This is a genomic window from Pseudomonas sp. GW823-FHT01D03 (assembly GCF_058798255.1).
The window spans coordinates 5,522,484-5,580,154 of the sequence record NZ_JBXAKK010000001.1; the positions used below are offsets into that span (position 1 = coordinate 5,522,484).

Genomic DNA, 57,671 nt, shown 5'->3' on the forward strand with positions numbered 1-57,671 from the left:
CACGAACTGCGCCGGGCCATCGAGCGCGAAGAGTTGTTCCTCTACTATCAACCGAAAATCAGCCTCGACGACCATCGCCTGGTCGGCGCCGAAGCACTGATTCGCTGGCGCCACCCGACCTTCGGCGAAGTGCCGCCGGAGCACTTCATCCCGCTGGCCGAAGAGAACGGCATGATCCTGCAGATCGGTGACTGGGTGCTCGAAACCGCCTGCCGGCAGATGTTCGAGTGGCACCAGATCTACGACAGCCTCGGCCCGCTGTCGGTCAACCTCGCCGGTGCGCAACTACGCCAGCCGAACCTGCTCGGGCGCATCGAACAACTGCTCAGGGACAACCGTTTGCAGCCTGATTTACTGCAACTGGAAATTACCGAAAACTTCATCATGAGCCAGGCCGAAGAGGCTTTGGCGGTGCTGCACCAGCTCAAACACTTGGGCGTACAACTGGCGATCGACGACTTCGGCACCGGTTATTCTTCGCTCAGTTACCTCAAACGCCTGCCGCTGGACATCCTCAAGATTGACCAGTCCTTTGTTCGCGGACTGCCCGATGACCCGCACGACGCGGCGATTGTCCGCGCGATCATCGCTCTGGGCCGGAGCATGCAATTCACCGTGATCGCCGAAGGCGTCGAGACCCAGGCCCAGCAGCAATTCCTCGCTGCCGAAGGTTGCGAACAGATCCAGGGCTACATCGTCAGCCTGCCGCTGCCCCCGGAAGAATTCGCCGCGACGTTTCTTCGTGTAACCGTATCGGATTATTCGGATAGCACAGCCGCCAAACCGTCGCTATAATCCGCGGCCTACTGAGGGCCTATAGCTCAGTTGGTTAGAGCAGAGGACTCATAATCCTTTGGTCCACGGTTCAAGTCCGTGTGGGCCCACCACATTTGAAAGCCGCGCTACATGCGCGGCTTTTTCTTGGGCGATCGGTTGAGGGGACAATCTTTGCGAGCGCAATGTTCGGAAGACCTCCCCGAAGGCTGTAGGAATGTTCCGAAGCTATGTTTTCTCCCCTCCCCATAAGTGAAGTGCTCAGTCATCGCCAGCAGCGTGTCGCTGATAGTGCCTGTAACATGCAAACTCATCCGCCCTCGACAGTCATGGAGCCGCCCCTTGCCCGACACCCGCCCCCCCGCCCTCGACGAAATCGACCGTCAGCTGATCGCCGCCCTGCAGATCAACGCCCGCGAAAGCGTGGCCATGCTTGCCCGGCAGTTGGGTATTGCGCGCACCACCGTCACATCGCGGCTGGCGCGGCTGGAGAAGGCCAAGGTAATCACCGGGTATGGCGTGCGTCTGGGGCAGCGCTTGGTCGATGGCGGGTTGCAGGCGTATGTCGGGATCAAGGTGCAGCCGCGTTCCGGCAAGGAAGTGCTGCGTCGGTTGAGCGCGATGGCGCAAGTGCAGCAGTTGTGTGCGGTGAGTGGCGAGTTTGATTATGTGGCGTGGTTGCGCACCGATTCGCCGGAGCAGCTCGATCAGTTGCTGGATCAGATTGGCAGTGTGGATGGGGTGGAGAAGACCACGACGTCGATCATTTTGAGTAGCAAGATTGATCGGGGGCAGCCGGTTTGAGTAATGGCAATAACCTTCCGGTTGGCAAATAGGGCCTCTTCTCGAGCAAGCACGCTCCCACGTTTGACCGGGTTGAGCGCAGAATCTGCGTCAGACACAAAACCCACTGTGGGAGCGGGCTTGCTCGCGAAAGCGGTCTGTAAGCCACCTTCCTCGGTGGCGGGAACATTGCCTTCGCGAGCAAGCCCACCCGCACAATGATCGAAGTGCAGTAAAAGATTGTCACTTTGATCAATAGAATGGCAAAACGACGACACTTTGCGTCTTATTAACGTGTTCTACGCTCCCTAGAATGGCTGGCATCTTTTCCTATACTCAGACGCGCATCCTGCGTCGGGTCGCCAGCAAGGTCAGCCATGAACAAGAACAATCGCCATCCTGCAGACGGTAAGAAACCCGTCACCATTTTCGGCCCTGACTTCCCGTTTGCCTTCGACGACTGGATCGAACACCCGGCCGGTCTCGGCAGCATTCCTGAACATAACCATGGCGCTGAGGTGGCGATTGTCGGCGCCGGTATCGCAGGTCTGGTGGCCGCCTACGAACTGATGAAGCTCGGCTTGAAACCAGTGGTGTACGAGGCCTCGAAACTGGGTGGCCGCCTGCGCTCGCAAGCGTTCAACGGCACCGATGGCATCGTCGCGGAACTGGGCGGCATGCGCTTCCCGGTGTCCTCCACCGCGTTCTATCACTACGTCGACAAGCTCGGTCTCGAGACCAAACCTTTCCCGAACCCGCTGACGCCGGCCTCCGGCAGCACCGTAATCGACCTCGAAGGCAAAACCCATTACGCACAAAGCCTGAAGGATCTTCCTGCACTGTTCCAGGAAGTGGCTGACGCCTGGGCGGATGCGCTGGAGGCTGGCTCGCAGTTCGCCGATATTCAGCAAGCGATCCGCGACCGCGATGTGCCACGCCTCAAAGAGCTGTGGAACAAACTCGTACCGCTGTGGGACGACCGCACGTTCTACGACTTCGTGGCCACTTCCAAAGCCTTCGCCAAACTCTCGTTCCATCACCGCGAAGTGTTCGGTCAGGTCGGTTTCGGTACCGGTGGCTGGGACTCGGACTTTCCCAACTCGATGCTGGAAATCTTCCGTGTAGTCATGACTAACTGCGACGATCACCAGCACCTGGTGGTTGGCGGTGTGGAGCAAGTGCCGCAAGGCATCTGGCGCCATGTGCCGGAGCGCTGCGTGCACTGGCCGCAAGGCACCAGCCTGAAATCCCTGCACCGTGGCGCGCCGCGTTCCGGTGTGAAGAAAATCGCTCACGCCCCGGATGGCCGCTTTGCCGTCACCGACAACAACGGCGACACCCGCGAGTACGCCGCCGTGCTGACCACCTGCCAGAGCTGGCTGCTGACCACCCAGATCGAATGCGACGAAACCCTGTTCTCGCAGAAGATGTGGATGGCGCTGGACCGCACGCGCTACATGCAATCGTCGAAGACCTTCGTGATGGTCGACCGGCCGTTCTGGAAGGACAAGGATCCGGAAACCGGCCGCGACCTGATGAGCATGACCCTCACCGACCGCCTGACTCGTGGCACCTATCTGTTCGACAACGGCGACGACAAGCCGGGCGTGATCTGCCTGTCGTACTCGTGGATGAGCGACGCGCTGAAGATGTTGCCGCACCCGGTGGAAAAACGCGTAGAGCTGGCGTTGAACGCGCTGAAGAAAATCTACCCGAAAGTCGACATCGCCGCGCGGATCATCGGTGATCCGATCACGGTTTCGTGGGAAGCCGACCCGTACTTCCTCGGTGCGTTCAAAGGCGCCCTGCCCGGCCACTATCGCTACAACCAGCGCATGTACGCGCACTTCATGCAGGACGACATGCCAGCCGAGCAGCGCGGGATTTTCATTGCCGGTGACGACGTATCGTGGACCCCGGCGTGGGTCGAAGGCGCGGTGCAGACTTCGCTCAACGCAGTGTGGGGCATCATGAAACACTTCGGCGGGTCGACACATAAAGAGAACCCGGGCCCGGGTGATGTGTTCAAAGACATCGGCCCTATCGCCCTGCCCGAGTAAGAGGAATCCCCGATGCGTGTAGCCCTTTACCAATGTCCACCGCTGCCCCTGGAACCCGCCGCCAACCTGCATCGCTTGCAGCAACTGGCGATGGAAGCCAAGGGTGCCGAGCTGCTGGTGCTGCCGGAAATGTTCCTGACCGGCTACAACATCGGCAAGGAAGCGGTCAGCACCTTGGCCGAGGTCTACAACGGTGAATGGGCGCAGCAGATCGGTCGAATCGCCAAAGCCGCCGGGCTGGCGATTGCTTATGGATACCCCGAGCGCACGGCCGACGGGCAGATCTACAACGCCGTGCAGTTGATCGACGCGCACGGCGAGCGCCGGTGCAACTACCGCAAGACCCATCTGTTCGGCGACCTGGATCGGTCAATGTTCAGCCCCGGCGAAGATGATTTTCCGGTTGTTGAACTCAACGGCTGGAAGCTCGGTTTCCTGATCTGCTACGACCTGGAGTTTCCCGAGAACGCGCGGCGTCTGGCGCTGGCCGGTGCCGAGCTGATTCTGGTGCCGACGGCAAACATGATTCCGTTCGATTTCGTCGCCGACGTCACCGTGCGTTCCCGCGCCTTCGAAAACCAGTGCTACGTGGCTTATGCCAACTATTGCGGGCATGAAGGCGAGATCCACTATTGCGGGCAAAGCAGCATCGCCGCACCGGACGGCAGCCGCATCGCCCAGGCTGGCCTTGATGAAGCATTGATCGTCGGGGAACTGGATCGCCAGTTGATGGACGACTCGCGCGCTGCCAATCGCTACCTCAACGACCGTCGCCCCGAGCTTTACCACGCGTTGAACAAGCGCTGACCCCACGCAATCCGCTAGCATTGGCACTTCACTGTTCTGGAAGTGCCCATGCCTGCGCCGACTCACCCCCGCCCCCACACTGAAACCCTGCCAAACGGCTTGCGCGTGACCCTGCGTCAGGCGCCCGGCCTGAAGCGCAGTGCCGCTGCGTTGCGGGTAGCTACCGGTAGCCATGACGTGCCACTGGAGTGGCCGGGGCTGGCGCATTTTCTTGAGCATCTGCTGTTTCTCGGCACTGAGCGTTTTCCTACCGATCAGGCGCTGATGGCCTACGTGCAAAGTCACGGTGGGCAAGTAAACGCCAGCACTCGTGAACGCACCACAGACTTCTTCTTCGAATTGCCAACCTCGGCCTTCAGCGCCGGGCTTGAGCGTCTGTCAGACATGCTCGCCCAGCCGCGTATGAATCCGGACGATCAGTTGCGCGAACGGGAAGTGCTGGACGCAGAATTTGTCGCGTGGTCGCAAGATCCTGCGGCTCAGCAGGAACGGGCATTGTACGAAGGGTTGCCCGCTACACATCCGTTGCGCGGGTTTCATGCGGGAAATCGCAACAGCCTGAAAGTTGAGTTGCCAGCATTTCAACAGGCGCTGAAGGATTTCCATCAGCAGTTTTATCGCACCGGGCAAATGACGCTGAGCCTGGTCGGGCCGCAGAGCATTGAGGAGCTGCGCGTACTGGCGCAGCGGTTTGCCGCCGCGCTGCCGGTTGGGGATAAGGTCGAACAGGCAGTCCCCCTGCCGTTGACGGTAAAAAGTTATCAACAGGTCGGCGAGCGAAGCAGCCATCTGCTGTTCGCTTTCGAAGCACTGCCCGACTCGTCCGCCGAAGCGCTGGCGTTTCTCTGCCATTGGCTGAACAGCGCCAAGCCCGGCAGTTTGCTCGCCCATCTGCAGCAACAACGCCTCGCGGACGGTTTGAAAGCCGTGCCGCTGTATCAGTTCGCCGGGCAAGCGCTGCTGCATCTGCAATTAACCGCCTCCGTCGAATCCCTCAGCGCCATTAGTGAGCAGCTGCTGGACTGGTTGAGCTTCTTTGCCGCGCAACAGGACTGGGCCGCGTTGCGCGGGGAATACACCAGGCTGCTTGAGCGTCAGCAGCAAATCAGCGGCGCCCTGCAACTGGCGCGGCTCGACAGTGAACAACGCGAAAACGGTCTGTCGGAAAACGGTGTCGTTGCGCTCAAACAGATCCTGCGCGACATCGGTGTCGTGGATAACTTCAGCGACCATTGGCACCTGCCTGCCGCCAACCCTTTCCTGCGCTCCAGCGAACCGCTGGCCAACGCCGGCCTGATTCGCGGCCAGACCAGCGCCCATCGTGGATTGCGGACTTTCGCTCAGGATCGCTCGCGCGGGCGGCGTGAGCGCTCTCCGATGCAATTCAGCCAGGCATTGCCCGATCATAGCGATCACGGCGCGATTTACCTGCGTTGGCAAACGGAGGCGGCCGCTGGCACCGATTTGCAAGGCAAACTGCAGCGCAGTCTGCGGGAAACGCAGGAAGATGCGCGGCAGGCCGGCGTCGAGTTGGCGTTCAGTGCCACCGGCACGCAGTGGCTGCTGAAACTGACGGGCCTGCAGGAGCCGATGCCCAGTGTCCTCGAACACGCGCTGAAATGTCTGACGCAAATTGACGCCGATTCAGCGAGCGCAGAGCCGGAAGCGCCGCTGATACCGATCCGCCAGTTGCTCAAGGCATTGCCTGAACATTGCCTGCCATCGACCGTCGAGTCGAACGACGCCAGACAGCTGTGGACAACTTCGCGCTGGGACGGACTGGCCCTTGGCCTTAACGCACAGACGCAATCGGCCATGGGCCTGGCCCTGAGCCGCATCCCCGGCACACCGGACAATCAATTGCCGGCAGCGTCGACGCTCAATACGCAACATCTGTGGTGCCACATCGATACCGCGTCCAGCGAACACGCTTTGCTGCTGTTCTGCCCGAGCGCCAGTCGCGAGATTGCCGACGAAGCCGCCTGGCGCTTGCTCGCGCAGCTGTGCCAGACACCTTTCTATCAGCGCCTGCGGGTCGAATTGCAATTGGGCTACGCGGTGTTCAGCGCCTTGCGGCAGGTGCACGGCCAGACCGGATTGCTGTTTGGCGTGCAATCGCCCAGCGCCACACCAGCGGTGCTGCTTGGGCATATTCAACAGTTTCTCGCCAGCATTCCCGGGCTGATCGAACGTCTGGATGACGACAGCTTCAACCAGTTGCGCCAGTCACTTTCGGAGCAATTCGACGAGAGCAATCTGTCCCCCAAGGACGCCGCCGAACTACTGTGGCATTCCAGGCTCGCCGGCCACTCGTCGGATTATCTGACGCAACTGATCACGGCCATCGCGCAACTGCAGCGTCCGGCGATGCTGGCGGCCGCGCAACGCTTGATCAGCGAAGCAGGCTGGCACTGTCTCGCGAGCAGCGTGGCACCCGGCGCCCCGTGGCAAGGGAAAAAATGATCATTACCAAGGCTGCAAGGAGCTTTCTCAAAGATTCACGGGCAATACCGTTGAAATTTTGAGTAACATAGCAGCCTAACTATTTGGAACATCCCTGCGCTGCCGTGGACTATAACTATGGACAGCGCTATCCCACCCACCCTGAAGGAGACACCCATGTCCTGGACAAAACCGGCTTACACCGACCTGCGTATCGGCTTCGAAGTCACCATGTACTTCGCCAGCCGCTGAGTTCTGCCTACGCAGACTTGCAGTGCAACGCCTCGGCTCGCCGGGGCGTTTTATTTTCAGCGTTGAAAGATGGGAGCGTTCATGTTCGTCCAGATTCTGGGTTCGGCCGCCGGTGGCGGATTTCCGCAGTGGAACTGCAACTGCGTCAATTGCGCAGGCTTTCGCGACGGCAGCCTGAATGCCAAGGCCCGCACCCAATCGTCCATCGCGATTTCCGATGACGGCGTGAACTGGGTGCTGTGCAACGCTTCGCCGGACATCCGCGCGCAACTGCAGAGCTTCGCCCCGATGCAACCGGGCCGCGCCCTGCGTGACACCGGCATCAGCGCGATCATCCTGATGGACAGCCAGATCGACCACACCACCGGCCTGCTCAGCCTGCGCGAAGGCTGCCCGCATCAGGTCTGGTGCACGGACATGGTTCACGAAGATCTGAGCACCGGTTTCCCGCTGTTCAAAATGCTGACCCACTGGAACGGCGGGCTGAACTGGAACCGCATCGAGCTCGACCAGAGCTTCACCGTTGCGGCCTGCCCGAACCTGCGCTTCACCCCGCTGCCGTTGCGCAGCGCGGCGCCGCCGTACTCGCCGCACCGTTTCGACCCGCACCCGGGCGACAACATCGGCCTGATCGTCGAAGACCTGAACACCGGGGGCAAACTGTTTTACGCCCCGGGGCTGGGCAAGGTTGATGCGCCATTGCTGGAGATCATGGCCGGCAGTGATTGCCTGCTGGTGGACGGCACGCTGTGGGATGACGACGAAATGCAGCGCCGTGGCGTCGGCACCCGCACCGGTCGCGAGATGGGCCACTTGGCACAGAACGGCCCCGGCGGCATGCTCGAAGTGCTGGAACAGCTTCCCGAGCAACGCAAGGTGCTTATCCACATCAACAACACCAACCCGATTCTCGATGAGGATTCGCCGGAGCGCGCGGAGCTGGCGCGGCGTGATGTTGAAGTGGCGTTTGATGGCATGAGTATTGTGCTGTAGCGGATGGCGTATTCGCGAGCAAGCCCGCTCCCACAGGGGTTTTGTATACACCACTGCTCCAATGTGGGAGCGGGCTTGCTCGCGAAGACGTCCGCACAGACACCCAGGATTTTAACGGTTGTTCCCCGGAGAACCGCAATGACCGACACCCCGCTGTCCCCCGCCGAATTCGAAGCGGCCCTGCGCGCCAAAGGCGCCTATTACCACATCTACCATCCGTATCACGTGGCGATGTATGAAGGCCGTGCCACCCGCGAGCAGATTCAGGGCTGGGTCGCCAACCGCTTCTACTATCAGGTGAACATCCCCCTGAAAGACGCAGCGATCCTCGCCAATTGCCCGGATCGCGAGATCCGTCGCGAGTGGATTCAACGCCTGCTCGACCACGACGGCGCCCCCGGTGAAGACGGCGGGATCGAAGCCTGGCTGCGCCTCGGGCAAGCGGTCGGCCTCGACCCGGATCAATTGCGCTCTCAGGAACTGGTGCTGCCCGGCGTGCGTTTCGCCGTCGATGCCTACGTCAACTTCGCCCGCCGCGCCAGTTGGCAGGAAGCCGCCAGCAGCTCGCTGACCGAACTGTTCGCGCCGCAGATCCACCAATCGCGTCTCGACAGCTGGCCGCAGCATTACCCGTGGATCGACCCGGCCGGTTACGAATATTTCCGCACTCGCCTGGGTCAAGCGCGGCGCGATGTCGAGCACGGTCTGGCGATCACGCTTGAGCACTACAAGACCCGCGAAGGCCAGGAGCGCATGCTGGAAATTCTCCAGTTCAAACTGGACATTCTTTGGAGCATGCTCGATGCCATGAGCATGGCTTACGAACTGAACCGCCCGCCGTATCACAGCGTCACCGAGCAGCGGGTCTGGCACAAAGGAATCACCTTATGAGTTTTGATCGCAGCAAGATCCCGACCTGGCGTCCCGGCTACCGTTTCCAGTACGAACCGGCGCAAAAAGGTCACGTGCTGCTCTACCCCGAGGGCATGATCAAGCTCAACGACAGCGCTGCGCTGATCGGCGGTTTGATCGACGGTAAACGCGATGTCGCGGCGATCATCGCCAAACTCGACGAGCAGTTCCCCGGCGTGCCCGAGCTCGGTGACGACATCGAGCAATTCATGGAGGTTGCCCGTGCGCAGCACTGGATCGAACTTGCCTGAGGCATCGGTGCAAGTACCGCCAAAACCCGAAGTCGGCCTGCCGCTGTGGCTGCTCGCCGAGCTGACCTACCGCTGCCCGCTGCAATGCCCGTACTGTTCCAACCCGCTGGATTTCGCCGAGCAGGGCAAAGAGCTGAGCACCGAGCAGTGGATCAAGGTATTTCGCGAGGCGCGGGAGATGGGTGCGGCGCAACTGGGCTTTTCCGGTGGCGAACCGCTGGTGCGCCAGGACCTCGCCGAGCTGATCCACGAAGCGCGGCAGCTGGGGTTCTACACCAACCTGATCACTTCCGGCATCGGTCTGACCGAGCAGAAGATCAGCGACTTCAAGAAGGCCGGCCTCGATCACATCCAGATCAGTTTCCAGGCCAGTGACGAGCAAGTGAACAACCTGCTCGCCGGCTCGAAAAAAGCCTTCGCGCAGAAACTGGAAATGGCTCGCGCGGTGAAGGCCCACGGCTATCCGATGGTGCTGAACTTCGTCACCCACCGGCACAACATCGACAAGATCGACCGCATCATCGAGCTGTGTATTGCGCTCGAAGCGGACTTCGTCGAACTCGCCACCTGCCAGTTCTACGGCTGGGCACAGCTCAACCGTGTCGGCCTGTTACCGACCAAGGAACAACTGGTGCGTGCCGAACGTATCACCAACGAATACCGCGCCAAACTGGAAGCCGAAGGGCATCCGTGCAAGTTGATTTTCGTCACTCCGGACTACTATGAAGAACGCCCGAAAGCCTGCATGAACGGCTGGGGCAGCATCTTTCTGACGGTTACTCCGGACGGAACCGCCCTGCCCTGTCATGGTGCCCGACAGCTGCCGGTACAATTTCCCAACGTGCGCGACCACAGCATGCAGCACATCTGGTACGACTCGTTCGGCTTCAATCGCTTTCGCGGTTACGACTGGATGCCCGAGCCGTGCCGCTCCTGCGACGAAAAGGAACAGGACTTCGGCGGCTGCCGCTGTCAGGCGTTCATGCTTACGGGTGACGCGAGCAATGCCGATCCGGTGTGCAGCAAGTCCGAACATCACGGCGTGATTCTCAAGGCCCGCGAAGAAGCCGGGACCGCCACCCAGACCATCGAACAACTGGCCTTCCGTAATGAACGAAACTCACGCCTCATCGCCAAGGGCTGAACCTTTCAGCGCCGCCCAGGCTGTCGCCGCCGGCATGGACTTCGCCGAACTGCAACTCGGTGCCCAGGGTTTGTTCTGGAATGAATATCGCCCCGAAGATGCCGCGTGCCGGATTTGGCACTGGCGCGACGGCGTAGCGAAATGCCTGACGCCGAATGGCTTCAGTGTGCGTAGCCGGGTGTACGAATATGGCGGTGGTGCGTTTTGTCTGACGCCAGGTGGAGTGGTTTTCGTCAATGAGGCGGATCAGCAGTTGTATCGGCAGGCGCTGGACGGTGCGCCTGAGGCGCTGACGTCTGGCGAGTGTCGTTATGGCGATTTGCATTTTGCTTTGGGCCAGTTGCTGGCGGTTGAGGAACAACAGGATCAGCATCGGCTGGTAGCAATTGATCTGGCTGACGGCACCCGGCATTTGCTGGCTGAAGGTGCGGATTTCTATGCGGCACCGATTATCAGCCCGGACGGTTTGCGATTGGCGTGGATCGAGTGGAGTCGGCCGCATCAGCCGTGGACGTCTACGCGATTGATGGTCGCCGAGCGTCTGGCTGAGGGTGGCTTTGGCGCAGCGCATTGCGTGGCGGGGGCTGACCTTGAAGAGTCGATCCAGCAACCGCGATTTGACGCGAAAGGACGCCTGTTGTGCCTGACTGATCGCGGCGGTTTCTGGCAGCCGTGGGGCGAAACGTCCGACGGTTTGCAGCGACTGCCCTGTGCCGAGGCCGATCATGCGCCCGCTCCGTGGCAAATGGGTGGCTGCACCTGGATGCCGGTGGGCGATTCGTTTCTGGCGAGTTGGAGCGAAGGTGGTTTTGGTCGCCTGGCGCTCAACGGTGAAGACTTCACTGGCAATTACAGCCGCTTCCGGCATCTGGCGCTGGATCGGCAATTCATCTACTGCATCGCCGCCTCGCCGATCAGCCCCTCGGCTGTCATCGCCATTGATCGCTCGACCCGCTCGGTGCAAGTGCTGGCCGGTGGTGTTGCACCTCTGCCGGCGGAGCGCATCAGCCGTCCGCAGACCTTGCGCTACCCGAGCGGCAGCGGTGAGGCTCACGGGTTCTTTTATCCGGCGATGAACGACGATGCGCAACCACCGCTGGTGGTGTTCATCCACGGCGGCCCGACCTCGGCCTGTTATCCGATGCTTGACCCGCGTATTCAATACTGGACACAACGCGGCTTCGCCGTCGCCGATCTCAACTATCGCGGCAGCAGCGGTTATGGCCGCGAATACCGTCAGGCGCTACATCTGAGTTGGGGCGAGGTGGATGTTGAAGACGCCTGCGCAGTGGTGACGTATCTGGCCGAGCAGGGCCTGATCGACGGCGAGCGCGCCTTCATCCGTGGCGGCAGCGCCGGGGGTTACACCACGTTGTGCGCGTTGGCGTTTCAGCAGGTGTTCCGCGCGGGCGCCAGCCTCTATGGCGTCAGCGACCCGGTGGCACTGGCCCGGGCGACCCACAAGTTTGAAGGTGATTATCTGGACTGGCTGATCGGCGATCCCGAACAGGACACCGAACGCTACGCTGCGCGCACACCATTGCTGCACGCGAGCAACATCCGGGTGCCGGTGATTTTCTTTCAGGGTGAGCTGGATGCCGTCGTCGTCCCGCAACAGACCCGCGACATGGTCGCGGCGCTGGAGCAAAACGGCATTCCGGTCGAGGCGCATTACTACGCCGAGGAACGCCATGGCTTTCGCCGGGCGGTGAATCAGGCGCATGCGCTGGAGCAGGAATGGAAGTTTTATCGGCGGGTGATTGGGTTGGTGGACTGAGCATCGCATTTACATTTCAAAATAGCGGTGCCCCTATCGCGAGCAGGCTCACTCTTACAGTTGACCGTATTCACAACACACATCCCCTGTAGGAGTGAGCCCGCTCGCGATAGCTGTTTATCTGCCTCAGCAATACTCAGCGCTTGGCGATGATGTACACCGCATGCACGATCCCCGGGATATAACCGCACAGGGTCAGCAGAATATTCAGCCAGAACGCGCCGCCGAACCCGACCTGCAGAAACACGCCCAGTGGCGGCAACAGAATGGCGATGATGATACGAATGAAATCCATGGGTCAGCTCCTGAATGGGGGTTGGCTCACATGAGCCATACAAGCTAATCGACCTGCGCCGTTCGTCAGGGTTCAGTGCAAACGCCATTTGATCGCCACCATCGGGCACAAAAAAACGCCCCACACCAAAAGAATCAGGCGTGAGGCGTGCGTTATACCGCGAGACGGTTCTTCAAATCGGGCAGGAAACTTCAGCTCAGACGGCAATCCCTTTGCGGCATTGCAGTTGCGCGGTACGCACTCGCGAGAATGCGCGGGCCAGGCGCAGGAGCATTTCGTCGATGTTGGCCTTGCTGACGGTGAGTGCCGGGGTGAAACGCAGGCAGTTGGCTTGCGGCGCGTTGAGCAGCAAGCCCTCATGCAAGGCGGCTTTGACTACAGCATCGGCGCAATCCTCTGACAGGCTCAGTCCCCAGAACAGACCTTGCCCACGCAGCTCACCGTGACCGTAACGGTGCGCCAGTCGCGCGAGGCCTTCGCGCAAGTGCTGGCCGTGGTCGTTGACCTGCTGCAGAAACGCCCGGTCCTGCACGCTGTCGAGGACCACCAGACCGGCCGCTGTCATCAGCGCGTTGCCGTGATGAGTGCCGCCCAGCTCACCGGCGTCAAAACAGCAGGCCTTGCCTCGGGCCAGCAGGGCCGCCAGAGGAACGCCGCCGCCGAGGCCCTTGCCGAGCACGACGATATCGGCGCGCACGCCGTAGGACTGTTCGGCGAGCAAAGTGCCGCAGCGGCCGATGCCGGTTTGAACCTCGTCAAGGATCAGCAGAATGCCCAGCTCACGGCACAGGCGCTCGACGCCCTTGAGGTAATGCTCGGTGGCCGGAATCACCCCGGCATCGCTCTGGATCGGTTCGAGCATGATTGCCACGGTTTGCGCGTCGACAGTTGCGTGCAGCGCCGGCAAATCGTTGAACGGCACCAGATCGAAACCAGGCAGCGACGGGGCGAAGCGGTTGTGCAGGTTGCAACTGTCCGACGCGGAAATCGTCGCCAGACTACGTCCGTGACAGCCTTGCTTGGCCACAATGATCCGCGAGGCGCCGCCACGATGCAGTTGACCCCATTTGCGCGCCAGTTTGATCGCCGCTTCACAGGCCTCGCTGCCGCTGTTGAGCAGGTAAGCCTGATCGCTGCAAGTGCTGGCGCACAACCGCTCGGCAAGGCTGAGCATGCCGCGGTTATGCAAATTGAAACCGGGATTGATCAGCGCCTGAGCCTGACTGGCGATGGCTTTGACCAGTGCCGAGGGGCTGTGGCCGAGGCTGTTGGCGCCGCCGGCCTGAGAGAAGTCGAGATAAGCGCGGTCGTTGCTGTCCCACAGCCATGAGCCCTGACCGCGAACGAACACCTGTTGCGGGCGTTCCACGCTGGGCATCAGCCGCTCGGCATTCAGGCTTTCGCCCGCATCAGTGGGATTGGCCTCGAATGCGAGGTCATCAAGACTCGGCGCCTGGCGCCGCAAACTGAACAGATTCATTGCAAGAAACCTTGTTTGAGGTTTTTTGAACTGCCTATGCAAACACTGTTGAAGCAAACGCTATTCATCGCGCTCTCTGGCCCTGCAAGCCTTGTGATTGCGGTTAGACTAGGCTCACTGACGGCTTCGGGCCATTTCGATTTACCAGCATTTTCGATAAGCATTACTTATGGATTTCAAACAACTGCGTTATTTCGTCGCGGTCTACGAAGAAGGCCATGTCGGCCGTGCGGCCGAACGCCTGTCGATCTCGCAACCGGCGCTGTCGCAGCAGATTCGCCAGCTCGAACAGAACCTCGACGTCACGCTGTTCGAGCGCAGCAGCAAACGCCTGCTGCCGACCCTTGCCGCGCACACGCTGTACAACCACGCCCTGCCACTGCTCGACGGTTTGCAGCGGGCGCGGGAAGCGCTGGGCAACTTCAAGGGTCAGGCCTTGCGCACACTGGCGATCGGCGTACTGCAAACCGTACACACCAGCCTCGTGCCGCAAATGCTCGAACGGGTGCGCAAGGCGCAGCCGCATCTTGTGGTGCAGATTTATGAACTGACGGGCTTGGAGATCGAGCGCCGTTTGCTCAACGGCTCGCTGGACATCGGCATCAGCTACCTGCCGCCGCGCCAACCGGGGCTGCATGGCGTGATGCTGTATGAAGATGAGCTGACGCTGGTCATCCCGGCGGATCACCCCCTGCGCGAATTCAAGAAGGTCTCGATGCGGCAGGCAGCGGAATTGCCAATGTTGCTGCTGGGCGAAGAGTTTCAGATCCGGCAGATCTGGCAGGCGCAACTGACCAGCCTGGGTCGGCGCCCGCAAGTGCAGGCCGAGCTGAACAATATGCTGGGGATTCTCGACAGTCTGCCGCACACCAGACTGGCGACGGTGCTGCCCGGGCGTTCACAGCGGGAATACGACGAGCAGGATCTGCTGTGGAAGCCGTTGAGCGAACCACGGGTGCCGCTGAAGGTAGGGCTGGTGTGCCGCGACGTGCAGCGTCAGCAGGCGTCTTTGGCGTTGCTGCGCACGTTGCTGGAAGAAGTGATTCAGCGTGAAGAAAAACCGCTGAAAGCCGCGCCGTCACTGGATCCGCTGGCCTGAAAACTTTTCTGCAGACAAAAGAAAACCCCGCCGAAGCGGGGCTTTGCAGACTGTTTCCCTGACATCCATTTCACTCCGCCACCCTGGCAGAATCCTACGTGTCCGTGTTGTTGCTTTGCGCTTCCTGCGCGACGTCCATGAGTTGTAGATTAGCTGTGGATCCAATCTACGCCTATGGGAGAACAGCAGCACGTCATGTAAGAGAATGCTTACATGACGTTACATCATCAGAACTGCTCAGCATTCAGCAGGAACAGCGACTCGCTACCCGCCTTCACCGACGCGCTCAACGAGTGGATGCGCGGCAGCAGACGGGCGAAATAGAAGCGCGCGGTGCCCAGCTTGCTGGCGTAGAAATCGTCCTGCGCCTCTTTGCCCAGCGCAGCTTTCGCCATCAGTGCCCACATGTAGGCATAGGCGGTGTAGCCGAACGCTTGCAAATATTCGACCGAGGCGGCGCCGATTTCGTTCGGATTGGTTTTCGCCCGATCCAGCAGCCACGCCGTCAGCTCGTCGAGGGTGCTGACGGCATCGTTCAGCGGCTTGGTGAATTCGCCCAGGTCAGCGCTGGCGGTCGCGGTGAAGTGGCGGATCTCGTCGGCGAACAGCTTGTAGAACGCGCCACCGCTGCCGACGATCTTGCGCCCGACCAGGTCCAGCGCCTGAATGCCGTTGGTGCCTTCGTAGATCTGGGTGATGCGCACGTCACGCACCAGTTGCTCCTGACCCCATTCGCGAATGTAGCCGTGGCCGCCGAAAATCTGCTGGCCGTGGACGGTGGTTTCCAGGCCCAGGTCGGTGAGGAATGCCTTGGCCACCGGAGTCAGCAGCGCGACCAGATCTTCTGCGCGTTTGCGGGTGGTGGCGTCTTCGCTGAACTTGGCGGTGTCGAGTTGCATCGCCACATAAGTGGAGAACGCGCGACCGCCCTCGTTCGAGGCTTTCATGGTCAGCAGCATGCGACGCACGTCCGGGTGAACGATGATCGGGTCGGCAACCTTGTCCTTGTTTTGCGCGCCGGTCGGCGAACGGCTCTGCAGACGATCGCGCGCATATTCGACGGCGTTCTGATAGGAACGCTCGCCGCTGGCCAGGCCTTGAATGCCGACGCCCAGACGCTCGTAGTTCATCATGGTGAACATCGCCGCCAGGCCCTTGTTCGGCTCGCCGACCAGATAACCCACGGCTTCGTCGAAGTTCATCACGCAGGTCGCGGATGCCTGGATGCCCATCTTGTGTTCGATCGAGCCGCAGTTGGCCGGGTTGCGCGCGCCCAGGCTGCCATCGGCATTGATCATGAACTTCGGCACCAGGAACAGCGAAATGCCTTTCGGGCCTGCAGGTGCGTCCGGCAGTTTCGCCAGCACCAGGTGGATGATGTTCTCGGTCAGATCGTGCTCACCGCCGGTAATAAAAATCTTGGTGCCGCTGACCTTGTAGGAACCATCGGCCTGCGGTTCGGCCTTGGTGCGGATGATGCCCAGGTCGGTGCCGGCGTGCGGCTCGGTCAGGCACATCGAACCGGCCCAGATCCCGGCGTACATGTTCGGCAGGTAAGCGGCCTTCAGCTCTTCGCTGGCGTGGGCGTTGATCGACAGACAGGCGCCGGCGGTCAGCATCGGATACAGGCCGAACGACAGGCTGGCAGAGTTGACCATTTCTTCGACTTGAGCCGAAACAGCCTTGGGCATGCCCATGCCGCCGTAGGCCGGATCGCCGCCGACACCGACCCAACCGCCTTCGGCGTAAGTCTGATAGGCCTGTGGGAAACCGGCCGGGGTGCTGACGGCACCGTCCTTCCAGTGGCAGCCTTCTTCGTCGGCCGCACGGCTCAGTGGCGCGATGCTTTTGCTGGTGACCTTGCCGGCTTCTTCGAGAATGGCTTCTACGGTTTCTGCATCGACAGTCTCGGCCAAGGCCGGCAGTTCGGCCCAGAGTTTGGCGACTTCGAATACTTCATTGAGGACGAAGCGCATATCGCGCAGCGGCGCTTTGTAGTCAGCCATGGCAAACCTCGCAAGATCTAAACAGGTGATTCGTGGAAGAGTGTTTTCGTTGAGGCCGAGTGTACCTCAACAACTTTTGCGACACATAGGGTCAACCGGTGACTGATTTGTTATTTTTGGTCACCAGCATTCAGAGATAAAACAAAGCCCGCAATCAGCGGGCTTTTGAGTGATGACGTGTGGCTTGAGTCAGCCAGCGGCGCTGTCCATGCGTACCGCGCCGCGACGGTTCTGTCCGAACGCCATGACGCAGTTACGCCCGGCGCCCTTGGCGCTGTACAACGCCTGGTCGGCAGACTTGAGGACTTCTTCCGGGGTGCGCTGTTCGACGCGCTCGGCGACGCCGATACTGACCGTGACCGAGACACTGGAAGCACCGCTGCCGCTACGACGCTGGCGACCCTGCTGGTCGTCCTGCGGACGACTTTCCTGATTGCGCAACTGGATGTTGTAGGAAGCAATCGACTCGCGAATGACTTCCAGGTGCGGCATGCACTCCTCAAGGGTTTTGCCCGCAAACACCAAGGCGAATTCTTCCCCCCCATAGCGATACGCCCTACCGCCACCGCTGATTTTCGACAGCTTGCTGGCGACCAGCCGCAGTACTTGGTCACCGACGTCATGACCGTGGGTGTCGTTGAATTTCTTGAAGTGATCGACGTCGCTCATCGCCAGCACATAATTGCGGCCCAGGCGCTGCATCCGTTCATTGAGCGCACGACGCCCAGGCAGACCGGTGAGTTCATCGCGGAAGGCCATTTGATAGGCCTCATGCGCCACGGCAGCGGCAATCATCAACATCACCTGGCTGCACATGATGTTCAGGGTGAACGGCAGGATGAAGGTTTTCGGCAGCATCCAGAACACCCCGAGCAGGCCGACCAGTTGCGCGGCATGCAACGGACGTGGGTTGCGCCAGTATTGCCAGGCCAACAGCAGGAACGCCGAGAGGAACACCGGATAGGAGAGCTGGATCAGACTCATCCAGGCGCCGTGCAGCGCGGGCCAGCGGATTTCCGAGAGCCACATCAGCAGCGCTTGGGGATAACTCTGCTCAAGGCCGAGGGCGACACTGCCAAAGGCCAGCAAAACGGCGAAACGCGCCACCATGTCCTGAAACAGATGCGTGCGTTCCTGCCACGCGGCGAACAGCCCAAACAGCAACGGCAGCAGCAGACAGACCAGGTGGAACACCACCGCAGCGTCCTCGCGCACCTTGCCGTTGTCGCGGTAATAGTCGGTCTGGGTGTCGAGCAGAAAGTAGGCGATGTACACGGTGAGCATCAGAAACAGTTCGCGCTGACGTCGGTAAACCGCACAGTAAGCGCCGCCCAACAGCAGCACCAGGGTTGGCAGCACGTTGAACAGCGAAGTGAAGAAAACGCTGAGGTCTTTGACGTACGCAGCCGCCAACCCCGCAAGCAACAACAGCAGTGAAGGTAGGAAATGACTGAAACGTACAGCGGAAGAACGCGGCAAGGGTAAAGCTCCGACCCGTCATATCAAAGAGATGGCATTGTGCCTGCAATGTGGCCAGTTAAGCACACACAATGTGATCCAGATCACATGCAGTCTCTGTAACGGCAGAAAACCCGGGTTGCTGAGCGATTCAGAAACAAAAAAACCGCTGCCCCCGAAGGAGCAGCGGTTTTCGTCAGACCGCGTTGAGGCTTAGTAGCCCAGTGCGAAGTCTTCTTCTTTCATGTCCATCAGGTTGTTGGCGCCCGACAGCATGGTGGCCACGTGGGTACGGGTACGCGGCAGGATGCGCTGGAAGTAGAAGCGCGCGGTTTGCAGCTTGGCGGTGTAGAACGCGGCGTCGCCGGTGCCTTCTGCCAGCTTCTCGGCGGCCAAACGTGCCATGTCGGCCCAGAAGTAGGCCAGGCAGGCGTAACCGGAGTACATCAGGTAATCCACCGAGGCCGCGCCGACTTCTTCGCGATCTTTCATGGCGGCCATACCGACCTTCATGGTCAGCTCGCCCCATTCCTTGTTCAGCGCAGCCAGCGGTGCAACGAACTCTTTGACGGCTTCGTTGCCTTCGTTGTTCTGGCAGAACTTGTGAACGATCTTGGTGAAGCCTTTCAGAGCCTCGCCTTGGGTCATCAGCACTTTACGGCCCAGCAGGTCGAGTGCCTGGATGCCGGTGGTGCCTTCGTACAGCATCGAAATGCGGCTGTCGCGAACGTTCTGCTCCATGCCCCACTCGGCGATGAAGCCGTGGCCACCGTAGATCTGTACGCCGTGGTTGGCGGCTTCGAAACCGACTTCGGTCATGAACGCTTTGGCGATTGGCGTCATGAACGCCAGCAGTGCGTCGGCCTTCTTCTTCTCTTCTTCGTCGACGCCGTATTTGACGATGTCGACCTGTTTGGCGGTGAAGTACACCATCGCACGGTTGCCTTCGGCGAATGCCTTCATGGTCAGCAGCATACGGCGTACGTCAGGGTGCACGATGATCGGGTCAGCGGCCTTGTCCGGCGCTTTCGGGCCAGTCAGGGAGCGCATTTGCAGACGATCGCGAGCGTATTTCAGGCCACCCTGGAAGCCGATTTCGGCGTGGGCCAGACCTTGCAGCGCGGTACCCAGACGTGCGGTGTTCATGAAGGTGAACATGCAGTTCAGGCCTTTGTTCGCCGGGCCGATCAGGAAACCGGTGGCGCCGTCGAAGTTCATCACGCAAGTGGCGTTGCCGTGGATGCCCATCTTGTGTTCCAGCGAACCGCAGCTCACGGCGTTGCGCGCACCGATAGTGCCATCGGCGTTCGGCAGGAACTTGGGAACGATGAACAGGGAAATGCCTTTGGTGCCAGCCGGAGCATCCGGCAGACGGGCCAATACGATGTGGACGATGTTGTCGGCCATGTCGTGTTCACCGGCCGAGATGAAGATCTTGGTCCCGGAAACTTTGTAAGAACCATCAGCCTGAGGCTCGGCCTTGGTGCGCAGCATGCCCAGGTCGGTGCCGCAGTGCGGTTCGGTCAGACACATGGTGCCGGTCCATTCGCCGGAAACCAGTTTGGTCAGATAGGCCTCTTGCTGCTCAGGGGTGCCGTGCTCGGAGATGGTGTTCATCGCGCCGTGCGACAGGCCTGGGTACATGCCCCACGACCAGTTGGCTTCACCGACCATTTCGCTCACAGCCAGACCCAACGACTCCGGCAGGCCTTGACCGCCGTGCTCGACGTCGTGCGCCAGGCTTGGCCAGCCGCCTTCGACGAATTGCTTGTAGGCTTCTTTGAAGCCAGTCGGGGTTTTCACACCGGACTCGCTCCAGGTGCAGCCTTCGAGGTCGCCCACGCGGTTCAGCGGTGCCAGTACCTGCTCACAAAACTTGGCGCCTTCTTCGAGAATGGCGTCAACCATGTCCGGCGTTGCTTCGGAGCAAGCTGGAAGGCTCTGATAGTGCGCTTCGTAGCCGAGCAGTTCGTCACGAACGAAGCGAATATCACGCAAGGGGGCCTTGTAGTCAGGCATAGCGATAAACCTCTGCTGATGTAACCGGGAATGAACGACCGTGTTGATTTGTTGTGACGGTCAAACAGTTGTTTGAAACATACGTTTACGCCGAAATCTTGTCAAGCGTCGATCTTTTGCCGTTCGTCATGACTTTTTTTCAAACGCCGGACGCAGCAAAACGCCATGGACTGCACAGAGCCACGGGCAATGAAAAAAGATTAGTTGAGGGAGAAGGACTTACAACGAAAAACGCCGCGACAAAGCGCGGCGTTCAACGTGCAGATGGAGGAAAATCAGGCGAACGTGTCGATGATCGTACCGAGCATTTCGTCGGAAGCCTTGGCGACTTTCACACCCAGTTCAGCCTGAATCTTGCCTTGGGACATCTCGACCATATTGCTGGCCAGATCCGATTGCTGTGCACGATCCACGCCGCGCAAACGCTCGACTTGCACTTCGGAAGACTGACTGGTGACCGAACGCTCAATGGTGTTGTTGGCAATCTGGCTGGCGGCCTGATCGACGCGGTTCTGCCCGCTCTGAATCGAGCTCAGACCTGCGTAAAAAGCTGTGTTACCGGAGATTTCCATAACAGTTCTCATCCTTGGGAAGGATCAATGGCGCCATTGAACCAGAGGCGCCAGAAAAACACCCGTCAAAAACACTAATGGCACAGTGCCTGCCCATAGAGAAAAGCTTAGTCGAGCAGATCCAGTTGTAAATGATCCGCCACCGCTTCGGCACTCAAACTCTTGAGTTTCGGCACGCGCCCCAGACACGGCGCCGGAATCCGCTCGGCCAGCGTCGCTAGATTCTCTTCCAGCCGTGAAGTCTTCGGATCAATGATATTGGCCACCCACCCGGCCAGTTGCAGACCATCACGGGCAATCGCCTCGGCCGTCAGCAAGGCATGACTGATGCAGCCCAGCCGTACGCCCACCACCAGAATCACCGGCAGCTTCAGCGCAATCGCCAGATCCGACAGATTGTCCTGATCCGCCAATGGCACCCGCCAGCCACCCGCCCCTTCGATCAAAGTGAAATCGGCATTCAGCGCCAGGATTTCGCGCATCGGCGCCAACAGCGATTGCACGGTCAGCGCGACACCGGCCTCACGCGCCGCCAGATGCGGCGCGATGGCCGGCTCGAATGCCACCGGATTGACCTGTTGATAAGTCAGCGGCACCGAGCATTCGGCCAGCAGCGCCAGCGCATCGGCATTACGCAAGCCCTTGGGCGTTACTTCGCAACCCGAAGCCACGGGTTTGCCCGCCGCCGTACTCAGCCCGGCCGAGCGCGCCGCATGCAGCAACCCGGCAGCCACGGTGGTCTTGCCGACATCGGTGTCAGTGCCAGTGATGAAATAGGCTGCGCTCATAAGGGTTTCTCCAACACGGCGTAGACCACCTGATAAGTCGCCGGCAATCCCTGTGCCTGACGGAACTGCTCGTAAGCCTCGACCAGGCCGAGAATCCGTGCGCGTCCGGTCAAGCCACCCGGCCGCCCGGGATTCAGATTGTGCGCGCCGAGTGCCTTGAGTTCGTGGGTCAGGCTGCGCACATCCGGGTAGTGCAGCACATGCGCCTGATTCTGCAGACTCACCGTACGCAAGCCACTTTTGGCACACAGCTGCTCATACCGGGCGAACTCGCGGAAGCGATTGACGTGCACCAGCCCATCGACCTGCCGCCAGCTGTCGCGCAACTCGTACAAGGTCCCTACACAAAGACTAGCAAACGCGAAAATCCCGCCCGGCTTGAGCACGCGAAAGGCTTCGCTGAGCACCGACTCGAAGTCCGCACACCACTGCACGGCGAGGCTGGAGAAGATCAGCTCGCAGGTGGAATCCTGCAACGGCAGACGCTCCGCATCACCGGCGATGAAATGCTGCGCGCCGCCCAATGGCCGTGCGTGATTGAGCATGCCCTCGGCGATATCCAGTGCCAGCCCCTGACCCTCGACATATCGCTCGGCCAATGCGCGAGTGAAATAGCCGGTGCCGCAGCCCAGATCCAGCCAGGTTGACGGCAGAAAACTCGCCGGCAAACGCTGCTGCAACTGTGAACCGACGTCGCGCTGCAACTCGGCAACGCTGTCGTAACTGGCCGCCGCACGGGAGAAAGAAGCCGCGACCTGGCGCCTGTCGGGCAAGCCGCCGGGCAGCGCAACAAGAGACAAATCAGTCATCACCGCACTCGTGTAGAAAAGCCTGGATCGCACCCGCCACGCCATGGGGGTCTTCCAGAAGAAACGCATGACTGGCCTGTTCGATCAGACCAATTTCGATGTCCGGCAACAGCGCGAACAACGCCCCCGCCGCCTCCGCAGGCACTAAACCGTCCTGCCCGGCGAACAAGTGCAACTGCGGGCCGCGAAACGCCTGCAACGCTTCGCGGGTGTCGATCTGCGCCAGCAGTTCAAGCCCGTCCATCAACGCTTGCGGCGAAGTGGCCGGCGCGCCGCCGAACAGCAGCCGCGACATGCCGCGCGGGTCTTGCGCGCCCTGAGCACACAACAACGAGAACCGTTTGAGGGTTAGTCGCGGATCGGCTTGGCAGCCGGCGAGAAATGCATCGAACGTCTCGCCCGGCATCGCACTCGTCCATTGCTCATGGGCGACAAACGAAGGATTGCTCGCCAGCGTCAGCAGGCCGCAGCAACGCTCGCCGCGCCGCGCTGCCAACTCGCAGGCAAGCATGCCGCCCAGCGACCAACCGCCCAGCCACACGTCCTGCGGAATACGTTCATCGAGTTCATCGAGCCAGTCTTGCAGGTCGCTGGAATCCAGCTCCGGCAGCGGCTCGATCTCGACATGCAGATGCTCGTCGAGCCCCTGCAATGCCGCGGCCAGAGGCTCCAGTGGCGAAACACCGAGGCCCCAGCCGGGCAGCAGAATCAGGCGATCACGCATGGCTTGACTCCGACGACAGTTGGGCAAAGCAATCGGCCAGTCCTTCTAACAATAGCTGCACCTGCGCCTCGCTGTGAGCGGCGGTCAGGGTCACGCGTAGCCGAGCGCTGCCGGCAGGCACGGTCGGCGGACGAATCGCGGTGACCATCAAGCCGCGTTCGCGCAGCATCTGCGAAAGGCGCACGGCGCGACCGGCATCACCGATCAGGATCGGCTGGATCGGGGTGAAGCTGTCCATCAGTTGCAGACCGATCTGCTCGGCGCCGTGGCGGAACTGGCGGATCAGCGTCTGCAAATGTTCACGACGCCAGTGTTCCGTGCGCAGCAACTCCAGACTTTTCAAAGTCGCACAGGCCAGCGCCGGTGGCTGGCTGGTGGTGTAGATATACGGCCGGGCGAACTGGATCAGGCTTTCGATCAGCTCTTCACTACCGGCGACAAACGCGCCTGCGGTGCCGAACGCCTTGCCGAGGGTACCGACCAACACCGGCACATCGTCCTGACTCAAGCCGAAATGCTCGACGATCCCGCCGCCATTGGCACCGAGCGGGCCGAAGCCATGGGCATCGTCGACCATCAGCCACGCGCCTTTGGCCTTGGCCTCGCGCGCCAGCGCCGGCAGATCGGCGAGATCGCCGTCCATGCTGAACACGCCGTCGGTGACCACCAGCGTGTTGCCGGTGGCTTTCTCCAGGCGCTTGGCCAGGCTGTCGGCGTCGTTGTGCAGATAACGATTGAAACGCGCGCCGGACAATAGACCAGCATCCAGCAACGATGCGTGGTTAAGGCGATCCTCCAGCACCGTATCGCCCTGCCCGACCAGCGCCGTGACCGCGCCGAGATTGGCCATGTAACCGGTGGTGAACAGCAGAGCACGCGGCCGGCCAGTGAGATCGGCGAGGGCTTCTTCCAGTGCGTGATGCGGGCTGCTGTGGCCGATCACCAGATGCGACGCGCCACCACCGACGCCCCAGCGCTTGGCGCCGGCGCGCCAGGCTTCGATCACCTGCGGGTGATTGGCCAAGCCCAGGTAGTCGTTGTTGCAGAACGCCAGCAACGGCTGGCCGTCGACCACCACTTCAGGCCCCTGCGGAGACTCGAGCAACGGACGCTGGCGATAGAGATTTTCGGCACGGCGGGCAGCAAGGCGTGCGGCGAGATCGAAAGACATGCAGGCCTCGACTTTCAAGTGACACAGATTCCCTGTGGGAGCGGGCTTGCTCGCGAAGGCGGTCTGACATTCAACGGTAATGTCGACTGCACCGACGCTTTCGCGAGCAAGCCCGCTCCCACAGGGGTTTTGCATTCCTTCAGAGAAATCCGCGCAGGTTTAGACCGCCGCGTTATAGAACTGCTCGCTGCTCTTCTGCTCCACCAGCGCCTGCTCGATCGCGGCCTGATGCACTTCATCGGCATGCTCTTCGCGCGCTTCCGGCTGAATGCCCAGGCGCGCGAACAGTTGCATGTCCTTGTCGGCCTGCGGGTTGGCAGTGGTCAGCAGTTTGTCGCCGTAGAAAATCGAGTTGGCACCGGCGAAGAACGCCAACGCCTGCATCTGCTCGTTCATCGCTTCACGGCCGGCGGACAGGCGCACATGGGATTGCGGCATGAGGATGCGCGCGACAGCGAGCATGCGGATGAAGTCGAACGGGTCGATGTCTTCGGCGTTTTCCAGCGGCGTGCCGGCGACTTTCACCAACATGTTGATCGGCACCGATTCCGGATGCTCCGGCAGGTTGGCCAGCTGGATCAGCAGGTTGGCGCGGTCGTCCAGCGACTCGCCCATGCCGAGAATGCCGCCGGAGCAGATCTTCATCCCCGACTCACGCACGTAGGCCAGGGTTTGCAGGCGCTCGCTGTAAGTACGGGTGGTGATGATGCTGCCGTAGAACTCCGGCGAGGTGTCGAGGTTGTGGTTGTAGTAATCGAGACCAGCCTTGGCCAGCGCCTCGGTCTGCTCCTGATCGAGACGACCGAGGGTCATGCAGGTTTCCAGACCCATGGCTTTCACGCCTTCGACCATTTTCAGCACGTACGGCATGTCTTTGGCCGACGGGTGCTTCCACGCAGCTCCCATGCAGAAACGCGTGGAGCCGATGGCTTTGGCGCGGGCAGCCTCTTCGAGGACTTTCTGCACTTCCATCAGCTTTTCTTTCTCCAGGCCGGTGTTGTAGTGACCGGACTGCGGGCAGTACTTGCAGTCTTCCGGGCAGGCCCCGGTCTTGATCGACAGCAGCGTGGAAACCTGCACGCGATTGGCGTTGAAATGTGCGCGGTGCACCGTCTGCGCCTGGAACAGCAAGTCGTTGAATGGCTGTACGAAGAGCGCTTTGACTTCGGCTAAAGACCAGTCGTGACGCAGGGTGGCAGAGGTGCTGGCGCTCATGGGCAGTTCCTTGGTTATGCTTGGCTGGCGGCTGCGGGAACGGAATACCCACAGGCGCGACACGGATGTTCGGCATATTTAAGGAAGAGTCATGCGCTGTCAACCACGACACGAACAACAGGTTTACATCTGTTTAAAAAACGTACAGACCTGCTTGCTGTGCGATGAACCCGCAGAAGCAGAATTGCCAATTTGCGACGCCTGCGAAACCGATCTGCCCTGGCTCGGTGACCACTGCCAGACCTGCGCCCTGCCGCTGACCGGCGCTGGACTGACTTGCGGCGGGTGCCTGCTAGAGCCGCCGGCGTTCGAACAGGTGGTCGTGCCGTGGCGCTATGACTTCCCGGTGGACAGTTTGATTACGCGTTTTAAACACAACGCGAAATGGCCGTTTGGTCACTTGCTCGCCGACGTTGCCGGACAATACCTGCAACATCGCTTCGATGAGGGATTGCCACGACCCGACGTGTTGCTGCCGGTGCCACTGGCGAGCAAACGTCTGCGTCAACGCGGGTTCAATCAAGCGGCGATGCTGGGCCGATGGTTGAGCCAACAGCTGGATCTGCCTTTTGAGGAACATGCTCTACGGCGGGTCCACGACACCAGCGCCCAGCAGGATCTCGACGCCAAGGCGCGCAAGCGCAACTTGCGTCACGCCTTCGCTCTGGCTCCTGACGCAGAAGTGAAAGGTCGGCACTTCGCGCTGATTGATGACGTACTGACCACCGGCGCCACGGCCCAGGCACTGGCGCGACTGTTAAAAGATGCCGGTGCAGCACGGGTTGACGTGTATTGCCTGGCGCGCACGCCAAAACCCGGAAGCTGAAACCGACACAATCCCTTGTAGGAGTGAGCCTGCTCGCGATAGCGCAATTACTGCCAACATTGATGCTGACTGTTCCACCGCCATCGCGAGCAGGCTCACTCCTACAAGAGCACTGTGTTTGGCTTGACTGATGCGTCGCAAGCCGCAAACTTCACTCCCCACCGCCACCGTGAAAAAGCACCCATCCATGTCCCTGCCCACCCTGCTCTCCCAGCACATCGTCCGTCGCCCGCAGCGGATCGCCCTGCTGCAACACATTGCCGAACAGGGCTCGATTACCCGCGCCGCGAAAAGCGCCGGGCTGAGTTACAAAGCGGCCTGGGATGCGATCGATGAGCTGAACAACCTGGCGCAGAAACCGTTGGTGGAGCGCGCGGTCGGCGGCAAGGGCGGCGGCGGCGCCAGGTTGTCCAGCGAAGGCGAACGGGTGTTGCGTCTGTATCAAAAGCTGCAAGCTTTGCAGGCCCAGGTGCTGGAGGCCGCTGAAGACGCCAGCGATCTGGATCTGCTCGGGCGATTGATGCTCAGAACCAGCGCGCGCAACCAGCTGCACGGCAAAGTCGTGGCCATTGAAGGCCAAGGGCGTAACGACCTGATCCGCCTCGAACTGGCCGAAGGCCTGTGGATCAACGCGCAGATCACTCACGACAGCACCGTGCACCTGGAGCTGCAGCCGGGCACCGAAGTGGTGGCACTGATCAAGGCCGGCTGGCTTGAAGTGCTGGCGGCGGAGCAAGCTGCAACATCTGGACACAATATTCTGAACGGCATCATCGAAGCGATCTTCGATGCCGAAGACGGCCCCAGCGAAGTGCGCATCGCCCTGCCCAACGGCCAGACGCTCTGCGCCCTGGCTGAGCCGCTGCAGCTTCGCACCCGCAATTTGAGTGTCGAGCAACCGGTGCAGGTGCAGTTCTCGCCGTCCAATGTGCTGATCGGCACACCACTCTAATCAGGCGCTGCAACGAAAGCGTAATCGACGCTCATTAAGGTGGCTGCCAAAACCAAGCAGGGAGCCTGATGTGAGCCTATTAGAAGAAAACCAATCGACTGATCTGGAAAAGATGGTCGGCCTCAGCCGTCGCGGTTTCATCAGCGCCGGGGCACTGTGCGGCGCTGCCATGTTCCTCGGCGGTAACCTGCTCAGCCGCAGCGCGCTGGCCACCGGCATCAGCGCCGGCAACAGCCGCCTGCTCGGCTTCGAGAGCATCCCCGCCGCGACCACCGACATCATCAGCCTGCCCAAGGGCTACAAGTCCTCGGTGCTGATCAGCTGGGGTCAGCCATTGCACAAGAACGGCCCGGCCTTCGACCCGAGCGGCAATGGCACCGCCGCCGCTCAGGAAGTGCAGTTCGGCGACAACAACGACGGCATGAGCCTGTTCGAATTCCCCGACGACCGAAACCGTGCGTTGATGGCGATCAACAACGAATACACCAACTACCGCTACCTCTACCCGCACGGCGGCATGCCGCAATCGGCCGAAGACGTGCGCAAGGCGCTGGCCTGTGAAGGGGTGTCAGTGATTGAAGTGCAGCGCAGGAATGGTCAATGGCAGTTCGTCCAGGGCTCGCGCTACAACCGCCGCATCCACGGCAACTCGCCGCTGCGCATCAGCGGCCCGGCGGCCGGTCACGAGTTGATGAAGACTGCCGCCGACAAGCACGGCAAAAAAGTCCTCGGTACCTTCCAGAACTGCGCCAACGGTAAAACTCCGTGGGGCACCTACCTGACCTGCGAAGAAAACTTCACCGACTGCTTCGGCAGCAGCAACCCCCAGCAGCAGTTCGATCCGGCGCAAAAGCGCTACGGTGTCTCTGCCGCCAGCCGCGAGATCAACTGGCACCCGTTCGACCCGCGCTTCGACATGGCGAAGAATCCCAACGAACTCAACCGTCACGGCTGGGTGGTCGAGATCGATCCGTTCGATCCGCAATCGACCCCGGTCAAACGCACCGCGCTCGGTCGCTTCAAGCATGAAAACGCCGCGCTGGCCGAGACCGATGACGGTCGCGCCGTGGTGTACATGGGCGACGACGAGCGTGGCGAGTTCATCTACAAGTTCGTCAGCCGCGACCGCATCAACCACCGCAACGCCAAAGCCAACCGCGACATCCTCGACCACGGCACGCTGTATGTGGCCAAGTTCGACGCCGGCGACGGCAACCCGGATCACCCGAAGGGCCAGGGCCAGTGGATCGAACTGACCCACGACAAGAACGGCATCGACGCCAGCAGCGGTTTCGCCGATCAGGCCGAAGTGCTGATCCACGCCCGCCTCGCCGCCAGTGTGGTCGGCGCCACGCGCATGGACCGCCCGGAGTGGATCGTCGTCAGTCCGAAGGACGGCCAGGTTTATTGCACCTTGACCAACAACGCCAAGCGCGGCGAAGACGGACAGCCGGTGGGCGGGCCGAACCCGCGCGAGAAGAACGTCTACGGGCAGATCCTGCGCTGGCGTACCGACCGCGATGATCATGCGGCGAAAACCTTCGCCTGGGATCTGTTTGTGGTCGCCGGCAATCCGGGTGTGCACGCCGGCACGCTGAAGGGTGGTTCGTCGAACATCACCCCGCAGAACATGTTCAACAGCCCTGATGGTCTGGGCTTCGACAAGGCCGGGCGTTTGTGGATTCTCACCGATGGCGATTCGAGCAACGCCGGGGACTTTGCCGGGATGGGCAACAACCAGATGCTCTGTGCCGACCCGAAGACCGGTGAGATTCGCCGCTTCATGGTCGGGCCGATCGGTTGCGAAGTCACCGGAATCAGCTTCTCGCCGGACCAGAAAACACTGTTTGTCGGGATCCAGCATCCGGGGGAGAACGGTGGTTCGACCTTCCCCGAGCATCTGCCGAATGGCAAGCCACGGTCTTCGGTGATGGCGATTACCCGTGAGGATGGCGGGATCGTCGGGGCCTGATAAATCGCTTTCGCGAGCAGGCCCGCTCCCACATTGGATCGGCTGAGTGCATGAAATGGTCGGCACACCGGATATCCACTGTGGGAGGGGGCTTGCTCCCGAGGCCCTTCCAGGCAGCCCACTATTCAAGGCAAAACCCTCAACTCCCACAGTCTGCGCTACCATGCTGGGCCGGACGCGGCAGCCTGCTGCGCGCAGGAGTCAGCATGGCCCACCCGTTTGAAACCCTCACACCCGATCTCGTACTCGATGCCGTCGAAAGCATCGGGTTTCTCAGTGATGCGCGCATTCTGGCGCTCAACAGCTACGAGAACCGCGTCTATCAGGTCGGCATCGAAGACTCCGAACCGCTGATCGCCAAGTTCTACCGTCCGCAGCGCTGGACCAACGAAGCCATCCTCGAAGAACACCAGTTCACCTTCGAACTGGCCGACGTCGAGATTCCCGTGGTGGCGCCGCTGATCCACAACGGCCAGACCCTGCACGAACACGCCGGTTTCCGCTTCACCCTGTTTCCGCGTCGCGGCGGGCGTGCGCCGGAGCCGGGCAATCTCGATCAGTTGTATCGTCTCGGCCAGTTGCTCGGGCGCATTCATGCGGTCGGCGCGACCAAGCCGTTCGAACACCGTGAAGCACTGGGCGTGCAGAACTTCGGCCATGCCTCGCTGGCGACGTTGCTTGAAGGCAACTTCATCCCTAAGAGCCTGCTGCCGGCCTACGAGTCCGTCGCCCGCGACCTGCTCAAGCGGGTCGAAGACGTCTACGCCGCCACGCCGCACCAGAACATCCGCATGCATGGCGACTGTCACCCCGGCAACATGATGTGCCGCGATGAAATGTTCCACATCGTCGACCTCGACGACTGCCGCATGGGCCCGGCCGTGCAGGACATCTGGATGATGCTCGCCGGCGACCGTCAGGAATGCCTCGGCCAGCTCTCGGAACTGATGGACGGCTACAACGAATTCCATGACTTCGACCCCCGCGAACTGGCGCTGATCGAACCGCTGCGCGCCCTGCGCCTGATGCACTACAGCGCCTGGTTGGCGCGGCGCTGGGACGACCCGGCGTTCCCGCACAGTTTTCCGTGGTTTGGTACAGAGCGGTATTGGGGCGATCAGGTCCTGGCGCTGCGCGAACAACTGTCGGCGCTGAATGAAGAGCCACTGAAACTCTTCTGATTCACCACAAACCTTTGTGGGAGGGGGCTTGCTCCCTAAGGCGGTGTGTCAGGCAATTATTCTGCTGCTGATACACCGCATTCGCGAGCAAGCCCGCTCCCACATTTGGCCAGTGTTCACAAATTCAAAACTCATTTGCCAACAAATCTCCTTACAATCCCTGCTTTGTCAGCTGCCTAAGCAAGGATTCTGCATGCAAGCCGCCAACCCGCGTCGCGGGTACATTCTGGGCCTGAGTGCCTACATCATCTGGGGCCTGTTCCCGATCTACTTCAAAGCCATCGCCGAAGTCCCCGCAGTCGAGATCATCATTCACCGCGTGTTGTGGTCGGCGCTGTTCGGCGCACTGTTGCTGATGGTGTGGAAGCATCCGGGCTGGTTGCGCGAGTTGCTCGACAACCCCAAGCGCCTCGCGATTCTGGCCCTGAGCGGCACCCTGATCGCGGCCAACTGGCTGACCTACGTGTGGTCGGTGAACAACGGGCGCATGCTCGAAGCGAGCCTCGGTTACTACATCAACCCGCTGGTCAACGTGCTGTTGGGGATGCTGATTCTCGGCGAACGCCTGCGGCGCATGCAGTGGATTGCGGTGGGGCTGGCAGCCGTCGGCGTGGCACAGCAGGTGTGGCAGGTCGGCAGTCTGCCGTGGGTGTCGCTGATGCTGGCGCTGACCTTCGGCTTTTACGGGCTGATCCGCAAACAGGCGCCGGTCAAGGCCTTGCCGGGGCTGGTGGTGGAAACCTGGATGCTGGTGCCGATCGCCGTGGCCTGGCTGCTGTTCAATCAGACCGCCACCAGCGCACAACCCGAGTTCTGGACCACCTCCCAAGCCTGGTGGCTGGTCGCGGCGGGGCCGGTGACGCTCATCCCGCTGGTATGCTTCAACGCCGCTACCCGTCATCTGCCCTACACCACCATCGGCTTCCTCCAGTACACGGCGCCAACGCTGGTGCTGCTGCAGGCTGTACTGCTGTTTGGTGAACACCTGTCGTCGAGTACGCTGATCGCGTTCATCTTCATCTGGGCCGGTCTGGCCGTTTATAGCGTCGATGCAGTGATCAGTTTGCGTCGACGCAGCTGATCAAAAAACGCACAAAGCTTCGCAGGCCACGGTTCTCGTGGCCTGCAACGTTCCTTCCCAAGGTTATCCACAGCGTGATCCCCGCCGTTTGTGCGCAAGTCACTGAATGTTGGCGATTTTTTGATCAGCTAGCTACAGGCCACGGCCGACGTGGCGCTGCGCCCGGTCTCTACAGGTTATCCACAGGCAGGTGCACGTTAAAACTGGATAACCCGGCGCCGGTTAAACGTCTGTGCGTAACACCAGTTCGACCATCAGATCATCCGCCAGGGTTTCCAGGCGCGATTGCAGCACGTCCAGCGACAGGGTCAGTGGCACCGCCAGAATCGCTTCGGCGTGGAACAGCGGCTCGCTGCTCATCGGCGCCGGGCGCACTTCGGTCACCAGCCGTTCGAGGTTCACCCCCTGCTCGCTGAGCAAACGGGTGATGTCGCGCACGATGCCTGGGCGGTCATTGCCCACCAGTTCCATGGCGATTGGTTTCCAGGTGCAGGACTGCTCGATGCCGCTCTCGGCAATCAGCACGCGAATGCCATGAGCCGACAGCGCTTGTAAGGAATCGACTAATTCGTCGTAAGCCTCCGCCGGTACGCCCACCCGCAGAATCCCGGCGAACTGCCCGGCCATCCGTGACATGCGGCTTTCCAGCCAGTTACCGCCATGCTCGGCGATGCATTGGGCGATGCGCTCGACCTGCCCGGGCTTGTCCGGAGCAAACACAGTGAGTACGAGATGGTCCATGGCGCCGCCCTCTTGTCATGACTTTTGTTATAGAAAGGCAAGTATAGGCAAGCACCGACATTCAGCCGCCATGCTCAAGTGAACAACACTTGCTCCCGCTGGCGGCCGCAGGACGCCCTCTTCAGTCAGTAATATCTTTCGCGGATGCTTCGCACCCGAGCGGGAGCAAGCTCCCTCGCCAAAAACGCGGGCTCATCGAAGCTGAATGGAAGCCACACAGTATTTATGTGTACAACTTTTTATATTTAGCTGGAACAATCCGATGGTTTTTTGAGAACATCCCGTTCCGCGACGTGACTGCAATGCGTCATGAGGTCGCAGAACGACGTTATTAGTCTGATTTTCACAAGCGCAACGCATCATGTAGTATGCCTCGGCGCGCACTACATAACGCTGGATCGATGTCTGCCCAAGGCACGTTCGCAACCCTGAAAGCCCCGTCAGCAAGGCCCCCAAGCCGTTGATTGGTCCCAGCCCAGCCGCCAGCAATGGCATGTACTGGTCGGAAGGTTTGTGGTTTAAATGGCCAGAGGCTTCATTGTCAAAATTGAAGAGCTGAAAAGCGAAATAGCTGAGCAGAGTGAGGCAAGCAATGACTGAACACGTTCAAGTCGGTGGCCTGCAGGTCGCCAAAGTCCTGTTCGACTTCGTGAACAACGAAGCCATTCCCGGTACCGGCCTCACCGCCGAAAAATTCTGGGAAGGTGCCGACAAGGTCATTCATGACCTGGCGCCGAAGAACAAAGCCCTACTCGCCAAACGCGATGACTTCCAGGCTCGTCTTGATGCCTGGCATCAGGAGCGTGCTGGTCAGGCGCACGACGCCGTGGCCTACAAAGCCTTCCTGCAAGAAATCGGTTATCTGCTGCCAGAAGCGGCTGATTTCCAGGCAACGACGCAAAACGTCGATGATGAAATCGCCCGTACCGCCGGCCCGCAACTCGTGGTGCCGGTGATGAACGCCCGCTTCGCCCTCAACGCCTCGAACGCCCGCTGGGGTTCGCTGTACGACGCCCTCTACGGCACCGACGCCATCAGCGAAGACGGTGGCGCGGAAAAAGGCAAAGGCTACAACAAGGTGCGTGGCGACAAAGTCATCGCCTTCGCCCGTGCGTTCCTCGACGAAGCGGCGCCATTGGCTGCCGGCTCCCACGTCGATTCCACCGGTTACAAGATCGCTGACGGCAAACTGCTGGTCACCCTCAAGGGCGGCAGCAACACCGGCCTGCGCAACGACGCTCAGCTGATCGGCTTCCAGGGCCCGGCAGAAGCGCCGATCGCGATCCTGCTGAAGAACCACGGCCTGCATTTCGAAATCCAGATCGACGCCAGCACCCCGGTCGGCCAGACCGATGCCGCCGGCGTCAAAGACATCCTGATGGAAGCGGCACTGACCACCATCATGGACTGCGAAGACTCCGTGGCTGCCGTCGATGCCGACGACAAAGTGGTGATCTACCGCAACTGGCTCGGCCTGATGAAGGGCGACCTGTCCGAAGAAGTCGCCAAGGGCGGCCAGACCTTCACCCGCACCATGAACCCGGATCGCACCTACACCAAGGTCGATGGCAGTGAACTGACCCTGCACGGTCGCTCGCTGCTGTTCGTGCGTAACGTCGGTCACCTGATGACCATCGACGCGATCCTCGACAAACACGGCAATGAAGTGCCGGAAGGCATCCTCGACGGTCTGGTGACCTGCCTGGCGGCGATGCACAACCTCAACGGCAATACCTCGCGCAAGAACACCCGCACCGGCTCGGTCTACATCGTCAAACCGAAGATGCACGGCCCGGAAGAAGCGGCGTTCACCAACGAGCTATTTGGCCGCATCGAAGATGTGCTGGGTCTGAAACGCAACACGCTGAAAGTCGGGATCATGGACGAGGAGCGCCGCACCACGGTCAACCTCAAGGCCTGCATCAAGGCGGCCAGCGAGCGCGTGGTGTTCATCAACACCGGTTTCCTCGACCGTACCGGCGACGAAATCCACACCTCCATGGAAGCCGGCCCGATGGTGCGCAAGGCCGACATGAAGGCCGAGAAGTGGATCGGCGCCTACGAGAACTGGAACGTCGATATCGGTCTGAGCACCGGCCTGCAAGGTCGTGCGCAAATCGGTAAAGGCATGTGGGCGATGCCCGACCTGATGGCGGCGATGCTCGAACAGAAAATCGCTCACCCGCTAGCCGGCGCCAACACCGCCTGGGTACCGTCGCCGACCGCTGCTGCGCTGCACGCGCTGCATTACCACAAGGTTGACGTGTTCGCCCGTCAGGCCGAACTGGCCAAGCGTGCCCGTGCTTCGGTAGACGACATCCTGACCATCCCGCTGGCAGTCAACCCGAGCTGGACCCCGGAGCAGATCAAGAACGAACTGGACAACAACGCCCAGGGCATTCTCGGTTACGTGGTGCGCTGGATCGACCAGGGCGTGGGTTGTTCGAAAGTGCCGGACATCAATGACGTCGGCCTGATGGAAGACCGTGCGACGCTGCGCATCTCCAGCCAGCACATCGCCAACTGGCTGCGCCACGGTATCGTCACCGAAGCGCAAGTGATGGAAAGCCTCAAGCGCATGGCGCCGGTGGTTGACCGGCAGAACGCCAACGACCCGCTGTACCGTCCGCTAGCACCGAACTTCGACAGCAACATCGCCTTCCAGGCGGCGGTCGAACTGGTGATCGAAGGCACCAAACAGCCGAACGGCTACACCGAGCCGGTACTGCACCGTCGTCGTCGCGAGTTCAAGAAGACCAACGGCCTGTAACCTGCGCTGACTGCCGGACATGAAAAAGCCCTGATCTTGCGATCAGGGCTTTTTTGTTGGCCGTGTCGCGTCCTGAATAAGGTTTACACCTTCTGACCAATCTTCAGGAGGATTCAATGGATACCGGAAAAAGGCGGAGCCAGCGCGATTACACGCTAGCTTTTAAATTGTCAGTCGTAGATCAAGTCGAAAAAGGCGAGTTGAGTTATAAAGAGGCTCAACGGCGCTTTGGCATTCAAGGCCGGTCCACGGTACTGGTTTGGTTACGCAAGCATGGCCGACAGGACTGGAGCCAAGGCGCCTCAATCCGAGCGCTGCGGAGCAGGCCGATGACCGACCCCAACCTACCGCTGACACCCGAACAGCGGATCAAAGAGCTTGAAGAACAGTTGGCGCTGAGCAATCAGAAGGCCCAGTTCTTTGAAGCTGTCGTGAACGTCTTGAAAAATGATTACGGTGTGTCCATCGTAAAAAAGCGACCCGGCAAGTCCTCTCGCAAGGGCAAATCCAAGACCTGAGCATTACCAGGGCTTGCCTGTTTATGGGCATTTCGCGCCAAGCGTATTACAAGCGCAACCGAGCCTTTGACGCGAGAGTTTGCCAAGACCAGCAGGTAGTGGAATTCGTTCTGGAAAAGCGTCGGCGCCAGCCGAGGCTTGGGACGCGCAAACTGCACCACCTGATGCTAATTGAAGCCGCAACAGCGCTACGTGTCGGTCGAGACCGCCTGTTTTCCATCTTGCGAGAGGCGCGAGAGCTGGTTCCTCGCAAACGTGCTTATCATAAAACCACGCATAGCCATCATCGCTTCCGCCGTCACCCCAACCTACTCAAAGCTGGCCCGGAACAAGTTGTAGCCAGCAGACCTGAGCAGGTTTGGGTCGCAGACATTACCTATCTCCCAACGCGGGAAAGTGTCGCTTACGTTAGCCTGATAACAGACGCGTACTCACGCAAAATCGTGGGTCATCATGTGCACAGCAGCCTGCATACGGAGTCGGTGGTCAGGGCGCTGCAGAAGGCTGTTAGTCAGCGAAAATCCAATCAACCGCTCATTCATCATTCAGATCGCGGAGCCCAGTATTGCTCTGATTTATACCAACGGATGCATACCCGGCATGGAATCAGGTGCTCAATGACTGACGGTTATGATTGCTATCAGAACGCTATGGCGGAGAGGGTAAATGGGATTTTGAAGACTGAGTTTTTGCTACATCGCCCCAAAGACCTGGCGGATGCAGTGAAAATGGTGGATGAATCGGTGCAAATCTACAACCGGGAGCGGCCGCACTTATCCCTGAAATACAAAACGCCCGATGCGGTGCATCGGGCGTTTTGAGACTGAAACAGGTGTAAACCTATTTCAGGACTAGACACCGAAAATTCTCCCGACCACTGGAGATCCATTGTGGGAGCGGGCTTGCTCGCGAAGACGGACTCACATTCAACATTAATTTCGACGGAAAGGACGCTTTCGCGAGCAAGCCCGCTCCCACAGGGAGGGCGATTCAGGGTTCTATGCCCAATTCGTGTTTGACCAGCCCCAGCAGCTTCACCGTATCAATCGGCTTGAGCAGAAAATCCACCACGCTCAGGTGCATCGCGGCAATGGCGTCTTTCACATCGGCATCGCCGGAAACAATGATGATCGGCAACGCCGCCCGCTCCGACTCACGCACCTGCCGAATCAAATCCAGCCCACCGACATTGCCCATGCGCAAATCAGTGATCACCAGCCCGATCGAAGGTTTTTCGTCGAGCATCTTCAGCGCGGTTTCGCCACTGGCCGCGGTCATGCAACGAATGCCATCCAACGCGAGTATCTCCGACAACAGCTCCCGGGCGTCCTTGTCGTCATCGACGATCAGTACACGTTGCGGCGGCAAGTCGGGTTCGAGCATTACAGCGCTGAGCGCTTCACGCTCGGCGTCGCTCAAAATATCGTGGTCGGACATGGCATTCTCTACGTTTTCAATTCAGTCACCTGGCACAGTCGTCAGACATCGCTAAGCAGAGCTTCAATGTGCACTTCGTCGGATTTTTTTCCAAGTGGCTGGCGGAGGAATTTCCGACTGTTTTTGTAGGGCACTTCCTAAATGTGCCGAACGGCAGCCCAAACCTAGACTTACGTCCAATGGGCACCCCGCGCGCAGGGGCCGACCATGGCTGCAACGATCCGACAACAACAATTCGAAAAAGACTGCGGTAATGGTTATGAGTAAAGCGGACGCCTTCACCCAGGCAGGGAAAACCGCGGTGTTGCAGAACATTCAGGGCACTCTGCAATTCCTCCAGCGCTTCCCGCCCTTCAATCAGATGGAACACGCCCACCTGGCTTTTCTGGTGGAACAATGTCAGCTGCGTTTTTACGGCCAGGGCGAAAGCATCATCAAGCCCGCCGACGGGCCGGTCGAATATTTCTACATCGTCAAACAGGGCCGGGTGGTCGGCGAACGCCAGCACATCACCCGGCCTGGCACCGAAACCACCTTCGAGATCACCACCGGCGAATGCTTCCCGCTGGCTGCGCTGATTGGCGAACGGGCGACCCGCACTGAGCATCTGGCCAGCGAAGACACCTTCTGCCTGCAACTGAACAAACCGGCGTTCATCAAGCTGTTCGCCCTGTCCAACAGCTTCCGCGATTTCGCTTTGCGCGGGGTCAGCAGCCTGCTCGATCAGGTCAATCAGCAAGTCCAGCAGAAAGCCGTGGAAACCCTCGGCACCCAGTATTCGCTCAACACCCGCCTCGGCGAATTGGCGATGCGCCATCCGGTGACCTGCAGCCCGGACACGCCACTGCGTGAAGCGGTGAAGCTGATGCACGAGCAACAGGTCGGCAGCATCGTCGCGGTGGATGAGCACAAGGCGCCGCTGGGGATTTTCACCCTGCGTGACCTGCGCGAAGTGGTCGCCAATGGCAGCGGTGATTTCAGCGAAACCATCGAGCGGCACATGACCTGTTCGCCGTTCTTTCTGTCGCCCGATCACAGCGCCTTCGACGCGGCGATTGCCATGACCGAACGGCACATCGCCCACGTCTGTCTGGTCAAGGATCAGCGCCTGTGCGGCGTGGTTTCCGAGCGCGATCTGTTCTCGCTGCAACGGGTCGATCTGGTGCACCTGGCCCGCACCATCCGCAGTGCCCAGCGCCTCGAACAACTGGTGAGCCTGCGCGGCGAGATCGGCCAACTGGTCGAACGCATGCTCGCTCACGGTGCGTCTTCGACGCAGATCACCCACATCATCACCCTGCTCAACGACCACACTGTGTGCCGGGTGATCGAACTGACCCTCGCCGAAAGAGGCGACCCCGGCGTGCCGTTCAGCTGGCTGTGTTTCGGCAGCGAGGGCCGGCGCGAACAGACGCTGCACACCGATCAGGACAACGGCATTCTGTTCGAGGCGCGGGATGCGGCACACGCGGCGGAGATTCGCGGCAAGCTGCTGCCACTGGCCCAGCAGATCAACCAGAGCCTGGCGCAGTGCGGCTTCAGCCTGTGCAAGGGCAACATCATGGCCGGCAACCCGGAGCTGTGCCTGTCGCGGGCGGAATGGGCGCGGCGCTTTGCGGCGTTCATTCGCGAGGCGACGCCGGAGAACCTGCTGGGATCGAGCATTTATTTCGATCTGCGGGTGGTCTGGGGCGACGAGAAAGGCTGCGCGCAACTGCGCCGGGGGATTCTCGATCAGGTCGGCGACAACCGTTTGTTCCAGCGCATGCTGGCCGAGAACGCGCTGCGCAATCGTCCGCCCGTGGGGCGTTTCCGCGAATTTGTGCTGGCGCGCAAGAACGGCGAGAAAGCCACCCTTGATCTCAAAGTCCAGGGCCTGACGCCCTTCGTCGACGGCGCACGCCTGTTGGCGCTGGCGCATGGCATCGAAACCAACAACACTTTGGAACGCTTGCGTCAGCTGGTCGAAAAAGAGGTGATCGAACGGCTCGATGGCGCGGCGTATGAAGAGGCGTATCACTTCATCCAGCAGACGCGCATGCAGCAGCACCAGATCCAGACCCGTGAGAATCTGCCCTGGTCGAACCGGGTCGATCCCGACAGCCTCAATCATCTGGATCGGCGCATTCTGCGTGAATCCCTGCGCCAGGCCCAGCGCCTGCAAAGCAGCCTGGCCCTGCGGTATCAGCTATGAGCCTGTTCTCGTGGCTGCGGCCGGCCAGCCCTCTGCTGTCGGCAGACCTGCAACAACGTCTGGCACAGCTGACAACCATCGGCGAACTGAAAGAATGCAGCCTGCGCGAACAGCGCTGGGTGGTGCTCGATCTGGAAACCACCGGGCTGAACCTGAACAAGGATCGCGTGCTGTCGATCGGCGCGGTGGTGATCGAAGACGGTGCAATCGACTTCAGTCAGCAGTTCGAGCGCACCCTGCAGTGTCGGGAGCTGAAACTCAGCCCGAGCGTGTTGATTCATGGCCTGGGGCCGAATGCGATTGCCGCCGGCAGCGACCCGGCCGAGGCGTTGCTGGAGTTCATGGAGTTCATCGGCGACAGCCCGGTGCTGGCGTTTCATGCGCCCTTCGATCAGCACATGCTCGGACGCGCATTGAAGGAACACCTGGGCTACAAGTTGCAGAATGTGTTTCTGGATGTCGCGGACATGGCGCCGTTGTTGTGCCCACAGGCAAATATTCGCGAGGCCGGGCTGGATGAGTGGATCGACTGGTTCAAGCTTGAGGTGTTCGAGCGGCACAACGCGAGTGCCGATGCGCTGGCCACGGCGGAATTGGCGTTGATCCTGTTCAGCCGGGCGCGGCAGCAGCAGATTCATAGTCCGTTGAACCTGCAACAGCGCTTGAGTCAGTGGAAACGCCGTCAGCAGGCGCCTTCCTTCTAGATCTTCGGTGCCGGTACTGGCCTCTTCGCGAGCAAGCCCGCTCCCACACTGGAATGCATTCCCCCTGTGGGAGCGGGCTTGCTCGCGAAGAACGATGATGCGGTCTTCCTGATACCACCCGACCAGTGGCCAATTGCTAACCATTCCCACCTCTGCGAGAATCGCGAACAATTCTCGTTGGTTAACATTTCCCAATCGGTGCGTCTGGTGTCGTCAGTCCCAAGCCCTCACAGTGAACTCGTCGGTGCGTTGTATCGCGACCATCGCGGTTGGCTGCTGAGCTGGTTGCGGCGCAACGTGGCGTGCCCGCAGCGGGCCGAAGACCTGAGCCAGGACACCTTCGTACGGCTGCTCGGTCGCGATGAATTGCTGACGCCGCGCGAACCGCGGGCGTTTCTGGTGGCGATCGCCAAGGGCCTGCTGTTCGACTACTTCCGCCGCGCCGCGCTGGAACAGGCCTACCTCACTGAATTGATGCTGATCCCCGAAGGCGAACAACCTTCGGTGGAAGAACAGCAACTGATCCTCGAAGACCTCAAGGCCATCGACCGCCTGCTCGGTAAACTGTCGACCAAGGCCCGCGCTGCTTTCCTTTATAACCGCCTCGACGGCCTCAGCCATGGCGAAATCGCCGAAAAGCTTGGAGTCTCAGTGCCGCGCGTGCGGCAGTATCTCGCGCAAGGCATTCGCCAGTGCTACATCGCCCTGTACGGTGAGCCGACATGAATCCGGCCAGCTCCAAACCGGTCTCGGCCCAAGTGCTGGACGCGGCAATTGCCTGGCAGTTGTCACTGGATTCCGGCAGTCCGCTGGAGCGCGAGGAGTTCGCCAAGTGGCATGCGGCCCATGAAGAACACGCCCGCGCCTGGCGCCAGCTGGGCATGCTCGATCAGCGGTTCAACGTCGCCAATGGCCCGGCCCGCGCGGCCTTGCTGCAATCGCGCGAAGGCATTCGACGCCGTGTGCGCAAGCTCGGCAGCGGATTGGCCAGTGTGGTGGCGGTGATCGGGCTGGCGCTGTTTGCCGGCGATCGCTACCTGCCGCTGGATTACTGGCTCGCCGATCAACGCACCGCTACCGGTGAGCAGCGCACGGTGCGCCTGGCCGATGGCACCCTGCTCAACCTCAACACCCACAGTGCAGTGGATGTGCGCTTCGATGCCCGGCAGCGGCTGATCGTATTGCAGGAAGGCGAAATCATGGTCGAAACCGGTCACGGTGATGCGCGGCCGTTCATCGTCGAGACCCGCGAAGGCAGCATGCGCGCGTTGGGCACGCGGTTTCTGGTCAAGCGTGAAAACCAAGGCACACGCTTGAGCGTGTTGCAGTCGGCGGTGGCGGCGCATCCGCAAAGTCATCCTGGAGAACAGATCCTGCGTGAAGGCCAGCAAGTGCTGATCCGCAACGACGGCCTCGACGCGGTCGCCGCGCTCACGCCCGGCGCCGATGCCTGGACCCGCGGCATGCTGGTGGTGGACAACGCGCGGCTGGAAGATCTGGTGAATGAGCTTGGGCGCTACCGCCGAGGGCATCTGGGCGTGACGCCGGAAGTCGCCGACCTGCGCATCACCGGCAGCTTCCCGCTGCACGACACTGAAAAGGCCCTGAGCGCCCTGCTGCCGACCCTGCCGGTGCAGATCGAGCGGCATACGCCGTATTGGGTCACAGTGGCGAAGGCTGATAACAAGCCTTAAAAAATTCGTTGTCAGGGAAATAGCTATCGCGAGCAGGCTCACTCCTACAACTGGAATGCGTTCCCCCTGTAGGAGTGAGCCTGCTCGCGATAGGGCCACCCGCCACACTCGAAAATTCCGAAGCGGCCGCCCCTTTCCAAGTTAATCGAAATTATTTTCATCCAGCCCTATCACTTTTCAATTCTCGTCCGGCACACAGGCAATTGAGAAATATTTCCATTCAGGAGCCTTCGCATGTCCCGTCCGCTAGACACCTTGTTGCGCCCCAGTCTGTTGGCCATCGCCATTGCCCTCAGCGCGCCGCTGCTCAGCAGCCCGTTGCTCGCTGCTGAACAGGCTTCTAGCGTGCGCGCCTACAACCTGCCGGCGGCGCCGCTGTCGACCACGCTGAACCAGATCGCCAGCCAGGGCGGCCTCGCGTTGTCGCTGAACCCGTCGCTGGCCGCCGGCAAGACCTCAGCGCCGGTCAACGGTCAGTACGACGCCGCTGGTGCTCTGCGCGCGGCGCTGCAAGGCACCGGTCTGCAACTGGAACAAAGCAGCACCGGCACCTACACCTTGGTTGCAGTGCCGGAAGGGACACTGGCGCTGCCGGAAACCGCAGTAATCGGTGTGGAAAACCTGGAAACGGCCTGGGGTCCGGTCGAAGGCTACACCGCTACCCGCACCGCCGCCGGCAGCAAGACCGACACCGCGCTGGTCGAGGCGCCGCGCTCGATCTCCGTCGCCACGCGTCAGCAAATGGACGATCGCAGCGTGCACAGTCTCGATGACGCCGTGCGCTATATGCCGGGCATCACCGCCAGCAGCTACGGCAGCGACACCCGTATCGACTGGCTGCGGGTGCGCGGTTTCGAGCCGACTCAGTTCCTCGACGGCCTGCCACTGCCAAGAGGCGTATACGCCAACCCAAAGCCTGAAACCTGGAACCTCGACCGCCTCGCGCTGCTGCGCGGCCCGGCCTCTTCCGTCTACGGCCAGACCCCGCCGGGCGGCCTGCTGGACATGGTCAGCCGGCGTCCGAGCAGCGACGCCAGCAGCGAAATCCAGTTGCAGTACGGCAGCGACAACCATCGTCAGATCAACTTCGCCAGCACCGGCAAGATCGACGACGCCGGGCAGTTTCTCTACGGCATCAGCGGTGTGGTGCGCGACAGCGACACGCAGATCGATCACATCGAAAACAAGCGCTACAACATCGCGCCGAGCCTGACCTGGAACATCGATGACGACACCAAATTCACCCTGCTGACCCAGTTCACCCGCGACGATACCGGTGTCACCAGCCAGTTCTATCCGATCCAGGGCACCAAGATCGACATGCCGTTCGGCAAGATTTCCCATCACAAGAACCTCGGTGACCCGGACTACGACTTCTACGACCGCACCTACTACGCACTTGGTTATGCCTTCGAGCATCGCCTCAACGACGTCTGGCAGTTCAAGCAGAACCTGCGCTATACCAAGTCGGACCTGTCGTTCCAGACCGTGACCGTCAACAGCTACAACACGGAGTACGCCGGGTATACGGTTGACGACCAGGGCAATGTCGGGCGCGGCACCACCAACGTTGATGAAGACATCAGCCAGTTCGCCGTGGACAACAACTTCCAGGCCGACTTCGCCACCGGCGACATCCGCCATACGCTGTTACTTGGTCTGGATCACCAGCGCAGCAACACCAATTACACGTCGATCTTCGGCACCGCGCCGGACATTAACGTCAACAACCCGATCTACGGTCAGCCGATCACCCGTCCGCCGCGCTCTTCGGCGTTCTATGACTATGACCAGAAGACCTACCAGACCGGCCTGTACGTACAGGACCAGATGGCCCTCGACCAGTGGCGCCTGACCCTCGGCGGGCGTGAAGACTGGGTGCACACCAGCACGCAGTTCATCAACAAGGGTGACGCCACCAACACCCAGCGCGACAAGGCGTTCAGTGGCAACGCGGCGCTCAGCTACGTGTTCGACTCAGGCTTCGTGCCGTACCTGTCGTACGCCGAATCCTTCCAGCCAACCAGCGGCGCCGACGCCACCTCCACCGGTTCGCTCAAGCCGACCGAAGGCAAGCAATGGGAACTGGGCATCAAGTACCAGCCGCCGGGCAGCAAAACCTTGCTCAGCGCTGCGGTGTATGACCTGACCCAGAAGAACGTCGCGGTCAACAGCATCGTCAACAACGTGACCATCACCAGCCAGACCGGTGAAGTGAAGGTCAAAGGCCTGGAGCTGGAAGCGGTTTCGGACGTCACCGATAACCTGAAAGTCATCGCCGCCTACACCCTGGCCAAATCCGAAGTGCAGAAAGGCGTGGACAAGGGCAATCGCCTGCAACTGATGCCCAACCAGCAAGCTTCGCTGTGGACCGACTACACCTGGCACAGCGGCGTACTCGACGGTTTCGGCATCGGCGGTGGTGTGCGTTACACCGGCAACACCTATGGCGACAAGGCCAACACCTGGCTGGGCAAGGCGGACGCCTACACCGTGTTCGACGCCTCGGTGCATTACGACCTCGGCCGCCTGGACAACAGCCTCAAAGGTGCGTCGCTGGCAGTTAACGCCACCAACCTGTTCGACAAGGACTACATCTCCACTTGCGACGGCTACTACTGCTACTACGGTGACCAGCGCAGCGTCGTCGCCAGCGCCACTTACAAGTGGTAAGCGCGTGAGCTGAAACAGGTTCTGTCACCAGGCCGTCCCCCGTGGACGGCTTCGGTGTTTTTGAAGGTCATGAGATGAAAAGTAAAACAATTCGCCGCTGGTCGTTCATCCACACCTGGACCAGCCTGATCTGCACTGTGTTCTTGCTGATGCTGGCACTGACCGGTCTGCCGCTGATTTTCCACCACGAGATCGAGCATCTGCTCGGTGACGCACCGCAAGTGCGCGAGATGCCCGCCGACACGCCGCGCCTGAATCTGGCGCAACTGGTCGAGGCCGCAGAACAACATCGCCCCGGCGAAGTGGTGCAGTACTTCGGTTTCGAAGACGACGAGCCCAACGCCGTGCTGACGATCATGGCGAAAACTGCCGGCACCGAACCGAACTCGTCGCACACCTTCATGCTCGATGCGCGCACCGGTGAAGCGCTGGAAACCCCATCGGCCAACGGTGGCCTGATGTTGTTCATCCTGCGCCTGCACGTCGACATGTTTGCCGGGCTGCCGGGCAAGTTGCTGCTGGCGTTCATGGGGCTGCTGTTCGTGGTCGCGATCATCTCGGGTACGGTGCTGTACCTGCCGTTCATGCGCCGCTTGCAGTTCGGCACCGTGCGTCAGGACAAGTCCACCCGCCTGCGCTGGCTCGACCTGCACAACCTGATCGGCGTCGTCACCCTGACCTGGGCCTTGGTGGTCGGCGTCACTGGAGTGATCAGCGCCTGCGCTGACCTGCTCATCGCCGCGTGGCGCAATGACACGCTGACCGCCATGGTCGCGCCCTATCGCGATGTCCCGCCGCTGACCCGCCTGGCCCCGGCCACCCGCCTGCTCGACATCGCCCGCGACGTGGCGCCGGGGATGAACCCGGACTTCATCGCCTTCCCCGGCACGCGGTTTTCCAGTGAGCATCACTACGCAGTGTTCATGAAGGGCGGCACGCATCTGACCTCGCACCTGCTGACGCCGGTGCTGATCGACGCCAGCACTCTGCAAGTCACTGCCGTGGCCGAGCGCCCGTGGTATATGGACGCCATGGGCATGTCGCAGCCGCTGCACTTCGGCGACTACGGCGGCATGCCGATGAAGATCCTCTGGGCGACCCTCGACGTGCTGACCATCATTGTCCTCGGCAGCGGCGTGTACCTGTGGGTGGTACGGCGTAAAGCGGCGAAAACACTGCCAGCGGAGGCTGCTGCATGAAGCCGCGTCAGACCAATTTCTGGAAGGTCTTCAGCACCCCGTTGGTGATTGCGCTGCTGAGTGCGGCGGGATTGTTTTCGGCGTTGCTGGGGGATGGGATCTGGGATGCGTTGAGCTGGGTCGGGTTGGGTGTTCCGGCATTTCTGGCGATCAAGGGGTTGCTGCGACGCGGGTGATTTCCGTGTCGCCTGACAAGGCCTCTTCGCGAGCAAGCCCGCTCCCACAGGGGATTTGTGAACGAAACAGATCCAATGTGGGAGCGGGCTTGCTCGCGAAGGCGGCCTGATGAACACCAGCAAATCCCTCGCCAGCCGCTCTGTATCTGACTAGGCTAATCTCCTGCTCTTCGATGACCACCGAGGTTTGCCAATGTCCGCCCCCAGCATGACCCTGTTCCACAACACGCTTTCCCCGTTCGTGCGCAAAGTGATGGTGCTGTTGCACGAGACCGGTCAGCAGGATCGCGTCGCCCTGCAAGACTGCGTCCTCACGCCGGTCAGCCCGGACACCGCGCTCAACGCCGACAACCCGCTGGGCAAGATCCCGGCGCTGCGTCTGGCGGACGGTAGCGTGATCCATGACAGCCGCGTGATCCTCGAATACCTCGACCAGCAACACGTCGGCAATCCGCTGATCCCCCGCGAAGGAGCGGCCCGTTGGCGGCGTCTGACCCTGGCCTCGCTGGCCGACGGGATCATGGACGCCTCGGTGATGGTGCGTTACGAACTGGTATTGCGCGCCCCGGAAAAGCACTGGGACGAATGGCTCGACGCCCAGCGCGAGAAGATCCGCCGCGCCCTGGCCTATCTGGAAAGTGACGCCATCGCCGAGCTGACCAGCCATTTCGACGTCGCGGCGATCAGCGTCGCCTGCGCACTGGGTTACATCGATCTGCGCCATCCGGATCTGGACTGGCGCAGCGCCAATCCGCAACTGGCCAACTGGTATTTCGAGGTGAGCCAGCGACCGTCCATGGTTGCCACCATGCCCAAGCTTTAAATCGGCGGAGCCTGTTCTGGCCTCATCGCGAGCAGGCTCACTTCTACAGTTGACCGCATTCCCCTGTAGGAGTGAGCCTGCTCGCGATGGCACCACCTGGGTTCCGGCGGCAGCGCTGCAACAATCAGCGTCAGCAAAACCTCGACCTGCCGCTGATCCTCACGCAGCCCGCTCATTGCATCGCACCCACATCAAATTCCAGCGGCTTGGCCGGCTTCTGTCCGATCCCGTACCAGTCGAGTTTGCGCGTCAGCACCATGAACACCCCGAGCAGGCCGAACAACAGCAGCGAGCCCATCAGCAGCGCGTAATCCTCGGCGCTCAGCAGGCTATACAGCAGACCATACAACGCCGCCAATCCCGCGGAGAAACTCAGACCGTGACGCACGCTGTGCAGCACGTGGCAGACATAAAACCCGATCAGCAACACACAGCCACTGGCCGACAACAGATACGCCAGGGCAAAGCCGATGTGCTCCGACAGCGACAGCAGCAACAAGTAGAAGAACGCCAGCGCCACCCCGACCAACGCGTATTGCACCGGGTGTACTGCCAGACTCTTGAGCACTTCAAACAGGAAGAAACCGGCGAACGTCAGGACGATAAACAACAGCGCATATTTGATCGCCCGATCGCTCTTCAGATATTGATCCACCGGATCGATGAAACTCACGCCGAAGCTGCGCCCGTTGAACGCCTCGCAGTCATTGCCCAGCACGCAGCGGTTCATCGCTTCCTGCAGGTTGGTGGAGAAAAACGTGGTCTGCCAATCGGCGCTGAAACCCTGGTCGCTGATCTCGCGTTTGCCCGGCAGGAAGTTGCCGACGAAGCTTGGGTGCGGCCAGTTGGCAGCGAGGCTGACTTGGCTGGTTTTACCCACCGGCAGCACCTGCAGCGAACCGGTACCTTGCAGGCGCAGGTCGAAACCGAAGGTCAGCTCGGTGGCGTTGCGAGTGTCCAGTGCCGGCAACGTGACCCGCACACCCTCGCCGAGCCAGCCGACCTGAGTGCCGGGGACGAAATCCAGACGCTGGCCATCAAGTTCCAGTTTCAGCGCGTTTTCGATGCCGCGAATATCGCTGATGCCCACCGCCAGAAACGGCGCATCGAACTGGTAATCGGCAAAATCTTCCTTGATCCCCAGCTGCGCCGGCAACGAGAAATGCCCGTTGATGCGATTGTCGGCATGGAACAGTCGCGCTTCGTAAATACCGCGATTGCGCAGCTCGGTCTGCACCTGGCCGTCGAGTTCGAAACGCTCCGGCAGAAAGTACAAACGACCGCGCTCTTCGCCAAGCTCTTCATAGCGCTTATTGGTTTTCTCGTTGGTCTTCCAGGTACGCACCACCTTGCGGTACGGCACCACCATCACCGGCCCGCTCAGTTGCTGGCTGTAGCTGGAGCTGCGGGCAATGTCTTCGAGCACGCCGTCGCGCAGTTGCTGGCGCTCATCGATGATGCCGTCGATCATCAGCAGCGGTATCAGCAACAGCAGGATCAGCAGGGCAATCGCCCCGAGCTTTATGGTCAGATTCTTGTTCATGGGACTCTCCCTGTTTGGATGGGCAGAGTCTGGTTGGGCTGTGTGGGGGGAATAAGGAGGGAATATGGAGATTGTGTGGAGACTGTTATGGCCCCATCGCGAGCAGGCTCACTCCTACAATTGATCGCGTTCCCCTGTAGGAGTGAGCCTGCTCGCGATGGCGGCGACACAGTTTCAAGGCAGGCGCAATATCACTTCCACACCGCTCTCGACATTGCGAATCTGCATCGACCCACCGTGCAACTTCACCACTTCCTCAACAAAATTCAGCCCCAGCCCGGTGCTTTTGCGCCCACTGTCCGGACGCGGCAGCGAGTAAAACCGTTCACTCAAGCGCGGCAAGGCGTAATCGGGAATCGCCGACGCTTCGTTGAACAAGCGCAACTCGACCTGCTCCGCCACACGTTCGGCACTGAAGCGCAGTAACCCGGTAACCGGGGTGAAATCCAGCGCATTCTCCAGCAGATTGCCCAACGCCTGGCGCAGCAGAAACGGCTCGCCGATCAGCAGAAGATCTGGCGCAATCGTCTGCTCGACCTTGAGCCGCCGGCCTTCGATGCGCGCGGCCTGCGCCCGCAACAATTCATCAACCAATGCCGCCAGCGGTACCGCCACGCGCTCCTCAAGACCTTGGCGCTGCTCGACTTGCGCCAGATTCAACAGGCGCTCGATCAGTTGCTGCATCCGCGCGCTTTCACTGTCGATGTTGCCGACAAAGCGCAGGCGCTGGATCGCTGGCATGTCACCCTGCAGCAACTCCGCCGCACCGCGAATTGCCGCCAGCGGACTCTTCAATTCATGGGTCAGGGTGTGCACATAGCGCTCGACGTAGGCCTTACCTTCCAGTTGCGTGCGCATCTGCTCCACCGCTGTGGCCAGTTGTTCCAGTTCGCCGCCACGGTAGTGCGGCACTTCAACCCGCCGCCCCTCGCTCACCGCTTGCGCATAACCGGTCAAACGGTGCAGCGCGCGGCTCAGCCACCACGACAGCAAAGCGCCGAACAGCAGACCGAGGCCGATCAGTCCGGCGCCGTAAAACAGCAAGCGCCGCTCGGTGCGATCGACATAGGGTTGTAATGAACTGTTGGGCTTGGCCACGGTAACCACGCCGATGATCCGGCCGTTGTCACGGATCGGCGCGCCGACGTGCATCACCGAGGAGTTCGCATCATTCGGATCGCTGCGGCTCGAACGAGCGCCGTACTCACCTCGCAAGGTCAGGTAAACGTCGTTCCAGCGCGAGTAATCCTGCCCGACCGCCACGCCGCTGGAGTCCAGCACCACGATGCCTTTGGCGTCGGTGACATAGATGCGGTGGTTGACCTGATTTTTCGGCAAGCCCCAGATAGTCGCCTGCGGCTGGCGCTCGCCATACGCGCGCAGCAATTCGGGCCAGCGGTTCTCGCTGAGCGTGCCGGCCTTGAAATCATCACGCAGGATTTCCGCCATCAGGTTGGCGGTGTCGACCAGGGTTTCTTCGGTGGACTGACGCACGCCCGGGCGGATTTCTTCCATCACCGTGTTGAGCACGAAGTAACCGGTCAGGCCGACAAACAGCACATACACCAGAAAAATCCGCAGCCCCAGCGACATCAGCTGTGCCCCGGGCTGTAGCTGTAGCCGAGGCCGCGATGGGTCTGGATCGGCTCGGCGTCGGCCCGCACCAGGCGCAGTTTGGCGCGCACGCTTTTGATGTGGCTGTCGATGCTGCGCTCGTAGCCGGCGTCGACGGCCACCCCCAGCGCGTCGAGCAATTGCTCGCGACTGAAGACTCGCTGCGGTTGTTCGAGCAGGCATTGCAGCAGACGGAATTCGTGGCGGGTCAGGCTCAATGGCTGGCCGCGGTAGGTGATCAGCACGCGCTCGGGGTCGATGCGAAACAGTGCCGAGGACGCTTCAACCACAGGTCGTGGCGCCATACGCTTGAGAATCGCCCGTACCCGCGCGGCGACTTCCCGTGGGCTGAACGGCTTGACCACGTAATCGTCGGCGCCGATCTCCAGCCCCACCACCCGGTCGATCTCGGCATCCCGGGCACTGAGAAACAGCACCGGCACTTCACTGAAGCGCCGCAGCTGTTTGCAGGTTTCGAAACCGCTGATGTCCGGCAGGCCGATATCGAGAATGATCAAGTCAGCCGGGGTCTGCCGTTGAAACTCCAGCGCCGCCGCGCCGAGGCTCAGCCATGTGGTGGCGAACCCCTCGCCCTGCAGGGCAAAAATCAGCGTGTCGGCAATCGCCGCTTCGTCTTCGACAATCAGGATATGAGGCATGGCGTCCGAGCCCGTGGGTTAAGTGCGCGAACGGTGCCCCAAGCCTGACGTTACGTCAATGAGACCACTTAGCAGTCCGGCTTGTCGGCGGTGAAACGCCGCGCCGGGTTCACTGCCGCGCCGAACTCGCGCAGGGCCTTGGCACCGATCAGCAGCGGGTAGTTGAAGTTGCTGCGGTCGGTCAGGTTGACCTCAACGGTGCGCTTGACGTTGCCCAGACACAGTTCCAGATCGACCACCGGGCGTTTGGCGACTTCGGTGCTGTCGCCCTCGTCTTCTTCATCCGAGCGGCTTTTGATCTTGCTGATCCGCGCGATCTTGTGCTCGTAGACCTTGTTGCTGGCGTCCTTGGTGCCGAGGCGGAAACGCACCCAGTTTTCGCCGTCGCGGGTGAAGGTCTCGATGTCCTTGGCCGACAGCGAGGCGGTCAGCGCGCCGGTGTCCATCTTGGCCTTGAGCACCTCACCGCCGATTTCCGGCAGTGCGATGTATTCATAACGCCCGTACAGGGTCGGCTCGGCGGCCATGACCGGCAGGGCGACGAGGGCAAACAGTGCAAGGAGGAATTTCACGTAAGGGGCTTCCTTGGAAAATGAGGGCGTCAGACGCGAGATTTTAGACAGCCGGCGAGCGATTGGTTCGCCCTTGAGTCCGCCTTCGCGAGCAAGCCCGCTCCCACAGGGGATCCGGGATCTGTTGGAGATGGCATGCACACTGAAGATCCACTGTGGGAGCGGCTTGCTCGCGAAGAGGCCGGCCCTGCCAACACGGTAATCAGCTCCAGCATAGCCAGCCAAAGGTGAAACATTCGTCACCATCGATTTGGCCTCTCACGCGAAGCCACTTATCATGGCGCGCCTATCCGCCTTCATAGAGTTGCTTATGCGCCGCCTGCTCACCGGCTGTTTCGTCACCCTGCTGCTGTTGCTCAACACCCTGATCCTGATCGGGCCGTTGCTGGTCTTTGCCCTGCTCAAACTGGTCGCACCGGGGCGCTGGCGTGATTACGCATCGGGGGCAGTGATGTGGATCGCCGAGACCTGGGCCGAGATCGACAAGCTGATCTTTCGCCTGTGCATCCCTACCCAATGGGATATTCGCGGCGGCGCAGACCTGCGTGGTGACACCTCGTATCTGGTGATCAGCAACCACCAGTCGTGGGTCGACATCCCGGCGCTGATCCAGACCCTCAACCGGCGCACACCGTTCTTCAAGTTCTTCCTCAAGAAAGAACTGATCTGGGTGCCTTTCCTCGGTCTGGCGTGGTGGGCGCTGGATTACCCGTTCATGAAGCGCTACAGCAAAGCGTTCCTGGCCAGGCACCCGGAGCTGGCGGGCAAGGATCTGGAGATCACCAAACAGGCCTGCGAGCTGTTCAAGCGCCAGCCGGTGACGGTGGTGAATTATCTGGAAGGCACCCGCTACACCGCTGCGAAAAGCGCGCAGCAACAGTCACCGTTCAAGCATCTGCTCAAACCCAAGGCGGGAGGTGTAGCGTTTGTTCTGGCGGCGATGGGGGAACAGCTGGATGCGTTGCTCGACGTGACTGTGGTTTATCCGCAGCAGAAGATTCCGGGGTTCTGGGATCTGATCAGCGGTAGCGTGCCGCGGGTGATTGTCGACATCCAGACCCGCGAACTCGACCCGGCACTGTCGCAGGGCGATTACGAGAACGATCCGCTGTTTCGCCAGCAGGTCCAGAACTGGGTCAACCAGCTCTGGACCGAGAAGGATCAGCGCATCGTTGAACTGAAAAGCGAGCGCGGCTGAATCAGCTACCGGCGCCGGCGCCCCAGATATTGCCCAGACTGCTCAGCAGCGAGCCGCCAACGCCCTGCTGACCGAGGTATTGCAGAATCACCGGGGCAAACTGGCCGATCATGCCGGTGTCCATGCCCAAGGCGCTGAACGCATTGTTCAGGTCATTGGTGTCCTTGACGTTGCCCAGGGCATTTTCCAGACCGGCCGACTTGCCCGACGAGCCGAGCAAAGCGCTCAGTGCAGCCAGATTGCCACCGCCGCCGGAGAGTTTGTCGATGCCCGGCACTTCCTTGGCCAACTGCGAATAGTCAGTGTTGCTCAACTGGTTCTTGGCCAAGCCCAGCATGGCACTGGTGCCGCCTACGGCTTGCTCGGGGGTAACATCCAGCGCACTCAGGGCGCTCAACAAACCAGCTGTTTCCGAGGTCGGCGCGGCGGCGGTCGCGGCGTTACCGCCCTGCATGCTTGCAGCCGCTTTGGTCACATCGTCCAGACTGAAGCCGGCAAACACCGGGCTCGCTGCAAGGGTCATCAGTGAAGCCAAGGCAATACCGCGTGAAATCTTCATTCAGACATCCTCTTGCGCTGTGGTAACCGCCCGACGATGAGCGGCAAAACTGCCGGTTTGACCGGGTTCCGGCCGGCATGTTCCTCGCCGGCGCATCCATTTAGTCTTTATCAGGGTGCTGTAGCAGCCCTCTAATTGCCAGAGCCAAAAGATCGCAGCCTTCGGCAGCTCCTACACGATCCCTGCAGGAGCTGCCGAAGGCTGCGATCTTTTGATCTTTTGACGTAAGAAGGGCGACCCGTGGGTCGCCCTTTTTTTACTTACGCCGCACTGAACAACCGATGCGGATCGATCACAAACTTCTTCGGCACACCCGCATCGAACTCGCCGTAGCCTTCCGGCGCCTGGTCGAGACTGATGACTTGCACGCCGACCACTTCGGCGATGTTGATGCGGTCCCACATGATCGCCTGCATCAGTTGGCGGTTGTACTTCATCACCGGGGTCTGGCCGGTGTGGAAGCTGTGGGATTTGGCCCAGCCCAGGCCGAAGCGGATGCTCAGGCTGCCCATTTTCGCGGCGGCGTCCACGGCACCCGGATCCTCGGTCACGTACAGGCCCGGAATACCGATCTTGCCAGCGACACGCACCACGCCCATCAGCGAGTTGAGCACGGTAGCCGGGGCTTCGGCTTTCACCCCGTCATGCCCGTGGCCGCGCGCTTCGAAGCCCACGCAGTCCACCGCGCAATCGACTTCCGGTTCGCCCAGCAGTGCGGCAATCTGTTCGTGCAGCGGCGTGTCCTTGGACAGGTCGACCACTTCAAAACCCTGAGCCTTGGCGTGCGCCAGGCGGATGGTGTTGACGTCGCCGATGATCACCACCGCCGCCCCCAGCAGACGCGCCGAGGCCGCAGCGGCCAGACCGACCGGGCCGGCGCCAGCGATGTAAACGGTGCTGCCCGGGCCAACGCCCGCCGTGACTGCACCGTGATAGCCGGTCGGGAGGATGTCGGAGAGGCAGGTCAGGTCGCGGATTTTCTCCATGGCCTTGTCGCGATCCGGCAGTTTCAGCAGGTTGAAATCGGCGTACGGCACCAGCACGTATTCGGCCTGGCCGCCGGTCCAGTCACCCATGTCGACATAACCGTAGGCACCGCCGGCACGGGCCGGGTTGACGGTCAGGCAGACACCGGTGTGCTGCTCCTTGCAGGAACGGCAGCGCCCGCAAGCCACGTTGAACGGTACGGAAACCAGGTCGCCGATCTTCAGGTTTTCGACGTCGGAACCCTTTTCGATCACTTCGCCGGTGATTTCGTGGCCCAGCACCAGACCGGTCTGCGCCGTGGTACGGCCGCGCACCATGTGCTGGTCGGAGCCACAGATGTTGGTGGACACCACACGCAGGATCACCCCATGCTCGATCTTCCTGCCGCGCGGGTCCTGCATTTTCGGATAGTCGATTTTCTGTACTTCGACCTTGCCAGCGCCGAGATACACCACACCACGATTGCCAGACATGCTTTCACCTCGCTGTTGTTTTTATGGAACCGCGTTGCCCAGGCAGGCAGCGCGTTAAGTGCTCGGGTTATTGCTTGTTGGTTTTGCGTTGTCAGTTATGGCCTCTTCGCGAGCACGCCCGCTCCCACAGTTGATCTTGGGTGTGACAGAGACCTGTGTTTCAACACAAATCCCTTGTGGGAGCGGGCTTGCTCGCGAAAGCGATCTAAAGAACGACAGTTCTATTGGCGTTCAAAAACACCCTTCGTTCGATGTGATACCCAACCGCCCGGGCCAAAGTCAGCCCTTCGATATCCCGCCCCTTGGCGATCAGGTCTTCCGGATAGTGACTGTGATCCACCGCCTCGACTCCCTGGGCAATAATCGGCCCCTCATCGAGATCGTTGTTGATGTAATGCGCCGTCGCACCGACCAGCTTCACGCCCTTGTTGTAGGCCTGGTGATACGGCTTGGCGCCCTTGAACCCCGGCAGCAGCGAGTGGTGAATGTTGATCGCCTTGCCATCGAGCTTGCGGCACAGCTCCGGCGACAGCACCTGCATGTAGCGGGCGAGGATCACCAGTTCGGCGCCGGCCTCCTCGATCACCTGCCACACCTGACGCTCTTGCGCCGGCTTGTCGTTGGGGTCGAGGGGGAAATGGTAGTAGGGAATCTGGTGCCAGTCGGCCAGCGGCTTGAGGTCCGGATGGTTGGACACCACCGCCGCCACGTCCATCGACAACTGGCCGATGCGCTGGCGGTAGAGCAAATCGTTGAGGCAGTGATCGGCCTTGGAGACCATGATCACCACTTTCGGCCGGTAGTTCGGCGCGGTCAGCTCGAAGACCATGCCGAATGCCTCTCCGCGCTCGGCGAGGCCGGCACGGAAGGACTGCTCGTCGAAGCCGTCGGGCTGACGGAATTCCACGCGAATGAAGAAACGACCCGAGAGCCGGTCATCGAACGAATGGTGCTCGGTGACGTAGCAACCCTGCTCGAACAGAAAACGCGTCACCGCGTCCACCGTGCCGAGTACGCTGGGGCAGTCGGCGGTCAGAATCCATGTGTCTGGGGCGCGGCTCATGGTGCGGTGACTCCTGTTTCAACATCTGTGAGCAGAGTGAACTCTGTGGCGAATGAGTTCTGTGGCGAGGGAGCTTGCTCCCGCTGGGTTGCGAAGCGACCCTAAAATCAGCAACCGCGTTCTTCCAGAAAGAATGCGCTCGCAGTTTTTTGCGACTGCTTCGCAGCCGAGCGGGAGCAAGCTCCCTCGCCACAAGAAGCAATCGCGGCAACCACTTAGTGTTACGCCTGAACGCTAAGGCCGTACTCGGCCGACGCATCCTGCAACCACAACCACCAGTAATCCGAAAAGCTGCGACGGATCAGCAGTTCCCAGGTGTCTTCGGCGGTGTGGCGGATCATCAGCTGCGACTTGGCGAACACCGTGCCCACTGCTTTGCCGACCGGAAAGTTGTTGGGGTGCACGTCGTAGCTGGTGGATTTCATCAGCACCTGACGCACGTTCGGCCCACTCAGTTCGAGGACTTGCTGGCCGCCGCTGACGTTGACGATCGCGATGTGCAGGTCGCCCAGCGCTTCGCGCAACCTCTGCTCGGCAGCGAATTCTTCACCGCTTGGCACGATCAGCAGCCACTCGTCCGGCCCCATCCATTGCAGGCTGGTTTCGCCTTTGACGATCACGCTCAGGGCGCCGGGCAACTCAATGCCGAGGGCCTTGTGTACGCCGGCGGCAAACGCTGCATCGTGGCCATCGCCACGAATGGTCAGGTGACCGAGGAGTTTCTTTTCACGCACGATCACGCCGGCGTTCTTGCGACCCTTGCCGACCAGGCTGGCGAGGTCGGCATGGTGCAGCGACGACTCGGCGCGGGCCCCGGTGGTCGGGCGTTGCTGGTAAACATTGGCTGTGGTCATAAAGCACCTTTATCAATTCTGTTGGTTCCGGTCCTTGTGGTGGCTGTACTGCCGCCTTCGCGAGCAAGCCCGCTCCCACAGGGGACTGATGCCTGACACAAATTCCATTAACAACCCGGAACCTGTGGGAGCGGGCTTGCTCGCGAATCGATCAGACGACTCGCACCCACTGACACCCCACAGTCCCCAGAGCAGTCAGATGTTCTGCCGATCCCCCTTCGGATCGAAGAACACCGAAGAAACAATCTCCGCCTCGATCACGCTGCCATCGGCCAGCGGCGCAAACACTCGCTCACCGAGGCGATTCAGACCGCCCTTGACCACGCCCATGGCAAACGAATAACCGAGGGAGTTGTGCGCGTAGCTGGAGGTCACGTGGCCGACCATGGTCATCGGGATCGCCTGCTTGGTGTTGAACACCAGTTGCGCACCTTCCGGCAGCCACACGTTCGGATCGATCGGCTTCAGGCCCACCAGTTGCTTGCGCTGATCCTTCACGCAGTCTTCTCGGTTCATGCCGCGCTGGCCGATCCACGAGAACGGTTTGGTGCGACCGACGCACCAGCCCATGTTCAGGTCGTCCGGGGTCATCGAGCCGTCGGTGTCCTGGCCGACGATGATGAAACCTTTCTCGGCCCGCAGGACGTGCATGGTTTCAGTGCCGTACGGCGTCAGGTTGTACTGCTTGCCGGCCTCGACGATTTTCTCCAGCACGCCCATCGCGTAGTCGGCCTGCACGTTGACTTCGTACGACAGCTCACCAGTGAACGAGATACGGAACACCCGCGCCGGCACGTCGCCGACCAGACCTTCTTTCCAGGTCATGAACGGGAAGGCTTCGTTGCTCAGATCAATGTCAGTCACGGCGCTGAGCAGCTTGCGGCTGTTCGGCCCGGACAGGGTCATGGTCGCCCAGTGGTCGGTGACCGAGGTGAAGTAGACCTTCATCTCCGGCCATTCGGTCTGGTGGTACAACTCCAGCCATTGCAGCACGCGAGCCGCGCCGCCCGTGGTGGTGGTCATGACGAAATGGTTGTCGGCCAGACACGCCGTCACACCGTCGTCGAAGACCATGCCGTCTTCTTTGCACATCAGGCCGTAACGCGCCTTGCCCACATCGAGCTTGGTCCAGGCGTTGGTGTACACGCGGTTGAGGAACTCGCGGGCATCCGGGCCTTGAATGTCGATCTTGCCCAGGGTCGAGGCGTCGAGCAGGCCGACGCTGTCACGCACAGCCTTGCATTCGCGTTTGACGGCGGCGTGCATGTCTTCACCGTTTTTCGGGAAGTACCATGGACGTTTCCACTGGCCGACGTCTTCAAACTCGGCGCCGTTTTTCAGGTGCCATTGATGCAGCGCGGTGTAGCGTACCGGTTC

The 57,671-nt window shown here is 60.8% G+C and carries 50 protein-coding genes and 1 tRNA gene (2 of these 51 cut by a window edge); 29 read left to right on the top strand and 22 right to left on the bottom strand.

Annotated elements, in window-relative coordinates; genetic code table 11:
* From AC1RBR_RS24550 to AC1RBR_RS24605, 12 genes are all read left to right on the top strand, one after another.
* On the top strand, positions 1-795 hold the end of the coding sequence (locus AC1RBR_RS24550) for a bifunctional diguanylate cyclase/phosphodiesterase (protein ID WP_492566945.1). 2,952 nt of this gene lie to the left of the window's left edge; the window shows 795 of its 3,747 coding nt (coding positions 2,953-3,747); its start codon lies off the left edge, out of view; the stop codon is at positions 793-795.
* A gap of 15 nt (positions 796-810) precedes the next feature.
* Positions 811-887 (top strand) — tRNA-Ile (locus tag AC1RBR_RS24555).
* Positions 888-1,116: 229 nt separating this feature from the next.
* Positions 1,117-1,578: an Lrp/AsnC family transcriptional regulator gene (locus AC1RBR_RS24560; protein WP_492566946.1), complete on the top strand. Its 462-nt coding sequence runs from the start codon at positions 1,117-1,119 to the stop codon at positions 1,576-1,578.
* A 356-nt stretch (positions 1,579-1,934) separates the two neighbouring features.
* Positions 1,935-3,617, top strand: coding sequence for a flavin monoamine oxidase family protein (locus AC1RBR_RS24565; RefSeq protein ID WP_253149724.1), 1,683 nt, complete (start codon positions 1,935-1,937; stop codon positions 3,615-3,617).
* Positions 3,618-3,629: 12 nt separating this feature from the next.
* Positions 3,630-4,424 carry a carbon-nitrogen hydrolase family protein gene (locus AC1RBR_RS24570; protein ID WP_492566947.1) on the top strand — a complete coding sequence of 265 codons (795 nt, stop codon included), beginning with the start codon at positions 3,630-3,632 and terminating at the stop codon, positions 4,422-4,424.
* A gap of 48 nt (positions 4,425-4,472) precedes the next feature.
* Positions 4,473-6,887 carry a pyrroloquinoline quinone biosynthesis protein PqqF gene (gene pqqF, locus AC1RBR_RS24575; RefSeq protein WP_492566949.1) on the top strand — a complete coding sequence of 805 codons (2,415 nt, stop codon included), beginning with the start codon at positions 4,473-4,475 and terminating at the stop codon, positions 6,885-6,887.
* Positions 6,888-7,043: 156 nt separating this feature from the next.
* A complete protein-coding gene (pqqA, locus tag AC1RBR_RS24580) occupies positions 7,044-7,118 on the top strand; it encodes a pyrroloquinoline quinone precursor peptide PqqA (protein WP_003422658.1) in 75 nt (24 codons plus the stop codon).
* Between the two features lie 81 nt (positions 7,119-7,199).
* The gene (pqqB, locus tag AC1RBR_RS24585; protein WP_492566950.1) at positions 7,200-8,111 is read left to right on the top strand and encodes a pyrroloquinoline quinone biosynthesis protein PqqB; all 912 of its coding nucleotides are present in this window, start codon (positions 7,200-7,202) and stop codon (positions 8,109-8,111) included.
* 138 nt (positions 8,112-8,249) lie between these two features.
* Entirely contained in the window at positions 8,250-9,002 is a 753-nt protein-coding gene (gene pqqC / locus AC1RBR_RS24590; protein ID WP_042606685.1) for a pyrroloquinoline-quinone synthase PqqC, read from the top strand.
* Positions 8,999-9,274 (top strand): pyrroloquinoline quinone biosynthesis peptide chaperone PqqD, encoded by a 276-nt coding sequence (gene pqqD, locus AC1RBR_RS24595; RefSeq protein WP_492566951.1) that lies wholly within the window; start codon positions 8,999-9,001, stop codon positions 9,272-9,274. Before pqqC ends, pqqD begins: the two co-directional genes overlap by 4 nt.
* Complete coding sequence (pqqE, locus tag AC1RBR_RS24600; RefSeq protein ID WP_492566952.1) at positions 9,246-10,418, top strand: pyrroloquinoline quinone biosynthesis protein PqqE; 1,173 nt, start codon at positions 9,246-9,248, stop codon at positions 10,416-10,418. The genes pqqD and pqqE overlap by 29 nt, the downstream gene beginning before the upstream one ends.
* The gene (locus tag AC1RBR_RS24605; protein ID WP_492566953.1) at positions 10,384-12,195 is read left to right on the top strand and encodes a S9 family peptidase; all 1,812 of its coding nucleotides are present in this window, start codon (positions 10,384-10,386) and stop codon (positions 12,193-12,195) included. The genes pqqE and AC1RBR_RS24605 overlap by 35 nt, the downstream gene beginning before the upstream one ends.
* Before the next feature lie 136 nt (positions 12,196-12,331).
* On the opposite strand, the gene AC1RBR_RS24610 is transcribed toward AC1RBR_RS24605, so the two are convergent.
* Positions 12,332-12,490, bottom strand: coding sequence for a YqaE/Pmp3 family membrane protein (locus tag AC1RBR_RS24610; protein WP_003228885.1), 159 nt, complete (start codon positions 12,488-12,490; stop codon positions 12,332-12,334).
* A 196-nt stretch (positions 12,491-12,686) separates the two neighbouring features.
* The gene (locus AC1RBR_RS24615) at positions 12,687-13,970 is read right to left on the bottom strand and encodes an aspartate aminotransferase family protein (RefSeq protein ID WP_492566955.1); all 1,284 of its coding nucleotides are present in this window, start codon (positions 13,968-13,970) and stop codon (positions 12,687-12,689) included.
* Between the two features lie 169 nt (positions 13,971-14,139).
* Here AC1RBR_RS24615 and AC1RBR_RS24620 point away from each other — a divergent pair, with 169 nt between their 5' ends.
* The gene (locus tag AC1RBR_RS24620; RefSeq protein ID WP_204894173.1) at positions 14,140-15,069 is read left to right on the top strand and encodes a LysR family transcriptional regulator; all 930 of its coding nucleotides are present in this window, start codon (positions 14,140-14,142) and stop codon (positions 15,067-15,069) included.
* A 227-nt stretch (positions 15,070-15,296) separates the two neighbouring features.
* On the opposite strand, the gene AC1RBR_RS24625 is transcribed toward AC1RBR_RS24620, so the two are convergent.
* The 9 genes from AC1RBR_RS24625 to bioB all read right to left on the bottom strand — a co-directional run bounded on the left by AC1RBR_RS24625 (position 15,297) and on the right by bioB (position 25,831).
* Positions 15,297-17,075 (bottom strand): acyl-CoA dehydrogenase C-terminal domain-containing protein, encoded by a 1,779-nt coding sequence (locus tag AC1RBR_RS24625; RefSeq protein WP_492566956.1) that lies wholly within the window; start codon positions 17,073-17,075, stop codon positions 15,297-15,299.
* Positions 17,076-17,264: 189 nt separating this feature from the next.
* On the bottom strand, positions 17,265-18,554 hold the full coding sequence (locus tag AC1RBR_RS24630) for a GGDEF domain-containing protein (protein WP_123589028.1): 1,290 nt from the start codon (positions 18,552-18,554) through the stop codon (positions 17,265-17,267).
* Between the two features lie 192 nt (positions 18,555-18,746).
* A complete protein-coding gene (locus AC1RBR_RS24635; RefSeq protein ID WP_095137437.1) occupies positions 18,747-20,552 on the bottom strand; it encodes a phenylacyl-CoA dehydrogenase in 1,806 nt (601 codons plus the stop codon).
* 275 nt (positions 20,553-20,827) lie between these two features.
* Positions 20,828-21,124, bottom strand: a complete 297-nt coding sequence (locus AC1RBR_RS24640; protein ID WP_115986036.1) for a pyrroloquinoline quinone biosynthesis protein PqqE — start codon at positions 21,122-21,124, stop codon at positions 20,828-20,830.
* Positions 21,125-21,231: 107 nt separating this feature from the next.
* Complete coding sequence (gene bioD / locus AC1RBR_RS24645; protein WP_098965936.1) at positions 21,232-21,912, bottom strand: dethiobiotin synthase; 681 nt, start codon at positions 21,910-21,912, stop codon at positions 21,232-21,234.
* The gene (bioC, locus tag AC1RBR_RS24650) at positions 21,909-22,721 is read right to left on the bottom strand and encodes a malonyl-ACP O-methyltransferase BioC (protein ID WP_492566957.1); all 813 of its coding nucleotides are present in this window, start codon (positions 22,719-22,721) and stop codon (positions 21,909-21,911) included. Before bioC ends, bioD begins: the two co-directional genes overlap by 4 nt.
* Positions 22,714-23,445 carry an alpha/beta fold hydrolase gene (locus tag AC1RBR_RS24655; protein WP_492566958.1) on the bottom strand — a complete coding sequence of 244 codons (732 nt, stop codon included), beginning with the start codon at positions 23,443-23,445 and terminating at the stop codon, positions 22,714-22,716. The genes bioC and AC1RBR_RS24655 overlap by 8 nt, the downstream gene beginning before the upstream one ends.
* Positions 23,438-24,616, bottom strand: coding sequence for an 8-amino-7-oxononanoate synthase (bioF, locus tag AC1RBR_RS24660; protein WP_492566959.1), 1,179 nt, complete (start codon positions 24,614-24,616; stop codon positions 23,438-23,440). Before bioF ends, AC1RBR_RS24655 begins: the two co-directional genes overlap by 8 nt.
* A 159-nt stretch (positions 24,617-24,775) precedes the next feature.
* Positions 24,776-25,831 carry a biotin synthase BioB gene (bioB, locus tag AC1RBR_RS24665; protein WP_095137442.1) on the bottom strand — a complete coding sequence of 352 codons (1,056 nt, stop codon included), beginning with the start codon at positions 25,829-25,831 and terminating at the stop codon, positions 24,776-24,778.
* A 91-nt stretch (positions 25,832-25,922) separates the two neighbouring features.
* Between bioB and AC1RBR_RS24670 the strand changes: the two genes are divergently transcribed.
* From AC1RBR_RS24670 to rarD, 5 genes are all read left to right on the top strand, one after another.
* Positions 25,923-26,657: a phosphoribosyltransferase family protein gene (locus tag AC1RBR_RS24670; protein WP_492566960.1), complete on the top strand. Its 735-nt coding sequence runs from the start codon at positions 25,923-25,925 to the stop codon at positions 26,655-26,657.
* A gap of 187 nt (positions 26,658-26,844) precedes the next feature.
* Positions 26,845-27,609 (top strand): TOBE domain-containing protein, encoded by a 765-nt coding sequence (locus tag AC1RBR_RS24675; protein WP_492566961.1) that lies wholly within the window; start codon positions 26,845-26,847, stop codon positions 27,607-27,609.
* 70 nt (positions 27,610-27,679) lie between these two features.
* Positions 27,680-29,581, top strand: a complete 1,902-nt coding sequence (locus tag AC1RBR_RS24680; RefSeq protein WP_492566962.1) for a PhoX family protein — start codon at positions 27,680-27,682, stop codon at positions 29,579-29,581.
* Between the two features lie 206 nt (positions 29,582-29,787).
* A complete protein-coding gene (locus AC1RBR_RS24685) occupies positions 29,788-30,762 on the top strand; it encodes a serine/threonine protein kinase (RefSeq protein WP_027610685.1) in 975 nt (324 codons plus the stop codon).
* A gap of 193 nt (positions 30,763-30,955) precedes the next feature.
* Positions 30,956-31,843, top strand: a complete 888-nt coding sequence (gene rarD / locus AC1RBR_RS24690) for an EamA family transporter RarD (protein ID WP_492566964.1) — start codon at positions 30,956-30,958, stop codon at positions 31,841-31,843.
* 222 nt (positions 31,844-32,065) lie between these two features.
* On the opposite strand, the gene AC1RBR_RS24695 is transcribed toward rarD, so the two are convergent.
* A complete protein-coding gene (locus AC1RBR_RS24695; RefSeq protein ID WP_095122549.1) occupies positions 32,066-32,584 on the bottom strand; it encodes a glycine cleavage system transcriptional repressor in 519 nt (172 codons plus the stop codon).
* Positions 32,585-33,176: 592 nt separating this feature from the next.
* On the opposite strand from AC1RBR_RS24695, the gene AC1RBR_RS24700 reads away from it, so the two are divergent.
* Positions 33,177-35,354 (top strand): malate synthase G, encoded by a 2,178-nt coding sequence (locus AC1RBR_RS24700; RefSeq protein ID WP_492566966.1) that lies wholly within the window; start codon positions 33,177-33,179, stop codon positions 35,352-35,354.
* 116 nt (positions 35,355-35,470) lie between these two features.
* A protein-coding gene (locus AC1RBR_RS24705; protein WP_177325627.1) for an IS3 family transposase occupies positions 35,471-36,693 on the top strand; the annotation gives its coding sequence in 2 pieces (ribosomal slippage) (positions 35,471-35,822 and positions 35,822-36,693; 1,224 coding nt in all).
* Positions 36,694-36,862: 169 nt separating this feature from the next.
* On the opposite strand, the gene AC1RBR_RS24710 is transcribed toward AC1RBR_RS24705, so the two are convergent.
* A complete protein-coding gene (locus tag AC1RBR_RS24710) occupies positions 36,863-37,309 on the bottom strand; it encodes a response regulator (protein WP_096797572.1) in 447 nt (148 codons plus the stop codon).
* A gap of 259 nt (positions 37,310-37,568) precedes the next feature.
* Here AC1RBR_RS24710 and AC1RBR_RS24715 point away from each other — a divergent pair, with 259 nt between their 5' ends.
* The 8 genes from AC1RBR_RS24715 to AC1RBR_RS24750 all read left to right on the top strand — a co-directional run bounded on the left by AC1RBR_RS24715 (position 37,569) and on the right by AC1RBR_RS24750 (position 46,772).
* A complete protein-coding gene (locus tag AC1RBR_RS24715) occupies positions 37,569-39,503 on the top strand; it encodes a putative nucleotidyltransferase substrate binding domain-containing protein (RefSeq protein WP_456018079.1) in 1,935 nt (644 codons plus the stop codon).
* Positions 39,500-40,207: a 3'-5' exonuclease gene (locus AC1RBR_RS24720; protein ID WP_492566967.1), complete on the top strand. Its 708-nt coding sequence runs from the start codon at positions 39,500-39,502 to the stop codon at positions 40,205-40,207. The genes AC1RBR_RS24715 and AC1RBR_RS24720 overlap by 4 nt, the downstream gene beginning before the upstream one ends.
* Before the next feature lie 207 nt (positions 40,208-40,414).
* The gene (locus AC1RBR_RS24725; protein WP_480405354.1) at positions 40,415-40,933 is read left to right on the top strand and encodes an RNA polymerase sigma factor; all 519 of its coding nucleotides are present in this window, start codon (positions 40,415-40,417) and stop codon (positions 40,931-40,933) included.
* On the top strand, positions 40,930-41,901 hold the full coding sequence (locus AC1RBR_RS24730; protein WP_492566968.1) for a FecR domain-containing protein: 972 nt from the start codon (positions 40,930-40,932) through the stop codon (positions 41,899-41,901). The genes AC1RBR_RS24725 and AC1RBR_RS24730 overlap by 4 nt, the downstream gene beginning before the upstream one ends.
* A gap of 234 nt (positions 41,902-42,135) precedes the next feature.
* On the top strand, positions 42,136-44,574 hold the full coding sequence (locus tag AC1RBR_RS24735) for a TonB-dependent siderophore receptor (protein ID WP_492566970.1): 2,439 nt from the start codon (positions 42,136-42,138) through the stop codon (positions 44,572-44,574).
* Positions 44,575-44,648: 74 nt separating this feature from the next.
* Complete coding sequence (locus AC1RBR_RS24740; protein ID WP_492566971.1) at positions 44,649-45,773, top strand: PepSY-associated TM helix domain-containing protein; 1,125 nt, start codon at positions 44,649-44,651, stop codon at positions 45,771-45,773.
* Positions 45,770-45,949 carry a hypothetical protein gene (locus AC1RBR_RS24745; RefSeq protein ID WP_096797575.1) on the top strand — a complete coding sequence of 60 codons (180 nt, stop codon included), beginning with the start codon at positions 45,770-45,772 and terminating at the stop codon, positions 45,947-45,949. The genes AC1RBR_RS24740 and AC1RBR_RS24745 overlap by 4 nt, the downstream gene beginning before the upstream one ends.
* Before the next feature lie 193 nt (positions 45,950-46,142).
* Positions 46,143-46,772: a glutathione S-transferase gene (locus AC1RBR_RS24750; RefSeq protein WP_492566972.1), complete on the top strand. Its 630-nt coding sequence runs from the start codon at positions 46,143-46,145 to the stop codon at positions 46,770-46,772.
* A 172-nt stretch (positions 46,773-46,944) separates the two neighbouring features.
* Here AC1RBR_RS24750 and creD read toward each other — a convergent pair whose 3' ends face one another.
* From creD to rloA2, 4 genes are all read right to left on the bottom strand, one after another.
* Positions 46,945-48,315 (bottom strand): cell envelope integrity protein CreD, encoded by a 1,371-nt coding sequence (gene creD / locus AC1RBR_RS24755; RefSeq protein ID WP_253151967.1) that lies wholly within the window; start codon positions 48,313-48,315, stop codon positions 46,945-46,947.
* 174 nt (positions 48,316-48,489) lie between these two features.
* Complete coding sequence (creC, locus tag AC1RBR_RS24760) at positions 48,490-49,908, bottom strand: two-component system sensor histidine kinase CreC (protein ID WP_492566974.1); 1,419 nt, start codon at positions 49,906-49,908, stop codon at positions 48,490-48,492.
* Positions 49,908-50,588, bottom strand: a complete 681-nt coding sequence (gene creB, locus AC1RBR_RS24765; protein ID WP_492566975.1) for a two-component system response regulator CreB — start codon at positions 50,586-50,588, stop codon at positions 49,908-49,910. Before creB ends, creC begins: the two co-directional genes overlap by 1 nt.
* Before the next feature lie 68 nt (positions 50,589-50,656).
* Entirely contained in the window at positions 50,657-51,160 is a 504-nt protein-coding gene (gene rloA2 / locus AC1RBR_RS24770) for a retropepsin-like aspartic peptidase RloA2 (protein WP_166495387.1), read from the bottom strand.
* Positions 51,161-51,470: 310 nt separating this feature from the next.
* On the opposite strand from rloA2, the gene yihG reads away from it, so the two are divergent.
* On the top strand, positions 51,471-52,358 hold the full coding sequence (gene yihG, locus AC1RBR_RS24775; protein ID WP_492566976.1) for a 1-acylglycerol-3-phosphate O-acyltransferase, YihG family: 888 nt from the start codon (positions 51,471-51,473) through the stop codon (positions 52,356-52,358).
* A gap of 1 nt (position 52,359) precedes the next feature.
* Here yihG and AC1RBR_RS24780 read toward each other — a convergent pair whose 3' ends face one another.
* The 5 genes from AC1RBR_RS24780 to AC1RBR_RS24800 form a co-directional block, all read right to left on the bottom strand.
* Positions 52,360-52,917 carry a DUF2780 domain-containing protein gene (locus tag AC1RBR_RS24780; RefSeq protein WP_492566977.1) on the bottom strand — a complete coding sequence of 186 codons (558 nt, stop codon included), beginning with the start codon at positions 52,915-52,917 and terminating at the stop codon, positions 52,360-52,362.
* Positions 52,918-53,177: 260 nt separating this feature from the next.
* Positions 53,178-54,377 (bottom strand): formaldehyde dehydrogenase, glutathione-independent, encoded by a 1,200-nt coding sequence (gene fdhA / locus AC1RBR_RS24785; protein ID WP_027610665.1) that lies wholly within the window; start codon positions 54,375-54,377, stop codon positions 53,178-53,180.
* 205 nt (positions 54,378-54,582) lie between these two features.
* Complete coding sequence (gene purU / locus AC1RBR_RS24790; RefSeq protein WP_115986013.1) at positions 54,583-55,440, bottom strand: formyltetrahydrofolate deformylase; 858 nt, start codon at positions 55,438-55,440, stop codon at positions 54,583-54,585.
* A gap of 221 nt (positions 55,441-55,661) precedes the next feature.
* Positions 55,662-56,294 carry a sarcosine oxidase subunit gamma gene (locus AC1RBR_RS24795; RefSeq protein ID WP_492566978.1) on the bottom strand — a complete coding sequence of 211 codons (633 nt, stop codon included), beginning with the start codon at positions 56,292-56,294 and terminating at the stop codon, positions 55,662-55,664.
* A gap of 195 nt (positions 56,295-56,489) precedes the next feature.
* Positions 56,490-57,671: the 3' portion of a sarcosine oxidase subunit alpha gene (locus AC1RBR_RS24800; RefSeq protein ID WP_492566979.1), read on the bottom strand. It continues 1,836 nt past the right edge of the window; only the last 1,182 of its 3,018 coding nucleotides appear in the window; its start codon lies beyond the right edge, outside the window; it ends in the stop codon at positions 56,490-56,492.

Excerpts from the sequence above, each read along its gene's own strand:
- AC1RBR_RS24565 (WP_253149724.1), top strand. The coding sequence starts at position 1,935 with ATGAACAAGAACAATCGCCATCCTGCAGACGGTAAGAAACCCGTCACC.
- AC1RBR_RS24570 (WP_492566947.1), top strand. The coding sequence starts at position 3,630 with ATGCGTGTAGCCCTTTACCAATGTCCACCGCTGCCCCTGGAACCCGCC.
- pqqF (WP_492566949.1), top strand. The coding sequence starts at position 4,473 with ATGCCTGCGCCGACTCACCCCCGCCCCCACACTGAAACCCTGCCAAAC.
- pqqB (WP_492566950.1), top strand. The coding sequence starts at position 7,200 with ATGTTCGTCCAGATTCTGGGTTCGGCCGCCGGTGGCGGATTTCCGCAG.
- pqqC (WP_042606685.1), top strand. The coding sequence starts at position 8,250 with ATGACCGACACCCCGCTGTCCCCCGCCGAATTCGAAGCGGCCCTGCGC.
- pqqD (WP_492566951.1), top strand. The coding sequence starts at position 8,999 with ATGAGTTTTGATCGCAGCAAGATCCCGACCTGGCGTCCCGGCTACCGT.
- AC1RBR_RS24605 (WP_492566953.1), top strand. The coding sequence starts at position 10,384 with ATGAACGAAACTCACGCCTCATCGCCAAGGGCTGAACCTTTCAGCGCC.
- AC1RBR_RS24610 (WP_003228885.1), bottom strand. The coding sequence starts at position 12,490 with ATGGATTTCATTCGTATCATCATCGCCATTCTGTTGCCGCCACTGGGC.
- AC1RBR_RS24615 (WP_492566955.1), bottom strand. The coding sequence starts at position 13,970 with ATGAATCTGTTCAGTTTGCGGCGCCAGGCGCCGAGTCTTGATGACCTC.
- AC1RBR_RS24620 (WP_204894173.1), top strand. The coding sequence starts at position 14,140 with ATGGATTTCAAACAACTGCGTTATTTCGTCGCGGTCTACGAAGAAGGC.
- AC1RBR_RS24625 (WP_492566956.1), bottom strand. The coding sequence starts at position 17,075 with ATGGCTGACTACAAAGCGCCGCTGCGCGATATGCGCTTCGTCCTCAAT.
- AC1RBR_RS24635 (WP_095137437.1), bottom strand. The coding sequence starts at position 20,552 with ATGCCTGACTACAAGGCCCCCTTGCGTGATATTCGCTTCGTTCGTGAC.
- AC1RBR_RS24640 (WP_115986036.1), bottom strand. The coding sequence starts at position 21,124 with ATGGAAATCTCCGGTAACACAGCTTTTTACGCAGGTCTGAGCTCGATT.
- bioD (WP_098965936.1), bottom strand. The coding sequence starts at position 21,912 with ATGAGCGCAGCCTATTTCATCACTGGCACTGACACCGATGTCGGCAAG.
- bioC (WP_492566957.1), bottom strand. The coding sequence starts at position 22,721 with ATGACTGATTTGTCTCTTGTTGCGCTGCCCGGCGGCTTGCCCGACAGG.
- AC1RBR_RS24655 (WP_492566958.1), bottom strand. The coding sequence starts at position 23,445 with ATGCGTGATCGCCTGATTCTGCTGCCCGGCTGGGGCCTCGGTGTTTCG.
- bioF (WP_492566959.1), bottom strand. The coding sequence starts at position 24,616 with ATGTCTTTCGATCTCGCCGCACGCCTTGCTGCCCGCCGTGCCGAAAAT.
- bioB (WP_095137442.1), bottom strand. The coding sequence starts at position 25,831 with ATGAGCGCCAGCACCTCTGCCACCCTGCGTCACGACTGGTCTTTAGCC.
- AC1RBR_RS24670 (WP_492566960.1), top strand. The coding sequence starts at position 25,923 with ATGCGCTGTCAACCACGACACGAACAACAGGTTTACATCTGTTTAAAA.
- AC1RBR_RS24675 (WP_492566961.1), top strand. The coding sequence starts at position 26,845 with ATGTCCCTGCCCACCCTGCTCTCCCAGCACATCGTCCGTCGCCCGCAG.
- AC1RBR_RS24685 (WP_027610685.1), top strand. The coding sequence starts at position 29,788 with ATGGCCCACCCGTTTGAAACCCTCACACCCGATCTCGTACTCGATGCC.
- rarD (WP_492566964.1), top strand. The coding sequence starts at position 30,956 with ATGCAAGCCGCCAACCCGCGTCGCGGGTACATTCTGGGCCTGAGTGCC.
- AC1RBR_RS24695 (WP_095122549.1), bottom strand. The coding sequence starts at position 32,584 with ATGGACCATCTCGTACTCACTGTGTTTGCTCCGGACAAGCCCGGGCAG.
- AC1RBR_RS24700 (WP_492566966.1), top strand. The coding sequence starts at position 33,177 with ATGACTGAACACGTTCAAGTCGGTGGCCTGCAGGTCGCCAAAGTCCTG.
- AC1RBR_RS24710 (WP_096797572.1), bottom strand. The coding sequence starts at position 37,309 with ATGTCCGACCACGATATTTTGAGCGACGCCGAGCGTGAAGCGCTCAGC.
- AC1RBR_RS24715 (WP_456018079.1), top strand. The coding sequence starts at position 37,569 with ATGAGTAAAGCGGACGCCTTCACCCAGGCAGGGAAAACCGCGGTGTTG.
- AC1RBR_RS24720 (WP_492566967.1), top strand. The coding sequence starts at position 39,500 with ATGAGCCTGTTCTCGTGGCTGCGGCCGGCCAGCCCTCTGCTGTCGGCA.
- AC1RBR_RS24730 (WP_492566968.1), top strand. The coding sequence starts at position 40,930 with ATGAATCCGGCCAGCTCCAAACCGGTCTCGGCCCAAGTGCTGGACGCG.
- AC1RBR_RS24735 (WP_492566970.1), top strand. The coding sequence starts at position 42,136 with ATGTCCCGTCCGCTAGACACCTTGTTGCGCCCCAGTCTGTTGGCCATC.
- AC1RBR_RS24740 (WP_492566971.1), top strand. The coding sequence starts at position 44,649 with ATGAAAAGTAAAACAATTCGCCGCTGGTCGTTCATCCACACCTGGACC.
- AC1RBR_RS24745 (WP_096797575.1), top strand. The coding sequence starts at position 45,770 with ATGAAGCCGCGTCAGACCAATTTCTGGAAGGTCTTCAGCACCCCGTTG.
- AC1RBR_RS24750 (WP_492566972.1), top strand. The coding sequence starts at position 46,143 with ATGTCCGCCCCCAGCATGACCCTGTTCCACAACACGCTTTCCCCGTTC.
- creD (WP_253151967.1), bottom strand. The coding sequence starts at position 48,315 with ATGAACAAGAATCTGACCATAAAGCTCGGGGCGATTGCCCTGCTGATC.
- creC (WP_492566974.1), bottom strand. The coding sequence starts at position 49,908 with ATGTCGCTGGGGCTGCGGATTTTTCTGGTGTATGTGCTGTTTGTCGGC.
- creB (WP_492566975.1), bottom strand. The coding sequence starts at position 50,588 with ATGCCTCATATCCTGATTGTCGAAGACGAAGCGGCGATTGCCGACACG.
- yihG (WP_492566976.1), top strand. The coding sequence starts at position 51,471 with ATGCGCCGCCTGCTCACCGGCTGTTTCGTCACCCTGCTGCTGTTGCTC.
- AC1RBR_RS24780 (WP_492566977.1), bottom strand. The coding sequence starts at position 52,917 with ATGAAGATTTCACGCGGTATTGCCTTGGCTTCACTGATGACCCTTGCA.
- fdhA (WP_027610665.1), bottom strand. The coding sequence starts at position 54,377 with ATGTCTGGCAATCGTGGTGTGGTGTATCTCGGCGCTGGCAAGGTCGAA.
- purU (WP_115986013.1), bottom strand. The coding sequence starts at position 55,440 with ATGAGCCGCGCCCCAGACACATGGATTCTGACCGCCGACTGCCCCAGC.
- AC1RBR_RS24795 (WP_492566978.1), bottom strand. The coding sequence starts at position 56,294 with ATGACCACAGCCAATGTTTACCAGCAACGCCCGACCACCGGGGCCCGC.